Consider the following 57,671-nt stretch of genomic DNA (forward strand, 5'->3'; position numbering starts at 1 on the left):
GGCCCCCCCGACCCCGTGGCCTGGCCGGGCGGCCGGGTCGGCGTTCGGGGTGTCGGCCGCCGTCGCGCGGACGCGCCTCCGCGCGACGGCGGCCACGTGGGTCACCCCGCCGCGGCCGTCCTGGCCCGCTGCTCGGCGACCAGGTCGCGGTACCAGTGGAAGCTCGCCCGCGGCGTGCGGACCAACGTCTCGTAGTCGACGTGCACGAGGCCGAACCGGTGCTTGTAGCCGTGCGCCCACTCGAAGTTGTCCAGGAACGACCAGACGAAGTACCCGCGCAGGTCGACACCGGCGGCGATCGCGTCGTTGGCCGCCGCGAGGTGGGTGCGCAGGTACTCGATGCGCTCCTGGTCGACGAAGCCGGGGTGGTCCGGGTACACGCACCCGTTCTCGGTGACGTAGACCGGTGGCAGGTCGGGGTAGCGCTCCGTCAGCCCGACCAGGGTCTGGGTCAGCCCCTCGGGCTCGACCGGCCAGTTCATCGCGGTGCGGGGGACGTCCGGCAGCCGGGTGGTGTCGATGCCGACGTCGATCGACGTGCGGGTGGCCGGGTCCGGGTCGCGGTGCGGCGCGTCGGCCACGTGCTGCCGGTAGTAGTAGTTGATGCCCACGTAGTCCAGCGGCGTGGAGATCAGCTCCAGGTCTCCGTCCCGGCGGAACGACAGGTCGGTGACGCCCGCGAACGTCTCCTCGTAGTCGTCCGGGTAGCGGCCCGCGAACAGCGGTTCGGTGAACTGGCGGCGCAGCAGCAGGTCGTGCCTGCGCGCCGCGGCGACGTCCGCCTCCGACGAGGTGACCGGGGTCGACGGCGACTGGTTCAGCACGATGCCGAACTCGTGGCCCGGCGTGCCGCGCATGGCCCGCACCGCGAGCCCGTGCGCCACCATCAGGTGGTGCGCGGCGGCGAGGGAGCCGTGGCCCTCCCGCGCGCCGGGCGCGTGCCTGCCTTCGCCGTAGCCGACGATCGAGGACACGTACGGCTCGTTGAACGTCGTCCACTTCGACACCCGGTCACCGAGGGCGTCGTGCACGATCACCGCGTACTCGGCGAACCGCTCCGCGGTGTCGCGCGACCGCCAGCCGCCCAGTTCCTCCAACGCCTGCGGCAGGTCCCAGTGGTACAGGGTGAGGAACGGCTCGATGCCCCGCTCCAGCAGCCCGTCGACCAACCGGCGGTAGAAGTCCAGGCCGCGCTGCTCGACCGCGCCGGCGCCGGTCGGCAGGATCCGGGGCCACGACACCGAGAACCGGTACGCGTCCACGCCGAGCTCGCCGAGCAGCGCCAGGTCCTCGGGCATCCGGTGGTAGTGGTCGCAGGCGACCGCCCCGGTGTCACCACCGGCGACCGCGCCCGGCACCGCGCCGAACGCGTCCCAGATCGACGGTCCTCTCCCGTCGGCGTCGACGGCGCCTTCGATCTGGTAGGCCGAAGTGGCGACGCCCCAGCGGAATCTTTGAGGGAAGTCGGTCAACAGAAACTCCTAGGCGCGCTGTGATGTGTTGACGGTGGGGAAGACTTCGGTGAAGCGGGCGTTCAAGTACCGCTTCTACCCGAGTGAGTCGCAGGAGCAAGAGCTCCTGCGCACGTTCGGCTGCGTCCGACTCGTGCACAACGAGGCGCTGGAAGCTGGGACCGTCGGCTGGTACGAGCAACAGCGGCGGGTGAGCTACGGGGAGACCTCCGCGTAGCCCGTGCCGCTCCAGCAGTGCCTGCGCCACCTGCGAAGCGCATTCACGTCGTTCTGGGCGAAGCGCACGCGGTACCCGAAGTTCAAGTCCCGCAAGCACCATCAGGCGTCGGCCGAGTACACGCGCTCGGCTTTCCGTTGGCATGACGGCCGGCTCACCCGCACGAAGATGGCCGAACCACTGGCCATCCGCTGGTCTCGTCACCTGCCGGAGAACGCCGAACCGTCCACCGTCACCGTGTCGCGGGACACCGCGGGCCGGTGGCACGTGTCGATCCTGGTCGAGACCATGGTCGAGCACCTGCCCACGACCACGACCGAGGTCGGTGTGGACGCCGGACCGACCGCGCTGATCACCCTGTCGTCGGGGGAGAAGATTGCCAACCGCCGACACGGGAAACGTGATCACGGCCGGCTTGCCCGCGCGCAGAAGGCGCTGGCCCGCAAGCAGAAAGGATCCGACAATCATGCCAAGGCCAGGCTGAGGGTCGCGCACGTCCACGCCAGAATAGCCGACCGACGCCGGGACTTCCTGCACAAGCTGTCCACTCGACTCGTCCGTGAGAACCAAATGGTCGTGATCGAGGACCTCGACGTGCGGGGCATGATGAAGAACCGATTTCCGACACGCGCCATCGGCGACGCGTCCTGGGCTCGACTGCGGTCGATGCTCGAGTGCAGATCCCGGTGGTACGGACGTGAGCTCGTCCTGGTCGACCGCTGGTACCCGAGCACGAAGACGTGCTCGGCGTGCGGGCACCTGCTCGACCGGATGTCGGTGGACGTCCGCGACTGGACGTGTCCCGGATGCGGCACCACACACGATCCCGACATCGACGCCGCGACGAACATCCTGGCCGCCGGGCGGGCGGTCACAGCCTGCGGAGTCGGAGTGAGACCGACCCGACGTCAGTCGGCGAGGCATCTGACGCAACCCTCCCCTCGTGGGCGGAAGAAACAGGAAGTGCCGGGCGCGAGCCTGGTGGGATCCCCGCCTCCGGGCCGGGGTGGACGTCGAGCAAGGAGCTCTCAAGGAGAGATCAGCCTTTAAGCGCCCCCTGCATGATCCCGCCGACGATCTGCCGGCCGAACAGGAGGAACACCGCGAGCACCGGCACGGTGCCGATGGTCGCCGCGGTGAGCACGAGGGTGTAGTCGGTGGTGTACCCGCTGGCCAGGGTGTTCAACGCGGTCTGCACGGTCGGGTTCTCCGGTGTCAGGACGACCAGCGGCCAGAAGAAGTCGTTCCACGCCTGCATGAACGTGAACAGGCCGAGGACGGCGGCGGCCGGGCGGGCGGCGGGCAGGACCACGTTCCAGTACAGGCGCAGCGAGCTGCACCCGTCCATGCGGCCCGCCTCCAGCAGCTCGTCGGGCACGGCGCGTTCGAAGTACTGGCGCATGAAGAACACTCCGAACGCCGTGACCAGGCCGGGCACGATGACCGCGTGGATCTCGCCGGCCCAGCCGAAGTCGCTCATCATCATGTAGAGCGGGATGACGCCGAGCTCGGTGGGCACGGCCTGGGTGGCGACCACGAGCAGCATGAGCGCCGACCGGCCGCGGAACTTCAGCTTGGCGAAGGCGAAGCCCGCCAGCGTGGAGAAGAACACCACCGACACGGTGATGGTCCCCGACACGATCAGCGAGTTCATCATCGCCAGCGCGAAGTCCGACTGGTCGAACACCCGCGAGATGTTGGCGAACAGGTGGCCGCCCGGCACGAGCACGGGCGGCACGCTGCTCACCTTGTCCGACGTCTGCGAGGACACCACGAGCGACCAGTACACGGGGAACGCCGACCCGGCGAGCACCGCGATCAGCGCCGCGTAGGTCCACGGTCCGGGCATCCGCAACGACCGGCGTCGCCGGGACGGCGCGGGCGGCGGCGCGCCGGGCGCCAGCGGTTCGAGCACGGTGGTCATTGGTGTCCTCTCAGTCCGTCCGGATGCGGCGCGCGGCCAGGTAGCTCAACCCGGTGATGAGGACCGTCGCGATGAGCAGCAGCCAGGCGATGGCCGACGCGTAGCCGAAGTCGAACTTCGCGAAGCCCTGCTCGTAGAGGTAGAGCGCGGCGGTCTGGAACTGCCGGTCCGAGCCGCCGGTCGCGGCGGCGGCGCCCGGGTTGAACAGCAGCGGCTCGGCCAGCAGCCGCATGTTGCCCGCGGTGGCGATCACGGTGGAGAAGATGATCTGCGGCCGCAGCATGGGCACGGTGATGCGCCAGAACTGCTGCCACCCGGTCGCGCCGTCCAGCCGGGCCGCCTCGTACACGCTGGTCGGGATGGCCTGCATGGAGGCCAGGAAGATCAGCGCGTGGTAGCCGGTCCAGCGCCACACCACCATCGCCGCGATGGCGGTGTGGGAGCTGCCGGTGCCGGCCTGCCAGTCGATCCGGCCCGCGTCGAACAGCTCCAGCACCCAGTTGATCAGACCGAAGTCACGGCCGAAGAGCTGCGCGAAGATGATCGTCACCGCCGCCACCGAGGTGATGTTCGGCAGCAGCACGCCCATCCGGAAGAACGTCCGGCCGCGCAGCCGCCGGTTGAGCAGCTGCGCGATGCCGAGCGCGAACAGGATCTGCGGGACGGTGGTGAGCAGCCACAGGCTCAGCGTGTTGCCCATCGCGTTCCAGAAGTACGGGTCCGCGGTGAGCAGCTTGACGTAGTTGTCCACGCCGACGAACGTGGCCGCGTCGCCGTCGAGCAGGTTGCGGTCCTGCATCGACACCCAGGCGGTGTAGAGCAGGGGGAACAGGCCGAACACCGCGAACAGCAGGAAGTACGGCGCGATGTAGGCGTACGGCGCGTAGCGGATGTCCCACCGGTGGCGGCGTTCGCGCCAGTCCGTCTTCATCAGTCCGCTACCTCGTCACGTCGGCGACGAACTGGTCCCACGACTCGTCCGGGCTCTGCTTGCCCTGCTCGACGCGCTGCATGGCGTTGCCGATCTCGGTCTGCACGTCGCCGGCCTTGGGGCCCTGGTACTGGGGCTTCAACGCGCGGGCGGCGTCGGTGAAGACCTTGCCGGTCGGCGCGTTGTTGAAGAACGGGTCGGTCTTCTGGGCCACCGACTGCTCGCTGTAGAGCTTCGGCGCGGACGGGAGCAGGCCCGCGCTGGCGAAGACCTTGGCCTGCTGCTCGGGCGCGGTGAGCCAGGTGACCAGCTCGACGGCCTTGTCGACGTTCTTGCCCTGCTTGGGCACGGTCAGGTACGAGCCGCCCCAGTTGCCGCCGCCGCCGGGCACAGCCGCGAGGTCCCACTTGCCCGCGGTCTCCGGGGCCTGGTCCTTGATCTTGGCCATCATCCAGGCCGGGCAGGCGAGGGTGGCGAACTGGCCCTGCTTGAAGCCGGTGTTCCACTGCGGGGTGCTGTGCAGCAGCCCGGCGGACAGGCCGTCGGCGACGCCCTGCGCGACGAGGTTCCAGCCCTTCTTGATGTCGGCGTTCTCACCCACGACGATCTTGTCGTTCTTGTCGTAGTAGCCGGTCGGCGCCTGGCCGACGATCGCGTTGAGCACGGTGGGGCCGCCGTCGAAGAACTTCGCGCCGGCCGGGGCCTTGGCGGCGAACTGCTTGCCGGTGGCCATGAACTGCTCCCACGTCGGCCACAGCGCGGAGACCTGGTCGCGGTCGGACGGCAGGCCGGCGGCCTCGAACAGGTCGCGGCGGTAGCAGATGGCCAGGCCGCCGACGTCGGTGCCGTAGCCGATCTGCTTGCCGTCCTTGGACAGCGAGCCCTCCCACTTCCAGTCCAGCCAGCGGTCCTTGATGTCGGACTTCAGCTCGACGAACTGGCCGGGGTTGGCCTTGAACTGGTTGATGTAGCCGACGTCGACGGCCTCGACGTCCGCCGCGCCGTTGTTCGTGGCGAGGTGGGCGGCGAGGTTCTTGTGGTGGTCGGAGTAGGAGGCGGTGCGGTCGGTGATGTCGACGTCCGGGTGCGCCTTCTCGTACTCCTCGAAGAGCTGCTGGTAGCCGAAGTTGCCGAACAGCCCGATGGTGATCCTGGTCTTGCCGTCGCTCGCGCCGCTGCCGCAGCCCGCGGCGACCAGGGCGGCGGCCAGCAGGCCTGCGCCGACCAGGGTCGGAGTTCGTCTCATAACGCGGCTCTCCTTCTCCATCAATGTGCGGGCCGTTTTCGGGCACGCCGGACCCGCGTGGGGTCGATCCGGGGGTTTCCGGCGAATTCGACCGGGGTTCGCACCCGGCCGCTGTGGTGTACATGACAGTCCCGAGGCGCGACACCGTCAAGTAACGAAACGATAACCTGACTGTTTCCGAGCTTCGGCGTTTCCGCAGGTGATACCGTGTCCACCCTGGTCAGGACGCACTGGCTGAGCGCCTGAAACCGGTTACAAAGAAAGGGCGGCAGATGACCACGATCCGTGAGATCGCCCAGCTGTGCGGGGTGTCGGTGGCGACCGTTTCGCGCGTTTTCAACCAGCCGCTGACCGTCAGCAAGGAAAAGCGCGAAGTGGTCGAGCGGGTGGCCCGGGAACTCGACTACCGGCCCAACGAGTCGGCCCGCGCGCTGGCCACGAAGAGGTCCGGGCTGATCGGCCTGGTGTGGGACACCGACCACCGCAGGCCCGGCTGGCGGCACCCGTACCTCCAGGAGCTGCTGATCGGGTTGAAGTCCGCGCTGAGCGCCCACGGCTACCACCTGCTGATGCTCGCCACGAGCGGGTCGGCGGCCCTGCGCGCGGTCGGCGCGTCGCTGGCCGACCCGGTGGCGTACGTGAACATGACCCGGAGGCACCACCTCGGCGGGCTGGTGCTCATCGACAGCGGGTCGGACGCCTCGGCCTTCGCCGCGTTCGCCCAGTCCGGGCTGCCGTGCGTGGCGGTGGACGTGGAGGTCGACGGACCTCGGGCGACCTACGTGACGTCGGACAACGTCGGCGGCGCGGCGATGGCGGTGCGGCACCTGGTCGACGCGGGGCACCGCCGGATCGCCACGATCACCGGGCCGCGGGCCAACCGCCCGGCGGCGGACCGGCTGTCCGGCTTCCACTCGGCGATGGCCGACGAGGGGCTGGAGGTGCCGCCGGAGTACGTCGTGGAGGGCGATTTCTACCGGCCCAGCGGCCAGGCGGCGATGCGGTCGCTGATCGCGTTGCCCGAGCCGCCGACGGCGGTGTTCTGCGCGAGCGACGAGATGGCGGTCGGCGCGTTGCTGGCGGCGCGCCACGCGGGGCTGCGGGTGCCGGACGAACTGGCGGTGGTGGGGTTCGACGACATCGAGCTGGCCGCCCTGGTCGACCCGCCGTTGACCACGTTGGCGCAGGACAAGGCGGGTATCGGGGTGGCCGCGGCACGGGCCGTGCTGACCATGGTGCACGGCGGCGAGAAGCCCGCGCCCGCGTTCCTGCCGACCAAGCTCGTGGTGCGCGCGTCCAGCCGGTGAGCCGCCCCGGTCAGCAGGTCGGCGGCGGCGTGCTGCCCGGTGGCCCGAACTCCAGGCGCAGCGAGTCCGTGCGGGGCACGACGAACGCGGTGCCGGACGACGTCCGCCACGTCGCGGGCAGGAACACGTACTGGCCCCCGGACTGCAGCAGCAGCTTCAACCCGTCGTAGCGGTACTTGTGGGCCGCGTCGGGCTGCGCGCACGTCACCTGGCGCACCCCCTCGCCGGTCAGGTTCAGGCTTTCCCCGCTGTAGACGACCAGCGCGGGCATGTCCGGCACCCGTGCCTCGGTCTCCGCGCCGCGCCGCGTCCCGACCGCGCTCGAGTAGTCGCCGACCGCCCAGAACAGGCCGATGCTGACCAGCAGGAACGCGGCCACCGACTCCGCCACGCCGAATCCCGCGCCCTGCCGGCCACGTCCCGCCGTGACGCTCCACCGCCGCCACGCGAACGCCAGCAGCACGACGCCGGCCGCGAAACCCAGCCCGGGCAGACCGGGGTAGCCGCGGTACGGCTCCGGGTCGACGGTGATCGGCACCGTCACCGCGAGCAGGGCGGCGCCGAGCACGGCGGCGACCGGCGCGCAGACCCTCAGGAACGCCGCCCACCTCCGCGCGGACAGCCGCGTTCGCAGGTACCGGGCCAGGAAGGTGACGAACAGGACGGCGATCGCGATCCCCGCCAGCGGCATGAACAACCCGTCCGCGCCCCGCGCCAGGATCTCGTCCGAGGTCTGGCCGAGCAGCGTGTAGTGCACCCGGAAGTGGGCGAAGAACACCTGCGTGGCCACCAGGCCGAAGAAGTACAGCAGGGCCGTGAGCAGGGTGGTGTTGGCGACCACCGACGCCACGATCCGCAGCGCCCGCGACGATCCCGTCTGCGGATCGGTCAGGTCGGACGCCACCTCCGACGCGGGAGCGGTGACGGCGCGGCGCGTGCTCACGACACTCACCCGCCGCCGGCCGAGGTCTTGGTGACCGTTGTGGTCGTGGTCGTTGTCGTCGTCGTGGTCGTCGTGGTCGACGATCCTCCGCCAGGGCACTGCGGACCGTGGTAGATGGTCACGGTGCCGCCCCGGTCGACGGGGTTGGGCGCGATCTCCGAGATGCAGCCCGTGCTACCGCGCAGCTTCGTGACGACCTTGATGTGGCACCGGCTCGGGCCGCACTGCTCCTCCAGCTGATCCTCGATCGTCCGCTTCTTCTCCTCCGGGCCCTGGGCCAGGCGGCTGGGGTCGTAGCGGATCGGGCTGCCGGGCACCCCCGGTTTCCCCGCCGTGGTGGGCTTCGGCTCGACCGGCGGTGCCGCGGACGTTCGCCGCGTGCCCTGTTCGGCCGCGCCGGACTCCGTCGCTTCGGATCCCGTCGCTTCGGCGGCCTCCGCCTCGGATTCGGCCGCCGTGTCCCCCGGTGTCGCCGCGCCGGTCGACTGAACCGTGGTGAGCTGCGAGGACACCGGCCTCCCCGGGACGTCGGAACACCCGACGACCACCGCGCAGACCAGCACTGCGAACGATCTTCCGGTCGACCACCTCATCGGTCATCACCGCCCTACCATCTCCCTGCGGTTTCACCCACTAGGAGTTCCGGGCGCGTCCCTGGATACACCAGGTGGACCAATCGGGCCGCCGATCAGACGTTGCGCCGGTACTGGCCGCCCACCTCGAAGAACGCCTCGGTGATCTGACCGAGCGTGCACACCCGGGCCGCGTCCATCAGCACCTCGAACACGTTCTCGCCCGACGCGGCGGCCTCCTTCAACCGGCGCAGCGCGGGCTCCGCCTCGGCCGCGTGCGCGGCGGCGAACGCGCGCGTCCGCTCGACCTGCGACCGCTTCTCCTCCGCCGTGGCCCGTGCCAGCTCGATGGTCACGTTCTCCCGCTTCCCGTCGGCGGGCAGGAACGTGTTCACCCCGATCAACGGCAGCGAACCGTCGTGCTTGCGCTGCTCGTACCGCATCGACTCGTCCTGGATCCGGCCCCGCTGGTAGCCGGTCTCCATCGCGCCCAGCACGCCGCCGCGCTCGGAGAGCCGGTCGAACTCCGCCAGCACCGCCTCCTCGACCAGGTCCGTCAGCTCCTCGATCACGAACGAGCCCTGCAACGGGTTCTCGTTCGCCGACAGGCCCCACTCCTTGTTGATGATCAGCTGGATCGCCATCGCCCGGCGCACCGACGACTCCGTCGGCGTGGTGACCGCCTCGTCGTAGGCGTTGGTGTGCAACGAGTTCGTGTTGTCGTACAGCGCGCACAACGCCTGCAACGTGGTCCGGATGTCGTTGAAGTCCATCTCCTGCGCGTGCAACGACCGCCCGGACGTCTGCACGTGGTACTTGAACTTCTGCGACCGCTCGTTCGCCCCGTACCGCTCGCGCATCGCGATCGCCCAGATCCGCCGCGCCACCCGGCCGATCACGCTGTACTCGGCGTCCATGCCGTTGGAGAAGAAGAACGACAGGTTCGGCGCGAAGTCGTCGACGTCCATGCCGCGCGCCAGGTACGACTCGACGTAGGTGAACCCGTTGGCCAGCGTGAACGCCAGCTGGCTGATGGGGTTCGCCCCGGCCTCGGCGATGTGGTACCCCGAGATCGACACCGAGTAGAAGTTGCGCACCTTCCGCCGGATGAACCACTCCTGGATGTCGGCCATCATCCGCAGGGAGAACTCGGTGGAGAAGATGCAGGTGTTCTGCCCCTGGTCCTCCTTGAGGATGTCCGCCTGCACGGTGCCGCGCACGGTCGACAGCGCCCACGCCGTCAGCTCGTCGACCTCGGCCTCGGACGGTTCGCGGCCGTGCTCGGCGCGGAACTCGGAGACCTGCTGGTCCACCACCGTGTTGAGGAAGAACGCCAGGATCGTCGGCGCCGGACCGTTGATCGTCATCGACACCGACGTGGTGGGCGAGGTCAGGTCGAACCCGTCGTAGAGCGCCTTCATGTCGTCCAGCGTCGCGATGGACACACCGGACGTGCCGACCTTGCCGTAGACGTCCGGCGGGGTGTCGGGGTCGCGGCCGTACAACGTCACCGAGTCGAACGCGGTCGACAGCCGGGTCGCCTCCGAACCCTGCGACAGGTACTTGAACCGGCGGTTCGTGCGGAACGCGTCGCCCTCGCCCGCGAACATCCGCGCCGGGTCCTCACCGTCCCGCTTGAACGGGAACACACCCGCCGTGTACGGGAAGTGGCCGGGCAGGTTCTCCTTGCGCAGGAACCGCAGCAACGTGCCGTCGTCCTCGTAGCGCGGCAATGACACCCGCCGCACCTTGTTGCCGGACAACGTCTCCCGCGTCAGCTTGGTGTGGATCTCCTTGTCCCGCACCCGCACGACCATCTCGTCGCCGCTGTAGGCCTCCACCACCTCGGGCCACGACGCCAGCAGCTCCGCGGACACCGAGTCGACCTGCTCCTGGGCGGACTCCAGCAGCGAGGTGATCGCCGCCGTGTCGTGCCCGGCCCCCTCCAGCTCCTCGCGCGCCGCCCGCAGGTGCGCGACCCGCCGCACCGCGTCCACGTGCGTCTCGGTGGCGCGGTGGTAGCCGCGCACCGTCTCGGCGATCTCGGCCAGGTACCGCACCCGCGTGGGCGGCACCACGGTCGCCGCCGACGTCGACACCTTCCCGGTCACCACCGGCAGCGCGCCCTCGGCCACGTCCAGGCCGCGTTGCGCCAACTCGCCGCGCAGGTGCTGGTAGAGGGCCGTCACGCCGTCGTCGTTGAACGTCGCCGCCGACGTGCCGAAGACCGGCATGTCCTCCCACGACGCACCGAACGCCTCCCGGTTGCGCACCAGCTGACGGGCCACGTCACGGCGCGCGTCCTCCGCGCCGCGGCGCTCGAACTTGTTGATCGCGACCGCGTCCGCGAAGTCCAGCATGTCGATCTTCTCCAGCTGCGACGCGGCGCCGAACTCGGGCGTCATCACGTACAGCGAGAGGTCGACGAAGGGCACGATCGCCGCATCGCCCTGGCCGATGCCCGGCGTCTCCACCACGACCAGGTCGAACCCGGCCGCCTTGCACGCCAGGATCGCGTCGCCCAGGCCGTCCGGCACCTCCGAGCCCGCCCGGCGGGTCGCCAGCGAGCGGAAGAAGACGCGGTCGCCGTCCAGGCAGTTCATCCGGATCCGGTCGCCGAGCAGCGCGCCGCCGCCCTTGCGCCGGGTCGGGTCCACCGCCAGCACCGCCACCCGCAGCTTGTCCTGCTGGTCCAGCCGGAACCGGCGCACCAGTTCGTCGGTCAGCGACGACTTGCCCGAACCACCCGTTCCGGTGATTCCCAGCACCGGCACCGAGCGCTCGCCGGCGACGTGGACCATCCGGTCGTGCACCTCCGCCGGCAGCACGCCCGCCTCGATCAGCGTGATCGCCCTGGCCAGCACGTCCTCGCCGCCGGTGAACAGCCCGTCCCACGACGACGGCGGTCGCTCGGCCAACGACTCGTCGCACGCCCGCACCATCGTGTTGATCATGCGGGCCAGGCCGAGCTCCTGGCCGTCGGCCGGTGAGAAGATCCGCGCCACGCCACGCGAGTGCAGCAGCTCGATCTCCTCCGGCACGATCACGCCGCCACCGCCGCCGAAGACCTTGATGTGCCCCGCGCCGCGTTCGGCCAGCAGCTCGACCAGGTAGCTGAAGTACTCGACGTGCCCGCCCTGGTAGGCGCTGATGGCGATGCCCTGCACGTCTTCCTGCACGGCCGCGGCGACGACCTCGCGCACCGACCGGTTGTGGCCGAGGTGGACGACCTCGGCACCCTGGGACTGCAGGATCCGCCGCATGATGTTGATCGCGGCGTCGTGCCCGTCGAACAGGCTGGCCGCGGTCACGAAGCGGACCGGGTGCAGCGGGGTGTGCAGCGGGGCAGCGGTCACGACTGGCTCCTTCGGCAGCGCGGAACTGCGTCCAGATTACTAGGACATCCGTCTATCGGAAGTACTAGCGTGTTGTGCGACAGGTCACCCGAGGCGTCGCGAACAGGGACAAATCGGGCTTACCCGACCGACGTCGATCGTTTTCGCAACCCTGGCCGTACCCCTCTCCGAAGACGCGTGTAACTTCCGTCCAAACGGGGTAGAGGATCTTCCATGAGCAGCACACCTATCTACGACGAGCTGGCCGCCATCCTGCTCGCCGACCACCCGGGCACCGCCGACGCGGCCGCCGCGGGCACACCGCACACAGAGTCGGCCGACGAGCCGTCGAAGCAGGTCCGCACGGGTGGCCGTCGCCGCAAGCCCGAGCCGGATGCCTGATCTTTTAGTCAGCACTGAAGCTATAGAGCCCATTGGGGTCGAACGTGTGTTCGACTCTCGGGTTATGCTGACCCCATGCAGGTGTCGCTGTTCGACGACGGCGCCGAGGCGCCCGCGCTGCGCCCGCTGACCGGTGTGCGGCGGACCGAGCTGGGCGACGGTGCCTGGGTCGACGTGCTCCCCGGCTGGCTGACCGGCGCGGACGCGCTGTTCCGACGCCTGGCCGCCGAGGTGCCGTGGCGGGCCGAGCGCAGGCAGATGTACGAGCGCGTGGTGGACGTTCCGCGCCTGCTCTGCTTCTACGGCGAGGACGCGCCGCTCCCCGACCCCGTGCTGACCGCGGCGCGGGACGGGTTGAGCGCCTGGTACGCCGAGGAGCTCGGCGAGCCGTTCCGCACGGCGGGCCTGTGCTACTACCGCGACGGGCGCGATTCCGTGGCCTGGCACGGTGACACGATCGGGCGAGGCTCCACCGAGGACACGATGGTGGCGATCGTGTCGGTGGGGACGCCGCGCGCGTTGGCGTTGCGCCCGCGCGGCGGCGGGGCGACCGTCCGGTACGCGCTCGGCCACGGCGACCTGATCGTGATGGGCGGGTCGTGCCAGCGGACGTGGGAGCACGCCGTGCCGAAAGCGGGCAAAGCGGTCGGACCGCGCATCAGCATCCAGTTCCGCCCCCGCGGCGTGCGCTGACGACCTGGAATTCTGCTGCTTGTGGAGCATGACCGCCGTCACTACCCTCCGCCTGGGAGCGCTCCCAGAACGCGTTGCGAACATCCTCAAAGGAGAGCGGTATGCGGCAACGGAGATCCGTCTTCGGCGCTCTGCTCGCGGCTGCGGTAGCCGTCAGCGGAGTCGTCGCGATGGCGACGGCGGGACACGTCACGGCGGCCCCGGCCGGTGGTTACCTGCACACCGCGGGCAACAAGATCGTGGACAGCACCGGCGCGACGGTCCGGCTGACCGGCATCAACTGGTTCGGCATGGAGACCGACAACAAGACCTTCCACGGGCTGTGGTCCAACCGCACGTGGAAGCAGCAGCTCGACCAGATGGCCTCGCTCGGCTACAACACCCTGCGGGTGCCCTTCTCGAACGACGCGCTCAAGCCGGGCGCGACGGCGTCGGGCGTCAACGACTTCACCAACCCCGATCTGGTCGGGCTGTCGCCGTTGCAGATCCTGGACAAGGTCATCGAGTACGCGGGCCAGAAGGGGATGCGCATCATCCTCGACCGGCACCGCCCGACCAGCGCCGGGCAGTCCGCGCTCTGGTACACGGCGACCGTGCCCGAGAGCACGTGGATCAACGACTGGAAGATGCTCGCGCAGCGGTACGCGGGCAACACCACGGTGATCGGCGCCGACCTGCACAACGAGCCGCACGCCGAGGGGACCAACCCCAACGCCACCGGCGCGTGCTGGGGCTGCGGCGTGGTGGAGCGCGACTGGCGGCTGGCGGCCGAGCGGGCGGGCAACGCGATCCTGTCCGTGCAGCCGAACTGGCTGATCTTCGTCGAGGGGGTCAGCTGCCCGAGCGGCGGGCTGTCCGACACCTGGGACAACGACCCGTCCAACGACGAGGACTGCGGCTGGTGGGGCGGCAACCTGTCCAAGGCCGGCGAGTTCCCGGTGCGCTTGACCGTGCCGAACCGGCTGGTCTACTCGCCGCACGAGTACGCGACGTCGGTGTTCGAGCAGAAGTGGTTCACCGCGCCGGACTTCCCGGCGAACATGCCCGCCATCTGGGACAAGTACTGGGGCTACCTGCACAAGAGCAACACCGCGCCGTTGATGATGGGCGAGTTCGGGTCGACGCTGGCCAACCCGAAGGACAAGGTGTGGCTGGAGAACCTGATGGCCTACACCGGCAAGGGTGTCGACGGCATCTCGTTCACGTATTGGTCGTGGAACCCGAACTCGGGTGACACGGGCGGGATCGTGGGCGACGACTGGACCACGGTGAACCAGGCCAAGCAGTCGATCCTGCAGCCGTACCTGATCCCGCCGACGGGTGGGACCACGACGACCACTACGACGACCACGACCACGTCCGGGGGCAACGGCTCGGGGGCGTGCAAGACGGCGTGGCGGCAGGACAACGCGTGGCAGGGCGGCTTCCAGGGCTCGTTGACGGTGACGAACAGCGCGACGAGCGCGGTCAACCCGTGGAAGGTGGTGTTCACGCTGCCGACCGGTGCGACCATCGGCAGCGGGTGGAACGGGACGTTCAGCCAGAGCGGGACGACGGTCACCGTGACCGCGCCGTCGTACGCGCCTTCGCTGGGCGCGGGCGCTTCGGTGTCGCTCGGGTTCACCGCGAACGGCACGGCGGGTGCGCCGAGCGGCGTCACGTTGGGCGGGGCTGCCTGCTCCGCGTGACGCCGGGTCGCGCGGCCTGCACCGCGTGAGATCGCCGCGAAACGCGACGCGGCGGGTGCCCGGACTTTGCCCGGTCACCCGCCGCGCGGCATGCGAATCAGCCCTTGAACGCGTCCTTGACCTTCTCGGCCGCCTGCTTGAGGTTGCCCTTGACCTGCTCACCCCGGCCCTCGGCCTCGAGGTCGGGATCGTCGGTCGCACGACCGGCCGCTTCCTTCGCCTTGCCCTTGAGTTCGTCGGCCTTGGCGTCGAACTTGTCGTCGATACCCATGACACCTGGATACCCCCTCGGAGGCCACGGAAACCGGCCCACGATCGCGATCCTCGCCTCAGCCGCGACGGCGACGGCAGTGCGGCGTCGTCCCGGTCGCGGCCCGTAGGTGGGATAGGCGGGTGGTTGGTCGCGGACCTCTTTGTTTCAACCGACGTTTCAGGGCAATGATAACGGCGTCTTTTTTGAACCCCTGCGGCAAGATCACCCGATCGTGGAGCTGGTGATCGACAAAGGTGCTGGTCAGGGCGTGATGAAGAGTCGGTCAGCGGTGCGGCGTCGTCACCGGACCCTGGGGGTGGGTCCGATGACGAGGCGGTGTGCGGCTACGGGTGGGTGAGCGTGCCCATCAGCAGGTCCACGAAGTGGTCCATGTCGGCGATCAGGCACGACGGCTGGGCGTGCTTGCCCGTGCAACCCTCCGCCCAACCGCTGCCGTCGCCGTAGTCGACGAACGTGTGCGGGATGCCCGCCGCGACCAGGTGATCCCGCGTAACGATGTTGGTCGCCCAAGCCCGGTTCTCGACCACGGCTTGCAGCGGGTCCACGGTGAGGTCCCCGCCGTTCCCCGTGTACATCGCGACACCCATGCCCCGCAGCGGACCGACGTGCTGCGCGGGGCTCTCCCGGTTCCACCCGCCGTCCAGCGGCCAGATCGGCGGACCGAAGACGGACTCCACCGGAACGGTCGGTGTGCCGCTGCCCGGCAGTTGCGTGGACGCGATGACCGCCGCCCGCTGCTCCTGGCTGAGCAGGTCGAGACCGCCGGAGAAGCTGCCGACGTACGCGAACAGGTCCGGCCGGTGCTCGGCGTAGTGGAACGCGCCGAACCCGCCCATCGAGTGCCCGGAGACGGCCCGCCCGTCTCGCCGCGCGATGGTGCGGAGGTTCGCGTCCACGAACGGGATCACCTGGTCCAGGTGGAAGTTCTCCCAGTTCTGCGGGCCGAGCGCCGCCGGCGGGTACCGCCAGTTCGTGTACCAGCCCCGCCCGGAGCCGTTGGGCGCCACCGTGATCAGCGGGACGCCGACCGTGGTCTCCTCGAACATCCGCTGGTTCACGACGGTGTTCGGGCGGTCCGGGTGGCCGTGCAGGTGGTACTGCACGGGGTAGCGGGTGGCGACTCGGTCGTAGCCCTCCGGCAGCGTCACCATGATCGTGTGCTCGCCGGAGACCTGCCCCTCCATCACCGAGTACGCCGGCACCTGGGCGGTGCGCACGGTGAACACGAACGTCCGCTCGTTCCCGTCCACCCAGGCCGGCCGGCTCACCACGGTCAGCCCGTGCCCGTCGGTGAACAGCGGCGGCCCACCCGCCGCCGACGCGGTCGCACTCGCGCCGGACAGGCCGAGCACACCGGCCGCGGCCAGCGCGGTCAGTCGCCGGATCACGCCGCCGCCTCGCACAACGCCGAGTCCAGCACCTCGACCGAGACCTGCCTGGAGCTGACCACGTTCCCGTTGGTGACCAGCGACGCGAACCGGCCGTCGTCGGTGGTCAGGGTGATCGAGTAGTGGCCGTTGCCGAGGGCGCCGTTGTGGCCCCACGCCTCACCGCCGCACGAGAGGTTCACCCTGGACAGCGCGAGCCCGTACGAGTGGTCCGGCGCGACGGTCCGGCGCATCTCGGCGAGCGCCGCCGCCGAGACGACCTCCCCGTCGAGCAGCGCGCGGTAGAACTCGGCCATGTCGTCCAACGTGGACGCCATCGCGCCGGCGGTGCTCCAGAACGTCAGCTCGGTGTTCGTGGTGCCCTCGGTCCGGAAGAAGAACGGGCCGACCCTGCCGCCGACGTAGCCGGGCAGGTACGGGTCGGCCGGCGCCCGCGTGCCCGGCGCCGGGAACGATGTGCTCGTCAGCCCGAGCGGCGTGATGACCCGTTCGGTGATCGCGTCGCGCACCGACCGGCCGGTGACCCGTTCGACCAGCAGGCCGAGCACGAGGAAGCCGACGTTGGAGTACCCGAGGCCGGCGCCGGGCGCGAACTGGGCCGGCTCGTCCATCGCGGACCGGACCAGTTCGGCCGGCGCGTAGCTGCCGTCCGGGTTGGCGGCGGCGTCACGGACGTCCCGGACCATGCCGCTGGTGTGCGGCAAGAGCCGGCGGACCGTGATGACGTCGCCGTCGTAGTTCCCGGTGACCACACCGGGCAGGTAGCGCCCGATCGGCGCGTCCATCACGACGCGGCCCTCGTCCACGAGCTGGAGCACCACCGCCGCCGTGAACGTCTTGGTCTGGCTGCCGATCCGGAAGTGCTCGGTGGACGTGATGGGGCGGTGCCGGCCGATCTCGGCCGTGCCGCTGGTCAGCGTCCACGCCTGCGCGTCGTCACCGGCGTCGACGGCCGCGCCGGGCCCGGCCTGCGCCTGGTAGCGGTCGAGCACGGCCTGGGTCGCGGCGTGGTCGACCGGCGCGGCGACGGCGGTCACCGGCGTGGTGACCGCGGCGGTGACGGCGAGGACGACACCACCGGCGACACCCGTGAGGAGGCGACGGGACATGCCGGTCATGCGAGCTCCTCCGTGGCCGACGTCGTGAGGGCGGGTTCCTCGGACACTGCGGTCTTGGCCGAAACGCTCGGCTTGTCGCCGGAGGGCGCACCCGACTGGCTCTGCTCGCCGATGGACGACACGATCTCCTTCACGACCTTCAGCACGCCGAGCGCGCCCTCGACCAGCTTGATCAGGTTCTCGCCGCTGGTCAGCAGCTCGGCCAGCTTGCCCGCGATCCGCCCGCCGTACTCGACGGCGATCTGCACGCACTGCGGGATCGCCACGGCGAGGCTCTGCCCGAACGTGGCGGGCGCCGCGGCGAGCGCCTGGGTGATGATCGGCGTGATCTCGGCGATGGCCTCGGTTATCAGCCGGGTGACGGCCGCGACGACCTTGGCCACGACCTCGCCGGCCTCGATCAGCGCCTTGCCCGAGGTCAGCGCGGTCTCCCCGATCGAGAGGATGCCGTCGGCCAGCTCGGTGCCCGCCGTGAGGTAGTCCGTCCCGGCCTGACCGGTCCACTCACTGGTCTCCTGCGCGGCGGACGACCGGTACTCCTCGGCCACGGACGTCGCGTCCTGGCCGGCCGAGTCGAACTCTCCCGCGCGGGAGGAGACGGAGTCCGGGTCGCCGCGCAGCTGGTCGAGCGGTTCCTCCAGGAACGAGATCAGCGGGGTGAGGAACCCGACGCCCGCGCTGTCCAGGGCGGACAGCGGCCGCTCGGTCGAGGTCATCGCGCCGATCGGCGCGTCCGGGTCGCCGGCCAGCCCGCCGGACACCCATTCCCGGCTGACGACGGCGGCGCTGACGGACCGCAGCTCGGCCAGCAGCGCGGCGATCCGGCCGGCGTCGGACGACGGCGTCCCGGTGCGGGGCAGTGTCGTCACCACCGGCCGACCTCCGTCTCGATGCCCGTCAGCACCGCGGAGCTGTCGTCGTCGGTGCGCTGGTACCCCTCGGCCACCTGCCGCAGGCCGCCGCCGACCTTGTCCACGGCGGACGCGACGTGGCCGAACGCGTCCAGCGTCGTGGCCATCGCGCCGCCGAGCCCGGCGGTGAGGAACCCGGCGAACGAGCCGAGCGACTGCTCCCCCAGCGCGTCGGGCAACCGGGTGCCCGTCGCGGCGAGCCGGTCGGCGTAGCCCGCGAGCCTGCCCGCGTGCGCGCGCAGCTGCTCGGGGTCGACCGTGAAGTCGCCCTGGCTCATCGCACGACCTCCGCGGGCAGGTGCTCGGTGATCCGCTCCAGCGCCTCGCCCTCGCCGAGGTAGCCGGACATCACCTCCGCCATCCGCTCGCCGGCCAGCCGCTGCGCCTCGCGCGCGGTGGCGACGATGAGCACGGACAAGGCGTCCGCCTCCAGCCTGCGTGCCGCCGGCGTCAGCGTGACGTCGTCGAGCAGCCCTCCGGCGTTCACGGTCACGCTGACCTCGCCCCGCGGCGATGTCGCGGTCGCGCCCACCTCGCGCAGGCTCGCACTCGCCGCACGGGCGCCGTGCGCCGCGCGTTCGAGGCGCTCCCGGTAGTCCGCCAGCCACTGCGCTGGATCCATGGTCCTCCCCTTCCCTCTCCACTGGTGTTCCTGCTGGTCTGCCCGGCCTCAGGCGCGGGCGACCGACGCTGCCCCGCCGAGCAGGCGGACGAGTTCGCCGTGCCGCAACGGGTTGACGCTCACCCAGCCGGCGTCACCGCGATCGATCCGCAGCCGGCCGCGCGCGCCGTCCAGCCACGACACCTCGTGCGGCCGGGTGACGGCGTCGCCGGTCCGGCGGACGACGCCGAGCTGTCCCCGTCCCGCCACGGCCGGGAACAGGGTGACCACCCGGTCGACCGCCGCCTCGTCGCCACCGGCGGCGCGCACCAGCTCGCGCACGTGCCGCCGGGCTGCCGGGTCGCCCCCTGGGTCCTCGAACATCCGCAACGCGCCCTCGACCACGCCGGGCGGCAACGTGATCGGCATGGTCGAGGCCGCCCGCACCTCGGGGATCAGACCGGCGAGTTCGTCGGCCGACCCGGTCGCGGGCACCGCCGTCACGCGGACCGCGCTCCCCCGCTCGTCGAGGGGCGACTGGCGGCACACCACCGCCCGGTCCCGGTAGACCATGGCCACCGCGCCGGTGGCCTCGTCCGTGCCGATGACCACCAGGTCGACCGCGCCCCGGTACTCCCGCAGAGCGGTGACCAGCTCCTCGGCGACGCCGACCGGTCCGGAGGCGGTGGCCAGGCCCCGGTCGCACAAGGCGTGCCCGGCGGCGGCCAGCAGCTCGTCGCGTTCGTGGGCGAACCGGCCGACCGACGGCACCCGCAGCGGGAACGGGAACGCGACGCCGGCGTGGGTGGCGAGCAGGTCCAGTTCGACGGGCTCGAAGACGGCTTCGTGCTCGATCGCGGCGGTCACCGCGCGGCTCCGTCCGACCGCTCGCCCGCGGCCCGCACGGCGGACCCGGTGTCGTCGTCGACCTCGGTGTAGGCGGCCTTGGCGTCGGACAGCAGCTGCCGGAACGCCACCACCTCGCGCTGCGCCGCGATCACCTCGCCGGCCAGCCCGGACTCCCCCGCCGCCGCGCGCAGCCGTGACGCGAGCTCCACCGCCGGCGGCGCGGTGCCGAGCATCGGCTGCCGTTCGGCGAGTCGGCTCACGGCCGTCACCAGGTCGCCGGTCAGGTCGCCCAACCTGGTCAGCGTGGTGATCCGGTCTTCGATGAGGTCGAGCTCGACCTGGTACCCCCGGCCCGCGTTCACGGCTGTGCTCCCGTCGTCTGGCCGATGACCGCCGGGCTCACCGGCGTGTCCACGGTGAACAGCCCGTGGTCGATGGTCGGCATCCGGTTCTCGTGCGGCTCGTCGTCACCGCCGTTCGGGCGGCCGGCGACGGGCGGCGCCATCGCGGCCTGCGTCGTGCCCCGTGCGGCGGTGTCGCCGGCGAGCGGTCCGGCCGCGATGCCGAAGGCACCGGCCGCGCCGGGCAGCACACCGACCCGCGCGCCGGGACCGAGCTGCACGCCGTGACCGGCGGACGGCGCGGCGCCGATGGCCGACCCCAGGCCCGCCCCCACCGCCATGCCCGAGCCGCCGCCTCCGAGCAGACGGGTCCACGGCACGCCTCCGCCACGCGCGCCTGTCGTCGGACCGGGCGGCACCCCTCCGGCCGCCGGTCCGCTCGTGCTCGTCACCTGGGACGCGGGTGGGATCGCGCCGCGTGCGCCGTCGATCAGCTTGCTGCCGCCCACCAGGCTCGACTCGTAGGCCTGCATGGCGCGCACCGCGTCGGCCTTCTGCTGGTCCAAGGCGGACGCGCCGAAGTAGAAGCTGAACCCGGCCCCGCCCACCGCGCCGAACGCCGCGCCCGTGCTGGAGGCCGTGGTGGTCCCGGTCGGGGCGAACACCGTGGCGAAGCCGGGTATCGACGGCAACGCCGGCGCGGACGGGAACGTCCCGGTGGGGAACATCGACCCGGCGGGCGCCGTCGGGAACGTCAACGCCGCCGGGGCGGACGGAAAGGCCAGTGGCGGCGGCGTGGGCGGCAGCGGCGGCGGCGTGGGCGGCAGCGGCGGCCGCGTGGGCGGCAGCGGCGGCGCGACGCCCGGGAACGCCGTGGCGAACGCGGACCGCGTGGTGGTCCCCTGATCAACGACCGGCCGGTCACCGGCTGACCGGTCACCGGTCGACGGGTCGGCGGGCGCGGCCGGTGGTGGCGGCATCATGGCCCTCGCCCTGGCCAGCGCGTCGGCGGCCTCCTGCGCCGCGCGTTGCCCCGCGTGCGCCAGCTCGCTGATCTTCTGCACCCTGGCGGCGAGCGCGGCCAGCCGGTCGGCCGCTTCCTCCGCCGCAGGCCCGTGCCAGCCGTCGAGCAGCGCGACCCGCTGCTCCCGCAACACCTGGGCGTGCGTGTCCAGCGCGACGCGGTGCTGCGCCCATTCAGTGGCAACCACGCTGACGTCCGCGACGTCCGCGTCCTGCCACAGCATCCGGTACAGCTCTTCGTGGCTGTACGACTCCCAGTTCACCGCGCCGGCCGTCGGCGTCGGTTCCTCTTCGGACATCCGCTCGTCCCCCTCTCGCAGTCGGTCCCCGCCGACGCCGCCCATGCTCGCGACAAGGCACCGGCCACCGACAGGCCGTGGTGCGGCCATCTATGGCCGGTGCCTCTGAAGTGGGAAAACAGACAGTGAGAAGGTCAAGGACGGTTGCGGTGGGCCTCGGCCAGGTGATCTTGGAGACGGGCGTGGCGGAACTGGTAGACCGCACCCGCACGGCGCAGCACGCCCCGCCGATAGGCGTCGTCGAGGAACGCGCCCACGGCCCAGGGCACTCGGCCGGTCAGCGGCAGCCAGAAGCGGGCGAACACGACCCACTGGCCCCACGCGGTCATGCTGATCACGTAGCCGAACCCGCCGCCGAACCCGCCGACCAGGCCCAGCACCAGACCCGCCAAGCCGGGCCAGGCGATCACGATCCCGAACGGCCCGCCGCCCGGCAGCGACATCAACGTGGTCGCGATGAGCCAGGTCGTGGCCGAGAAGAACACCGCGAACAGCGGCCCGAACAGCGCGAGCTGGAGGAGCACGGTCTTGCGGTTGGCGTCGAGCAGGCCGGCCGGGCTCGCCGCCGAACGGATGTCCTGCGGCGATTCACCCGCGGCGATCAGCCCGAAGGCGAGCGCCGCGCCGGACCCGAAGACCGCGGTGAACACGCCGGCGTCGACGAGGACCATCGCGGGCGTCACCGGGTAGTCCCTGACCAGCCACTTCATCAGGATCATCACCACGCCGTAGGAGCAGCCGACCAGCGCGCCGAACAACAGGCCCATCCGGGCCCTGACCCGCACCCGTGGCCACTTCGTCCCCGATCCCGCCCGCAGGCGCAGCCGGAACCGGACCGGTTCGAGCGGCTGGACGCGTGCCAGGTGCCCGTGCACCAGCCCGAACGGCACGCCGGCGAGCAGCGCGACCACGGCGCCCAGTCCCACCAGCTCCGCGGACACCGCCCCGATCACCACGCTCTCGACCACCACGTCGCCCAGCCAGACACCGGCGAACACGACGAGCGCGACCACCAGCGCCCTGGCGCGCCTGCTCATCGAGGCGCCGAGCTGCCACCAGGCCAGGTCGTGCGTGCCGAGCCGGGCCAGGTGGTCGGCGAGGTGCCCGAGCCAGTGCCGGACGTGGTCGACGTCGTAGGCCCGAACGCCGGGTCGTTCCTGGTACACGGCCGGCACGAAGCCGCCGAGCAGCTGCCGTTCGATCGCGTCGCGGTCGCCGAACCGGTCCGCGTCGACCAGCTCCGCCGGGTCGTGCCCAGGTGCGTCGCTGTAGATCCGGCGGGCCAGCGCCACCATCAACGGCGTGGTCAGCACGGCCGCGAGGGCGCCGTCCGGCTGGTCGCGCACGTGGTCCAGCACCGGCTGCCAGAGGTGATCGGTCTGCCCGGTGGTGCGCGGCAGGTAGTCGGCGACGTCAACCGCGGCGAGGTCGACCAGCTCCACCGCGCCGGCCGCCCGGAGCACGCCGGTGGCCCGCACCGCCGCGCGGTACTCGTCGACCCGGCTGGTCAGCAGCAGCGGCAGGGTGGTGGCGTTCAACGCGGCCAGCGCCGCCCGGTGCAGGCCGCCCGCCACCTCGTCGAACCCGTCGAGCACGGGCAGCACGCGGTGGGCGTCGACCAGCGCGGCGGCCAGCGTCGCCCCGCCCGGTCCCGGCGCGGCCAGGCCGGGGTGGTCGCGCACCAGCTGCTCGGCGAGCCAGTCCCGCAGCTCGGTGCGGACCGGGTTCCACGAGCCGAGGCCGAAGATCACCGGCACCGGGTCGGCCGGCGCGCGGACGGCCAGCAGGTCGAGCACGAACCGCGTGGTGAGGATCGTCTTGCCCGCGCCGGCCCGGCCGAGCACGATCAGCCGCGACGACGGCACCCGCCGGTAGACCTCCACCACCTGGTCGAGCCGCCCGCCGAGGTCCAGGGGACGCGCGGTCCGGCCCGGCTGCGCCAGCCGGGTGTTCGCCCAGCTGTCCCGCAACGCGTCGGGCGCCGGTCGCCAGCTGACGGGCAGCGGCACCGGGTCGTGCACCTGCTGCTGCTCCTCTTCCCGCCGCCACCGGGCGTGCACCGCGTACGCGAGCGCGTCCGTCGCCTCGACCAGCAGATCGGCGCCGAGGGTCGGCGCGGACGACCGACTCGTCCCGCCGCCGTGCCCGACCCGCACGGGCGCGCCCTCGTCCGGGTCGGCGGGCTCGGCGTGGCCGGCGGCGGTGAACAGCTCCGCGCGCTCGTCGCCGTCCAGGCTCAACGCGTCGGCCAGCAACCGCACGGTGCGCACCTGGGGGTTGCCGCGTTGCCCGGTCTCCAGACCGCGGACGGTGCGGACACCGAGCCCGGCGCGCTCGGCCAGGTCGTCCTGGCTCAACCCGGCCCGCTGCCGCCAGCGGCGCAGCAAGGCGCCGAACCGGCTCGTCACACCCAACCCCCACCGTCACGCACGCCGGACGCACGCCCGTCATCAACCCGGACACCGTCGGTCCGCGCCTCGGCGGACCGAATCCTAGCCACGGCCACGCCCCGGGCAGGCACCGGATCGTCACTCCGCGCCACCTGATCGGCACGACCGGCCCCTCAAGTTACCCGGTGGTACCGTCACGCCGGGGAGCTTGATCGTCGAAGCGCGGATCCGCTGTCGCCGCACGGTGTCCGCCGGCTCCGACGGATCGGCGGAGGTTCGCGCGCCGGGTGCGACGGGGGTCGGGATGAAGGCGTTCCAGGCGGTGCTGGTGGTGCTCGGGCTGTTCGTCGCGGGCACCGGGTTGCTGGAGGTCGTGCTGGGTCCGACCGTGCTGCTGCCGGGCAGCCCGCGGCCGGAGCCGACGCTGGACAGCAACTACCGGTTCTTCTCCGCGATGTGGCTGGCGATCGGGATGGCGATGCTGTCCGTCGTGCCGCGCGTCCGGGAGGCCACGGCGGTGCTGCGTTTCGTCAGCGCGGCGGTGTTCGTCGGCGGGCTGGCGCGGATCGTGTCGTGGCTGGCGGTCGGTCAGCCGCACGCGATGATGCTGGTCCTGCTGGCGATCGAGCTCACCGTGCCGCCGGTCCTCGTGCTGTGGCAGCGCCGTCTGGCCGCATGACCACCACGTCGGGCGCGACCTCCTGCTCGCAGCAGTCGCAGATCATCCGCGGGTGGACGAGGCCGGCGCAGCCCGCGTGCTCGGCCAGCGCGGGCGGTCCGGTCTCCTCGGGCATGTGGCGGTCGCCCCACGCCATGAGCGACAGGAGCACCGGTGTCAGCTCACGTCCCTTGGCGGTGAGCCGGTACTCGTGGCGCGGCGGTCGGTCCTGGTAGAGCACGCGTTCCAGCACGCCGTACTGGACCAGGCCGTTGAGGCGGTCGCTGAGCACGTTGCGCGCGATCGGCATGCGCTGCAGGAATCCGTCGAACCGGGTGACCCCGCCCATCGCGTCCCGCACGATCAGCAGCGTCCAGCGCTCGCCGACGACCTCGAGGGCGCGCGCGATGGAGCAGACCTGGTCGTCGTATGTGCGTCGGAGCATCCGCGCATGATAACCACGGCATTCGTCACCGATCCCGTTCGTCGGCGGGCCGCACGCGCTCACGGTCGTGGCGGCTCCGCGTCCGGCACGCGGTCCGGTTCGTCCGGCCGGTCCGGGACGGCGGGCTGCGGCGCGGAACCCCGGTCGATGACCTCGCCCAGGTAGCGCAGCACGACCGCCACGGCGGCCACGACCGGCACGGCGAGGAACGCGCCCGCGATGCCGTAGAGGGTGCTGCCCGCCGTCACGGCCAGCAGCACGACGGCCGCGTGCAGGCGCAGGCTCCGCGACTGGAGCACCGGCTGGAGCACGTTGCCCTCCACCTGCTGCACCACCACCACGATGACCAGCATGATCAGCGCGGTCGTCGGGCCGTTGCTCACCAACGCGACCAGGACGGCCAGCGCGCCCGCGATGAACGCGCCGACGATCGGCACGAAACCGCCGAGGAACGTCAACGCCGCCAGCGGCACGGCCAGCGGCACGCCGAGCACCACCAGGCCGAGGCCGATCAGCACCGCGTCCACCAGGCTCACGACCGCCTGGGTGCGGATGAAGTCGCCCAACGTCGTCCAGACCCGGTCCAGCACGACGGTCACGTGCCCGCCGGCGCGCTCGCCGATCACGCCGCGCAGCCAGGGCGTGAACCGCGGCCCGTCCTTGACGAACAGGAACGCCAGCAGCAGCGCGACGATGCCGGTGACCAGACCGGAGGTCACCGTGCCGACCCCGGTGAGCAGGCTGTTCGCGATCGACCCGACGCTGGACCGCAACTGGTCGATGCCCTGTTGCAGCAGCTGGTCGAGCTGGCCCTCGCCGAGGTTGAGCGGCGGGCCCGCGGCCCAGTCGAGGGCCTGTTGCAGGGCGCGGGTCGCGCTGTCGGCGATCTCGGGCACGCCGGACGCGATCGACGTCGTGATCAGCGCGACCACGCCGCCGAGCACGATCAGCCCGGCGAGCAGCACGATCGTCGCGGCCAACGCGGCGGGCACGCCGCGCGAGCGCAGCCACCGGGCCGGCGGCCACAGCACGGTCGTGATCAGCAGGCCGAGCAGGACCGGCATCACCACGACCCAGAGCCTGCCGATCAGCGTCCACAACAGCCAGAAGCCGATCGCGACCAGCGCCAGGCGGGCGCTCCACCGCGCCAGCCAGGTCACCCCGTGCCCGACGGCCTGACCGCGATCGGTCCAGCGGCGGTCTTCAGCGCTCACGTCTCCCCATCCCTCCACCGCGTCGCGCCCTGCGGCGCCTGTGCGGCAGCCTGCCAGAACCGGTCGCGCCGAGCGTGCCGCCCCACCCCGTGTCAAGGCCCGCACCAGGACAAAACCTGTCCGGTCGACGACCTTGACCGGTCTCCGGCCGGGCACTGACGATGGCGGTCCCAGTCATCCGGCGCGACCAGCATTCGGAGTTGACAACGATGTCATCGCTTCGCCGCGTCATCACGGTGCGGCTCTTGGCCCTGTTCGCCGTCCTCGGTTCGGTCCTCGTGCCCGTCACGCCCGCGGCGGCGGCGCCCGCCGAGTGGGTGATCACCGCCCCCGGCTCCGCCGCCGTGGCCGCCCACGTGACCCTCGACCCCGCCACCGGCGGCCTCGCGTTCGCCGTCTCCCGGCAGGGCCGCACGGTGCTCGCGCCGTCGCCGATCGGGTTGCGCACCAGCGAAGCCGACCTGACCGGGGGCCTGCGGGCGGTCGGCCGCGCGGACCGGCTCGTGACCGATCGGTACTCGATGACCACCGGCAAGCGGCTGCAGCGGCAGGTCCGGATGACCGAGACCGTGCTGGCGTTCGCCGGCCCCGGCGGCGCGCGGCTGGACCTGGTGGTGCGGGTCGCGCCGGACGGCGTGGCCTACCGGTACGTCGTGCCGGACGCCGTCACGGTGACCGGCGAGGCGTCGTCGTTCCGGCTGCCGGCGGACGCCCCGGCCTGGCTGCTGCCCTACAACGCCTGGTACGAGGCCAACCGCGTGCGCACAACGGCCGCGGGCGCGGCGGAGGGCGAGTACGGCTACCCCTCGCTGTTCAAGGTGGGCGACGACTACGCCCTGCTCACCGAGTCCGATGTGGACGGCCGGTACCCGGGCAGCAGGCTGCGGCACGCCGCCGGGTCGGCCGACTACCGGGTCGTGCTCGCGGACGAGCAGGTCGCGGGCGTCTCGCGCACGCCCTGGCGCACCGCGATCGTGGGTTCCCTCGCGACCGTCGGCGAGTCGACCCTGGTGGACGACCTCGCCTCGCCCTCCAGGGTCACCGACACGTCGTGGGTCCGGCCGGGCAAGGTCGCGTGGTCGTGGCTGAGCGAGCACGCAAGCCCCGGCGACTTCGAGCGGCAGAAGCGGTACGTGGACTTCGCCGCCCGCCACGGCTGGGAGTACGTGCTGGTGGACGAGGGGTGGCGCGACACGTGGGTGCCGGAGCTGGTCCGGTACGCCCGCGCCAAGGGCGTCGAGGTGCTGCTGTGGTTCCACTGGACCGCGCTGGACACGGAGGCCGAGCGCGACACCGTGCTGCCCAGGGTTCGGCAGTGGGGTGTGCGGGGCGTGAAGCTCGACTTCATGGAGTCCGACTCCCGGGCCCGCTACCAGTGGTACGACGCGGTGCTGGCCAAGACCGCCGAGCTGCGCCTGATGGTGAACTTCCACGGCTCGACCATCCCGCACGGCCTGGCCCGGACGTGGCCGCACGTGATGACGATGGAGGCCGTGCGCGGCGCGGAGAACTTCCCGCCGGCGGCGAACAACCCGGTGCAGTTCTTCACCCGGAACGTGGTCGGGTCGATGGACTACACGCCGGTGTCGTTGGAGGTCGGCACGAAGGAGGCGTCGGTCGCGCACGAGGTCGCGCTGCCGGTGCTGTACGAGTCGGGGTGGACGCACTTCGCGGACAAGCCGGAGGCCTACGAGCGGTTCCCGGAGGCGTTGCGGTACCTGAGCCAGGTGCCGACGGTGTGGGACGAGACGCGCGTGCTGGGCGGCGACCCGTCCGATCACGCGGTGGTGGCGCGGCGGTCCGGCGACCGCTGGTTCGTCGGCGCGGTGGCGGCCGGTGATCCGCGCACGCTGCGGGCGTCGCTGGGGTTCCTGGGCGGCGGGCGGTGGCTGGTCGAGGTGGTGCGGGACGGCGAGGGGCGCGGTGACGTGCGGCGGGACGCCAGGATCGCGCGGTCGGCGGCGGCGCTGGAGGTCGCGGTGCCGCGCAACGGCGGGTTCGCGGCGGTGATCTGCCCGTACCTGCCGGGGATGCTGACGTGCGACCGGCCGGTCGTGCCGGTGCCCGCCACCACGCTCGCGGTCACGCCTGCGGAGGTCGTGGACGCGGTGTCGGGGTCGACGTTCGAGGTCACGGCGAGCTTCACGGCGGAGGCCGCCATCGAGGACGTCGTGCTGGCGGTGGCGGCGCCCGGGGGCTGGGCGGTGACCGGGGCGCCGGTCGAGCGACGCGCCCTGCGGCCGGGCGAGGCGCTGACCGGTCGGTGGACCGTGCGGGTGGGTGACGACAGCCCGGTCGGCACGGTGGACGTGCCGGTGTTCGCGGAGTTCCGCGCGCCGGGGCACGCGCGGGTGCACGTGGAGCGGGCGGTGCGCGCGTTCGTGCCGCCGCCCGTGCCGACCGGCGAGCCGTACGTGAGCGACCTGCCGTTCATGGGCGAGAGCAACGGCTGGGGCCCGGTGGAGCGGGACAGGTCCAACGGCGAGAACGCGGGTGGTGACGGCAACCCGTTGACCATCGGCGGTGTCGTGCACGGGAAGGGCCTCGGCGTGCACGCGCCCTCCGAGCTGACGGTCTACCTGGGCGGCGGGTGCCGGGCGTTGACCGCCGTGATCGGCTTGGACGACGAGACCACGTCGCCGGGCTCGGTGGTGTTCCAGGTCTTCGGCGACGGCCGACTGCTCCACGACAGCGGCGTGCTGCGCGGCGCCGACCCGGCCCGGCCGATCACCGTGGACACCACGGGCGTCCGGATGGTCGAGCTGCGCGTGACCGACGGCGGCGACGGCCGCAACTTCGACCACGCCGACTGGGCCGACGCCCGGCTGGCCTGCGCGTGAGAAGGGTTCCGAACATGCGGATCAACCGTCGTCAGTTGCTGCGGGCGGTGGGTGTCGGCGGCGCGTTGGCGCTGGCGCCCCGGCTCGCCCTCGCCGAGTCGCCGGTCGACGCGGACCCGGTGGCGCGGCTGTACTACGAGGTCTTGTCGCGCCACACGAGGTGGGCCGAGCAGCAGTACGACCCGGTGGCCGGTCGGTACCGGCGGACGGACTTCGGGTTCGCCGTCGTCCTCGGCAACGCGGTCCTGCTGACCAGGGGCGACTACGACGCCGAGCTCACCGGGGTGGCCGAGTCGGTGCTGCACGCGCACACCGTGGCCACGATCCGGCACTTCGCCGCGAGCAACGTGCTGGCGGGTGGCGCGGAGTGGGGCAAGACGTTGTTCTGGGACACCACGTTCCAGTCGTACTTCGTGCTCGCCGCGCGCCTGCTGTGGGCCGACCTCGATCCGGCGACGCGTGCCGCCGTCGACGCGATCGCCCGCGGTCAGGCCGCCTACACCGCCGCGCTCGGCACGGGGAACGACCCGCGTTCGGGCGGGTGGACGCCCAACGGGCTCACGGGTGGGTACCGGGGCGACACGAAGCTCGAGGAGATGGGCGTCTACACGCAGGCCCTCGCACCGGGGCTGGCGTGGGCGGCCGACGACCCGGACGCGCGGGCGTGGCGCGAGGCGTTCGGCCGGTGGAGCCGCAACGAGGCCGGGTTGCCGGCCGCCGACCTGGCCAACCCGTCGGTGGTGGACGGAGTGCCGGTCTCGGCGAACACCGCGGCGAACGCGCACGACACGTTCATCGTGGAGAACCACGGTTCGTACGGGCCGCACTACCAGGAAGAGCTGTGGCGCACGTCCGGCCGCAACGCGGTGCACTTCCTGCTGGCCGGCACGCCGTTGCCGGAGGTGCTGACCGCGCAGCCCAACGGCGAGCGGCTGTGGCGCACGATCCTGGCCACGATGAGCGACGCGGGCGAGCCGCTGATGCCGATGGTGGACGACCGGGAGCACCTCTACGGCCGTGACGTGATCCCGCTGGCGTTCCGCTCGCAGGTGTTGGGCGACCGGCTGGCGGCCCGCGCGGAGGCGGCGCTGGCGTCGCGGCTGGCGGCATACCAGGCCTACCCGCCGGTGCACCGGCTGGCGAAGTTCTCCGGTGAGGCGAAGTACGAGCCGGAGGCGCGGGCGGAACTCGCGATCAGCTACCTGCTGCACGAGTGGCGCGGCCGCACCGGGCCGGTGGTGGAGCCGGTGTCGGAGGAGGAGTTCTTCGCGGCGGCGGCAGGCGTCGCGGACCACGGCGTCGAGCCGGGGCTGGTGGCGCACCAGTCGGCCCGCGCGTGGGCGGGGACCGTGACCAAGGCGGGGTACGCGAAGTTCGCCTGGCAGCCGGGGCACGACGACTGGCTGTTCGTGGTCAGCGGCGACACGCCGATGCTCGTGCCGTCGACGTCGTTGGCCGTTCGCGGGCGTTCCGCCGTGGTGTACCAGCGGGTTCGCGACGGGTTCGACGGCACGGCGTGCCTGCTGGCGTTCGCCGGTGGTCACGTCGGCACGGCGACCCTGCCCACCGGCACGGTCGTCTACGCGACGTCGGGCCTGGCGGCCGGCGAGGGCCGCGTGGACGTGCACAACCTGACCATGCCGGGCGTGCCGGGTCTCGACGGTTCCCGCACGTACCGGGCGGCGGAGGGTGCCGTCACCGTGGCGTCCGCGGATTCGCGAGTGGCCGGTGTCGCGCGGGTGGACGACCTGGTGTTCGGCACGGTGACCGCGCGGCACGTGCGGATGGTCGGCGTCACGCCTCATCCGACCTACGGGTACTCGCTGTTCACGCTGGAGGTGCGGGCCGGTGAGGGGCCGGACCTGACGCGCGGCCGGGCCACGACGGCATCGTCCTGGGACACCGGCCGCGAGCCCGGGTCGGCCACGGACGGCAGTCACACCACGCGGTGGGCGGTGTCGCGGGCGGAGCGGGGTCGGGCCGACAGCTGGCTCTCGGTGGACCTCGGCGGTCAGGTGGAGTTGGACCGGGCGCGGCTGTACTGGGAAGCGGCGGCCGGGCGGGCGTACCGGGTGCAGACGTCACCGGACGGCCTGACGTGGTCGACGGTGGTGGAGTACCCGAAGCCGGACCTGCGCAGCACGGGCGGCTGGCTGGACGTGGACGGGCGGGCGGGGTTCGTCGTGCACGGGTCGCCGAACCCGATCACGGTCACCGGTGACACCGTCGTGCTGTCCGACGGGCCGGCCGCCGGCATGGTGGTCGAGGGCTACGTCGGACCGGCCGACCTGCCCGCGTCGGCCGCCGCGGGTGCCCCGGTCTGCTCCCCCGCCACCGTCCGCGCCAGCGCGGCCGACGGTTACCTGAGCCTGTTCAACCTCTCCGACGCACCGGCCACCGGCGCGGTGTCCCTCTGCCAGGACCGCGGCGCGCTCCGCCTCTACGCCGGCCACCAGGTCGTGACACCGACCGGCACCGACTACGACCTGCTGCTGGCCCCCGCGACCGCCCGCGTCGAACCGCCCCGGTTCACCCTGGAAGGCGACGTGCCGATCGGCGTGACCGCAGTCGTGCACCACGGCGCCCAGGTCACCCTGACCGGCTCGGGCCGGGTCGCCCGCCTGACCCTGGTGTCCGCCGACGGCCACCGCGTGCCGGTCACCCTGCCTCCGCGCGTGCGGCGTGACGTCACCATCCCGCACGCCCGCCCGTACCCCCTCGCCGACCTGGCCCTGAGCCGGACCACCTACCCCACCTCTCCCCTGCCACCGGGCATGTCCGACCCTGCCGCCGCCGTGGACGACGACCCGGACACCGCCTGGACACCGGGCCCGGCGGGCCGGATGGTGGTCGACCTCGGCGCAGGCCACCACATCACCGGACTCGACCTGACGTGGACCGCCGGCCAGGTCCCCGACTGCATCGTCACCACCAGCACCGACGGCCGTTCCTACGGCCAACCGACCCCGATCCCCCGCCGCCACCGCGCCCACCTGGCCCTCGACACCACGGCCAGGTACGTCGCCGTGGCTACCCCCGACTGGCAGCCGGGCCAAGCCGCGCTCACCGCCCTCACCATCCACCCCGCGCGAGAGGCCGGGAACGTGGTGGAGACGTAGGCTCGGGAAGGTGAGTGGGACTTCGGTTGCCGGCGGGAACCCCGAGCACCAGCGGGGTGGGACGTATTCCGTCAAGGGGAAGGAGTACACCCGCGACACGCGGTACATCACCACGCGGATCACCGCGGACGGGCGGGACGGGTTTCCGGTCGTCGGTGGGCGGTACCGGCTGGTGGCGGCGCGGGCTTGTCCCTGGGCGAACCGGTCGATCATCGTGCGGCGGTTGTTGGGGTTGGAGGACGCCCTGTCGCTCGGGATGCCCGGGCCCACGCACGACGAGCGGTCGTGGACGTTCGACCTCGATCCCGGTGGGCGGGACCCCGTGTTGGGGATCGAGCGGTTGCAGGAGGCGTACTTCAAGCGCGACCCCGAGTACCCGCGCGGGATCACGGTGCCGGCGATCGTCGACACGACGACCGGCGCGGTGGTGACCAACGACTTCGCGCAGATCACGCTCGACCTGTCCACCGAGTGGCGCGAGCACCACCGCGACGGCGCGCCGGACCTGCTGCCGCAGCGCCGCCGCGACGAGATCGAGGAGGTCGACGCGCGGGTCTTCACCGAGGTCAACAACGGCGTCTACCGGTGCGGGTTCGCGGGCACGCAGGAGGCCTACGACGACGCCTACGCACGCCTGTGGAGCGCCCTGGACTGGCTGGAGGACCGGCTGCGCGACCGGCGCTACCTCGTCGGCGACACGATCACCGAAGCCGACGTCCGCCTGTTCACCACGCTCGCCCGCTTCGACCCCGTCTACCACGGCCACTTCAAGTGCAACCGGAACAAGCTGGCCGAGATGCCGGCGCTGTGGGCCTACGCCCGCGACCTGTTCCAGACGCCCGGCTTCGGCGACACGATCGACTTCACCCAGATCAAGCAGCACTACTACGTCGTGCACTCCGACATCAACCCGAGCGGGATCGTGCCCGCCGGGCCGGACCTGTCCGGCTGGGTCACGCCGCACGGCCGCGAGGCGCTCGGCGGGCGGCCGTTCGGCGACGGCACGCCGCCGGGACCCGTCCACGACGGCGAACGGGTCGACCCGGCGCACACGCCACTGCGCTGACCGCTCCGACCACGGGCGTCACGGAGACGTCGGAGACCTCGCTGGTCGAGGTCCCCGGTCACCGCGCCCGAGGCGGGCAGGTGCTCTCCCGCACCACGAGTTCCGTGGCGAGGTCTATGCGCTCGTTCGGCGGCCTCTCGCCCCGCGCCAGGCTGAACACCATGTGCGCGGCCGTGGTCGCCATCTCGCGCAACGGCTGCCGCACGGTGGTCAGCGGAGGCCCTATCCACTCGGTCACGGAGAGGTCGTCGTAGCCGACGATCGACAGGTCGTGCGGCACGGACAGCCCGAGCTCCCGCGCCGCCCGCATCACGCCCAGCGCCTGGAAGTCCGAGCCCGCGAAGATCGCGGTCGGCGGGTCGGGCCTGCTGAGCAGCTCCATGCCGTGCCCGTACCCGCCCTGGACGTAGAAGTCGCCGTACCGCACGAAATCCTGGTCCACGACGACGTTCGCGTCCTCCAGCGCGCTGCGGTACCCGTCGACCCGAGCCCGGCTGCACAGCATGGTCGTCGGTCCCGAGATGACCGCGATCCGGCGGTGGCCGAGCCCGAGCAGGTGCCGGGTCGCGGCCAGGCCGCCGGCCCAGTTCGCCGAGCCCACCGTCGGCACACCGGGCGGCGGCTCGCCCGCGGTGTCCACGAAGACGAACGGGATGTTGCGCGTGGTGAGCTGGCGGCGCTGCTCGTCGTCCAACCCCGCCAGCACCAGGATCACGCCGAGCGGCCGGCGGGCCAGCAGGTCGTCGAACCACTCGCGGCGCGGCCGGTGCTCGCCGCCGAGCTCGGACAGCACCACCGCGGCGCGCTCGTTCGCCGCGGCCAGCTCCACGCCGCGGATGATCTCGGTCGACCACGCCGAGTGCATCTCGTGGAACACCAGGTCGATGAGCGCCGGCCGGGACGACTGGCGCGCTCGTCGTCGCCGGTACCGGTGCTGTTCGATGATGCTCTCCACGCGGGCGCGCGTGTCCGGCGCGACGTCGGGCCGTCCGTTGAGGACCTTCGAGACGGTCGGGATGGACACCCCCGCCTCGGCCGCGATGGACGAGATCGACGCCGCGCCCTTCACCGTCTTCTCCGGCACGGTGCCGGCGGCGTCCCGCTCGGTCGACGAACTCATGCTGCCCCCCTGTCCGCGTCGCGGTCCGCGCACCGCACCGGATCTAAAGTTTCGACGGCCGAGCGTAAAGGTTCGACCTTCCGATCACCAGCATGACAGCTATCGGCGTACTTTCTTGGCGTGATCGGTCCAGTAAACCGGGCGGATTTCCGCCCCTGTTCATACCTGTGAACTGCGAAGACACAGGAAGGACACGGACTGTTGACGTCTTGCGGAGATCCTCCTACGGTCTCCCCACCAGATCGGCGTGTCGGAAAGTACTTCGATAGTTTCGGTCTTCACGAGGACGTGAGCGGGGGTACCTGGTCGATGATGAACAGGACGACGGAGGTCGCGACGACGCCGGCAGGCGACGCCGTCCCGGCTGCCGCCGACCGGCCGAGCGCGGCGTGGCGGGACACCTCCCGGCCCGTCGCCGAACGGGTGGACGCGCTCGTCGACGCGATGACGCTCGACGAGAAGCTGGCCCAGCTCGTCGGTGTCTGGGTCGGCGCGGACCCCTCCGGCGCCGGTGTCGCACCGCACCAGCACGACATGACCAGCGACCCGGTGGTCTGGGCGGACGTCATCGCGCACGGCCTCGGCCAGCTCACCCGCCCGTTCGGCACCCGGCCGGTCGACCCGGTGGCGGGCGCCCGCTCGCTCGCCGCGTCGCAGCGGGAGGTGGCCGGGGCCAACCGGTTCGGCATCCCGGCGCTGGTGCACGAGGAGTGCCTCACCGGCTTCGCCGCGTGGCAGGCGACCGCCTACCCCGCGCCGTTGGCCTGGGGCGCGTCGTTCGACCCCGACCTGGTGGCCGAGATGTCCGGCCTGATCGGCGCCTCGATGCGCGCGGCCGGCGTGCACCAGGGGTTGGCGCCGGTCCTGGACGTCACCCGCGACTACCGCTGGGGCCGCACCGAAGAGACCATCGGCGAGGACCCGTACCTCGTGGGCACGGTCGCCACGGCGTACGTGCGCGGCCTGGAACAGTCGGGGATCGTGGCCACGCTCAAGCACTTCGCCGGCTACTCGGCCTCCCGCGCCGGGCGCAACCTCGCGCCGGTGGCCATCGGCCCGCGCGAGTTCGCCGACGTGATCCTGCCGCCGTTCGAGATGGCCGTGCGCGACGGCGGCGTGCGGTCGGTCATGCAGTCCTACACCGAGATCGACGGCCTGCCGTCCGCGGCCGACGCCGGGCTGCTCACCACGCTGCTGCGCGACACCTGGGGCTTCGACGGCACGGTGGTCGCCGACTACTTCGCGATCAAGTTCCTCCAGACCCTGCACGGCGTGGCGGAGGACGAGGCGCACGCCGCCGCGCTGGCCCTGACCGCCGGTGTGGACGTCGAGCTGCCGACCGTGCGCTGCTACGGCACCCCGCTGCGCGAGGCGGTCGAGCGCGGCGACGTGGACGAGGCCCTGGTGGACCGGGCGTTGCGCCGGGTGCTGCGCCAGAAGGTCGAACTAGGCCTGCTCGACCCGGACTGGTCGGCGCTGCCGGCGAACGTGGACGACCTGCGGCTGGATTCACCACAAGCGCAGGACGTCACGCTCCGCCTCGCCCGGGAATCCGTGGTGCTGCTGGCCAACGACGGCGTCCTGCCGCTGCGGCCGGACGTCCGGCTCGCGGTGGTCGGCCCGCTCGCCGCCGACCCGATGGCCATGCTCGGCTGCTACTCGTTCCCCGCGCACATCGGCGTGCACCACCCGGACGCCGGGCTGGGCCTGGAGATCCCGACCGTGCTCTCCGCGCTGCGCGACGCGGTGGGCGGCGACATCGCCCACGCGAAGGGCTGCGAGGTCTCCGCCGAGCCCGACCCCGACGACATCGCCGCCGCGGTGGCGGCGGCGCGGGACGCGGACGTGTGCGTCGTCGCCGTCGGCGACCGGGCGGGCCTGTTCGGGCGCGGCACGTCGGGCGAGGGGTGCGACGCGACCGACCTGCGGCTGCCCGGCGCGCAGACCGACCTGGTCCGCGCCGTCCTCGCCACCGGCACGCCGGTCGTGCTGCTGCTGATCACCGGACGGCCCTACGCGATCGGAGACCTGGCCGACGGCGCGGCGGCGGTCGTGCAGGCCTTCTTCCCCGGGCAGCTCGGCGGGCGGGCCCTGGCGGACGTCCTGACCGGCGTGGTCGCGCCGTCCGGCCGGCTGCCCGTCGGCATCCCGAACGACCCGTCCGGCCAGCCCGGCACCTACCTGTCCGCGCCGCTCGGCCGGCGCACCGAGGTGTCCAACGTCGACCCGACGCACGCCTTCCCGTTCGGCCACGGCCTCGGCTACGACACGTTCGCCTGGTCGCCCGTGCGCCTGGTGTCCGGCGACGGGCGGTGGACCACCGACGGCGAGGTCGAGGTCGAGCTGGACGTGCGCAACCCCGGCACGCGCTCCGGCGCGGACGTGGTGCAGCTGTACCTGCACGACCCCGTCGCGCAGGTGACCCGCCCGGTCGTGCGGCTCATCGGCTACGCGCGGGTGGAGCTGGACGGTGGCGCGTCGGCACGCGTCACGTTCCGCGTGCCGGCCGACGTCACGTCGTTCACCGGCCGGGACGGCAAGCGCGTGGTGGAACCGGGCGCGGTGCAGCTGCGCGTGTCCCGGTCGAGCGCGGACGTGCACGAAGCGGTGGACCTGAGGCTCGTCGGCCCGCTGCGCGAAGTCGACCACACGCGGCGCCGGCTCACCGCCGTGTCGGTCACCCACGAGGAGGTGGACCGAGCATGACCACCCAGGTCAGCGAACCGGCGGCCGAGGCGACGCCGGACCGGACCCGGAAACCGCCCCGGACACCCAAGACGCCCCGGTACAAGACCACCTGGCGCAAGGCCTGGAAGCGGGACTGGCAGCTCTACACGCTCGTCATCGTCCCGCTGCTGTTCTTCCTGATCTTCCGCTACGCGCCGATGCTCGGCAACGTGATCGCGTTCCGCAAGTTCGTGCCCGGCGGGAGCATCTACGGCGAGACGTGGGTCGGCCTGCGCTACGTCAAGATGTTCATCAACGACCCGAACTTCTGGGAAGTCTTCGGCAACACGATGGTGCTCGGCGCGCTGTCGCTGTTCTTCGCCTTCCCGCTGCCGATCGTGCTGGCGCTGCTGCTCAACGAGGTCCGCTCGCGGTACTTCAAGCGGTTCGTGCAGACGGTGTCCTACCTGCCGCACTTCCTGTCGATCGTGATCGTGGCCGGCATGGTCATGCAGCTGGTGTCGTTGGAGGGCACGGTCAACCAGGTCGTCCGCGCGTTCGGCGGCGAGGCGGTGTCCTACATCCAGGACCCGAGCTGGTTCCGCACGATCTACGTCTCCTCTGAGGTCTGGCAGACCGTCGGCTGGGGCACGATCCTCTACCTGGCCGCGCTGACCACGATCGACTCGCAGCTCTACGAGGCGGCCCGGATCGACGGCGCGAACCGCTGGCAGCAGACGTGGCACGTGACGCTGCCCGGCATCCGCCCGACGATGATCACGCTGCTGATCCTCAACATCGGCACGTTCATGGCGGTCGGGTTCGAGAAGGTCCTGCTGCTGTACAACCCGCTGACCTATCCCACCGCGGACGTCGTGTCGACCTACCTCTACCGCGTCGGCCTGGTGTCCAACAACTTCAGCTACGCCGCCGCGATCGGCCTCTTCGAGTCGATCATCGGCCTGACGCTGATCCTGTCCGCCAACGCGATCTCGCGCCGAGCAGTGGGGACGAGCCTGTGGTGACCACCGACCCGACGCGCCTCGCGGACCGACTGGAGAAGCCCTCCGGGCCCCGCCGCACCTCGCTGGACGACTCGCGCGGCTACCGCATCTTCCGCGTCGTCAACGTCGTGCTGCTGCTCGGCGTGGTCGCGGTGACGCTGTACCCGTTCGTCAACATCGTGGCGCAGTCGTTCAGCAGCGAGGTCTACATCCGCACCGGCCAGGTCAACCTGGTGCCGCGCGGTTTCAACCTCGACACCTACAAGCTCGTCGCGTCCGACCCGGCGTTCTGGAACAGCTACCTGAACACCGTCGTCTACACCGTGACGGCCACCGCGATCTCGATCGTGCTCACCACGATCTACGCGTACGTGCTGTCGAAGCACCGGCTCAAGGGCCGGGGCCTGCTGGTCGGCATCGCGGTGTTCACCATGTTCTTCAACGGCGGCCTGATCCCGAACTACGTGCTCGTCAACGGGCTCGGGATGACCAACACGATCTGGGCGATCGTGCTGCCCAACGCGATCAGCGTGTTCAACCTGCTGGTGATGAAGGCGTTCTTCGAGAGCCTGCCGGCGGAGCTGGAGGAGGCCGCCGCGATCGACGGCCTGAACACCTACGGCATCCTGCTGCGGATCGTGCTGCCGCTGTCGAAGGCCGTGCTCGCCACGATGATCCTGTTCTACGCGGTGGCGAACTGGAACTCGTGGTTCCAGGCCTTCCTCTACCTCGACCGCTCGGAGCTGTTCCCGGTCACCGTGTACCTGCGGAACATGATCGCCGGCGCCACCTCGGCGACGTCGGTCGGCGCGGTCGAGACCAACGCGGTCGCCATCTCCGCGAACATCAAGGCGGTGACGATGGTGCTGACCGTGCTGCCCATCGTCGCCGTGTACCCGTTCATCCAGCGCTATTTCGTGTCGGGCGTGATGCTCGGCGCGGTCAAGCAGTAGCGCATCCGCTCCAGTTGACGACGGCGTCAATCACCTGAGGAGACAGCACGATGCGAACCAAATGGAAGCGAACGCTTCTGACTGCCGTCGCCGGCAGCCTCGTGGTCAGCCTGGCCGCGTGCAGCGAGGAGGGCGCGGACGCGGGCGGCGGCGTCAACCTCGACGGCAAGAAGACCGCGTCGATGGCCGACTACAAGGCGGGCGCGCAGTTCAAGGCCACCGAGCCCGTCGACGTGAGCCTGCTCTACCTCGACCAGTCGCACTACCCGATCAAGGACGACTGGCTGCTGTGGAAGGAGATCACCCAGCGGACCAACGTCACGATCAAGCCGACGGTCGTGCCCTACAGCGACTACGACCAGAAGCGCGGTCTGCTGATCAGCTCGGGTGACGCCCCGACGATCATCTCCAAGACCTACCCGGGTCAGGAGGAGCAGTTCGTCTCCTCCGGCGCGATCCTCCCCGTGAGCGACTACATCGACCTGATGCCGCACTTCAAGGACAAGGTCGAGAAGTGGAAGCTCCAGCCGGAGCTGAACACGCTGCGCCAGGAGGACGGCAAGTTCTACGTGCTGCCCGGCATGCACGAGAAGGTGTGGCAGGACTACACGCTGGCGTTCCGCACCGACGAGCTCAAGCGCCTGAACCTGCAGGCCCCGAAGGACTGGGACGAGGTCTACACCGTCCTCAAGGCGATCAAGGCCGCGAACCCGGACAGCTACCCGCTGTCGGACCGCTTCGAGGGCAAGTCGATCCTCAACTACGCGGGCCAGACCTTCGGCACGCAGGCCGGGTGGGGCTACGTCAGGAACACGATCTGGAACGAGTCCGCGCAGAAGTACGAGGTCACCGGCGCGACCCCGGAGTACAAGCAGCTGATCGAGTACTTCCACAAGCTCGTCGCCGAGGGTCTGATGGACCCGGAGAGCTTCACGCAGAAGGACGACGCGGCGATCCAGAAGTTCGCCAGCGGCAAGTCGTTCGCGATCAGCAGCAACGCGCAGAACATCGTCAACGACTACCGGCCGAACGTCTCCAAGATCCCCGGCGCGACCGTGGCGAAGATCCCGCTGCCCGCCGGGCCCAAGGGCAACGTCATCCGCGGCTCGCGCCTGGAGAGCGGCCTGATGCTGTCGGCGAAGGCGGTCGAGAGCGACAAGTTCGTGGCGACGATGCAGTTCATCGACTGGCTCTGGTACTCCGACGAGGCGCAGGAGTTCACCAAGTGGGGCGTCAAGGGCACGACCTACGACAAGGACGCCTCGGGTAAGCGGACGCTCAAGCCCGAGGTGGCATTCGGCGGAATGAACGTCGGCGCGCCGAAGAACCTCCAGCGCGACTTCGGCTTCCAGGGCGGTGTCTTCTACTACGGCGGCGCCACCGAGCTGCTGCAGTCGATGTTCACCGAGGAGGAGGTCGCCTTCCAGAAGACGATGGTCGACAAGAAGGTCGAGCCGCTGGCCCCGCCCGCGCCGCTGAACGAGGAAGAGCGCGAGCGCGCCGCGCTGCTGGAGAGCCCGCTCAAGGACTTCGTCACCCAGTCGACCTTGCAGTTCATCCTCGGCCAGCGCGACCTCTCCACGTGGGACGCCTACGTGAAGGAGTTGGAGGCCAAGGGCTCGAACGACCTCGTCGAGCTGGTCAACGGCGCCTACAAGCGCTACAAGGAGAAGAACGGCTGAGTGCCCGCGGGCCGGTCACGGCACGATGCCGTGACCGGCCCTCATCCGTGTTCGACTGCCGCCGCACGACGGGCGGCGGGCCGTTCGGTCCTGGAGGGGTTGTGAACCGCGTTACCGTCCCCGGCGAGCCGATCGGCCGCCTGTCCGAGTCGTGGCGCCACTGCGTCGGCACCGGCCGGCTCAACCTCGCGCTGCGCGCCGACTACCAGGAGTCCCTGGCCCGGGTGCAGCGCGACATCGGTTTCCGCTACATCCGCGGCCACGGGCTGCTGTCCGACGACATGGGCGTGCACCGCCGGTCCGGCGACGGGGTGACCCGGTACTCGTTCACGTACGTGGACCAGGTGTTCGACCGGTTCCTGGAGCTGGGCATCCGGCCGTTCGTCGAGCTGGGGTTCATGCCGACCGCGCTCGCCTCCGGCGACGACACGGTGTTCTGGTGGAAGGGCAACATCACCCCGCCGAACGACTGGGACGAGTGGGCCGCCCTGGTCCGCGCCGTCGTCCGGCACCTGATCGACCGCTACGGCCTGGCCGAGGTGCGCACCTGGCCGATCGAGGTGTGGAACGAGCCCAACCTGGTCAACTTCTGGAAGGACGCCGACCAGGTCGCCTACTTCCGCCTCTACGAGCTCACCGCCCGGACCGTCAAGGACGTCGACGCCGGGCTCCAGGTGGGCGGTCCGGCGATCTCGCCCGGCTCGGACGAGTGGTGGGAGCCGTTCGCCGAGTTCGTCACCCGCCGCGACGTGCCGATCGACTTCGTCAGCAGGCACGCCTACACCTCCGGCCCGGCGCAGCACGTCCCGTTCGGCACCTACCAGACGCTCGCCGCGCCCGGCACGCTGCTGGACCAGTTCGACGCGCCGCGCAAGCACCTGGCCGGCACCGCGCTGGCCGGGCTGCCGGTGCACATCACCGAGTTCAACAGCTCCTACCGGCCGGACAACCCGATCCACGACACGGCCTACCACGCCGCGTACCTCGCCCCGGTGCTCGCCGGCGGCACGGACCTGGTGGACTCGTACTCCTACTGGACGTTCTGCGACGTCTTCGAGGAGGAGAACGTGCCGACCTCGTTGTTCCACGGCGGTTTCGGCCTGCTCACGCACCGGCAGGTGCCGAAGCCGACCTACCACCTCTACGCGTTCATGGCCCGGATGGGCTCCCGGGTGCTGGCGCGCGGCGCGGACCACCTGGTGTGCGCGACCGACGACGGCCGGATCACCGTGCTGGCCTGGCAGCCGGTCGGCGGCACCGACGGTCCGGACGCGCCCGGGCGGCACGAGGTGCGGCTGTCGGTCCCGCTGACGGGTCCGCGCGCGTTCGTCCGCCGGGAGCGGGTCAACGAGCACGACGGCAACGCGTTCGGCGCGTGGCGCGAGCTGGGGCGTCCGCGCTCACCCGACCTCCGCGCGCTCGACGTGCTGCGCGACTGCGCGCGTCCCGCCCTGGAGCACCGGTCGGCGGCGGTCGTGGACGGGCGGGTCGAGCTCGACCTCGCGCTGGCACGGCACGAGGTCACGTTCGTCGAGCTCACGCCCGTGCGCGCCGAGGAGCACGAAGGGCTGGACGACCGGCGGCTGCTCGGCGCCTCCGACGACCGGCTCGTGGCGCCGCACGAGGGGGCGTGACCGTGGCGGCCGAACGACGGGGTGATCCCGCCGCCGAGATCGGGGCGGGCATCCTGTCGCGCATCGCGTCCGTCGTGTACTGGTTCGTCGTCATCGAGGCCATGCTGGCGCTGACGACGGCGCCGGGTTTCCTCGTGCTGCTGTTCCTGGACCGCGGCGCGGGCAACGCGCCCCTGATCGGGCTGTGCTTCGCCCCCGTGGCCCCGGCGCTGTCGGCCGCCGTCTACGCCTGGCGGGTGTTCCTCGACGACCGCGACCTCTCCCCCGCCCGGCACTTCCGCCGCGGCTACCGGCTCAACTGGCTCGACGTGCTGCGCTGGTGGCTGCCCGCGCTGGCGGTGCTCACCGTGATCGGCTTCAGCCTGGCGAACCTGGAGCTGGCCGGCGTGCCGCCCGGGTACGGCCTGGTGCTGATCGTGGTCGCGGTGGCGCTGCTGGTCTGGTCGACCCAGGCGCTGGTGCTGTCGTCCACGCTGTCGCTGCGCACCCGCGACACCGCGCGCCTGGCGTCCTACTACCTGGCCGCACGGCCCGCGAGCGCGCTCGGCGCGTTGTCGCTGCTCGTCGCGGCCGGCGGGCTCGTCGTGCTCACCTCCGACTGGGTGCTCGCGCTGCTCGCCTCCCCGTTCACCCTGCTCCTGCTGCGCAACGCCGAGCCGGTGCTGCGCGACGCCACCGAGAGGTTCACCGCGTGACCCCGCAGATCGTGCCCCGGAGGATCGGTTACGGCGGCGACTACAACCCCGAGCAGTGGCCCCGCGAGGTCTGGGACGACGACTACGCCGCGTTCAAGCTCGCCGGCATCAACACGGTCACGGTCGGCGTGTTCGCGTGGGCACACCTCGAGCCCACCGAGTTCGCCTACGACTTCTCGACGTTGGACGCGATCGTGGAGCGCGCGACGGCCGAGGGCATGCGGATCGTGCTGGCCACTCCCAGCGGCGCGATGCCGCCGTGGCTGGCGCGGAAGTACCCGGAGGCGTGCCGGGTCGACTTCGAGGGACGGCAGCACGTCTACGGGCAGCGGCACAACGCCTGCCCGTCGTCGTCCGACTTCCGCCGGGCCGCCGTGGCGCTGGCCAAGCGGCTGGCCCGGCGGTACGGCGACAACCCGGCGATCGTGGCCTGGCACATCGGCAACGAGTACGGCGGCGCGTGCTGGTGCGGCAACTGCGGTGACGCGTTCCGCCGGTGGCTGCGCCGCCGCTACGGCAGCTTGGACCGGCTCAACGCCGCGTGGAACACCACGTTCTGGTCGCACACGTTCACCAAGTGGGCGCAGATCGAGCCGCCGAACGCGCTGTCGGAGCACTGGCGCGGGCCCGACCACACCGCGTTCCAGGGCATCACGCTCGACTACAAGCGGTTCATGTCCGACGCGCTGCTGGACGGGTTCCTGGCGGAGAAGGCGGCCATCCGGAAGTACTCGCCGGACACGCCCGTGACCACGAACATGATGGGCCTGTACCAGCCGATCGACTACCACCGGTGGGCGCCGCACCTGGACTTCGCGTCGTGGGACAACTACCCGCCGGAGGACCGGTCGCCCACCCGTACCGCCGCGCGGATGGCGTTGGCGCACCGGTTGATGCGCGGGCTGCGCGACGGCGAGCCGTTCTGGGTCATGGAGCAGACCCCGTCGGTGACCGCTTCGCGCGACGTGAACCCGGTCAAGCGGCCCGGTGTGCTGCGGCTGTGGTCGTGGCAGTCGGTCGCCAACGGCGCGGACGCGGTGCTGTACTTCCAGCTGCGGCAGTCGCGGGGCGCGTGCGAGAAGTACCACGGCGCGGTGCTCGACCACGCGGGCCGCACGGACACGCGGGTGTTCCGGGAGGTGGCCGAGCTGGGCGACGAGTTCGCCCGCGTCGGCGACGCCCTGCTGGGTGGCCGCACGCCCGCGCGCGCCGCGCTGCTCGTCGACTGGGACAGCTGGTGGGCGGTCGAGATGTCCGACGGCCCCAACCGCAACGTGCGCTACCTGGACGTGCTGACCGCCTACCACCGGGCGTTGTGGCAGGCGAACGTCCCGCTGGACGTGGTGCCGGTGACGGCCGACCTCTCCGGCTACGACGTGGTCGTCGCGCCGTTGCTGCACATGGTGAAGGGCGATCTCGCAGAGCGGGTGACGGCGCTGGTCGAGCGCGGCGGCACGTTCGTGACCACCGCGCTGTCGGGTCGGGTCGACGAGGACGACAACGCGTTCCTGGCCGACGTGCCGGGGCCGTTCGCGTCGCTGCTCGGGTTGCGGGTCGAGGAGACCGACGCCCAGCAGCCCGACGTGGTGAACCCGGTGACGCTGTTCGGCGTCGAGCACGAAGCCCGGCACGTGTTCGAGGTGGTCGTGCCCGACGACGCGGAGGTGCTCGGCACCTACGGCTCGGACTTCTACGCCGATACGCCCGCCGTGACCCGCGCGGCACGGGGGCGCGGCCACGCCTGGTACGTGGCGACGTTGCTGGACGACGCCGGTGTGGCCGCCGTCGTGCGCACGGCGTTGGCGGAGCACGGGTTGATCGGGCCGCTCGGCGACGTGCCGGACGTCGAGGTCACCGAGCGCGTCGTGCCGGACGGCACGCGGTACCTGTTCGTGCTCAACCACGGGGCTGCCCGTCGGGTGGAGTGCCCGGTCGGCGGGACGAACCTGCTCGACGGGCGGGTGCTGCGGGCCGGTGAGCCGCTGGACCTGGCCGCGACGGCGGTGCTGGTGATCCGCCAGTAGGGCGGTCACGCCGTACCTGTGGTTCGACACGAGCTCCGTGGTCGGCACGACACCACGCCGCCGTCGCAGGACGGCACCTGAAGAGCGGTGTCGGGCGCCCTCCCGCGCCGTTACCGTTCGGCACCGGGAGGTGGGCCCCATGGTCCGAACGTTGCTCGTCGCCGCCGTCACCGCCGCGCTGCTGGTGCCCGGCGCACAGGTGGACGCGGCACCCGCCGGCGCGGACCTCTCGGTCGACCTGACCGCCGTCGCGGCGGTGGTCATGCCGGTGGTGGACTACCACGTGTCCGTGACCAACAACGGACCCGAGCCGCTCACCTCCGCCACGGTCGTCGTCGCACTGGACCCCAGGAGCTGGATCACCACGACGCCCTGCGCCTTCGCCGACGCGACGCTCACGTGCTCGTTCGGCTCGCTGGCCCCGGGCGCGACCACGACCCTGGTCAACCGGGTCTACTTCGCCGTCTTCAACACCGAGGCGACCGTCGACGCCACCGCGACCAGGACCGCGAGCACGCCCGCGGACCCCAACGCCGGCAACGACGCCGACACCGCACGCTGCCGCCACGAGATGGAGCAGATCGGCTTTCCGCCGTGGCCGTACTACATGCGCTGTTGAGCGCCTGCCCGGAGCCGTGTCCGACGGTGGGAAGCCGTCCCGGCGACGACCGGTGTGAGCACCGCGCGATGCGACCTTCGAGCTAGTGGATCGTGCGGCCGTGCGCGTCGGGCACGCCGGACTTGCGCCGGAAGTACGTGTTCACCTGGTCGCGCCACTCGGTCGCGCACCGCAGCTGCTCGGCGAGCAGGTCGGTCACGCGCTCGAAGACGTCGGCGGGGACGCGCCCCTCCAGCGACGCCCACGTCTCCGCCATCCGCCGCACCTCCTCGTGACCGGCGAAGTGCGTGTCGTAGATGTGCTGGATCACGGTCGTCCCCGAGTGCAGGACGTGGTCGTAGGGCACGTGGTGGAAGAACAGCAGCAGCTCGTCCGGGCACGTCCCGACCGACTCGTACCGGTCGCGCCACGGCGGCGGGTACTGGCCGGCGAAGCCCGTGCCCGTGGCGCACGTGCGGTCCACGCCGACGCCGTCCCGGTCGGCGAAGTGGTAGGTGCCCCAGGAGGAGTACTCGTAGCCGTCCACGTCGGGCCCGTAGTGCAGGCCCGGCTGCACCATGAAGCCGACGCCCAACGGCGCCGTGTACCGCTCATAGGTCAGCCACGAGCCGTCCATCACCTCGTGCAACGCCTCGCGCACGGCCGGGGCGTCGGGGAAGGTGAGGCCGATCCACTCGTCCAGCACCGCCTCCGGCGCGAGCCGCTCGTCCCACGCGAGCCGGCCGAAGCCGAACAGGTTGGCCTGCGCCAACGGGTGCCCGGTCCAGAACGGGTCCTCGCCCACGTTCGACACCGCGACCACGCCACCGGCGGGAGCGGCGGCCCGGCCCGCGGCGACGTCCGCGACCGTCGACCCGCCCTCGCCCCAAGGCTCGAAGCCGAGCATCTCGCGCCACTGCGGCACGAGGTGGCACACGTGCTTCTGGTGCCCGGTGTACTCCTGGGTCACCTGGAACTCGACCGCGAGCCGGGTGCGCGGCATGGCCGCGATCACCGGGGACAGCGGCTCGCGCACCTGGAAGTCCATCGGACCGGCCTTCACCTGCACCACGACGTTCGCGTCGAACGCGCCGTCCAGCGGGGCGAAGTTGTCGTAGGCGGCCCGGGCGCGGTCGGTCGTCCGGTCGCGCCAGTCCTGGCGGTGGTTGTAGACGAACGCGCGCCAGAACACCGTGCCGCCGAACGGCGCGAGGGCCCGGGCCAGCGCGTTCGCGCCGTCGGCGTGGTCGCGGCCGTAGGCGAACGGGCCGGGCTGGCCCTCGGAGTCGGCCTTGACCACGTACCCGCCGAAGTCGGGGATCGCCGCGTACACCTCGGCGGTCCTGCGCGCCCACCAGTCGCGCACGGCCGGGTCGAGCGGATCGGCGGTCGGCAGGCCGCCGAGGGTGATCGGCGCGGCGAAGCTCACCGACAGGTGCACCTTGATCCCGTGCGGGCGGAACACCTCCGCCAGCCGCACGACGTCCGGCAGCAGGTCGGTGAGCAGGCGGGCCTCGGTGCGGCCCACGTTGACGTTGTTGAGGCAGACCCGGTTGACGCCGATCGAGCCGAGCAGCCGCGCGTAGGCGCGCACCCGGGAGAGGTCGGCGCGGACCGCGCCGTCGTCGTAGAAGATCGAGCCGCCCGAGTACCCGCGCTCGACCTGGCCCATCACCGGGTGCGCGTCGACGTTGTCCCAGTGGTCGAGCATGCGGACCGGCTGGCGCGGCGCGTGCCGCTCCGGCCGCGCCTCGCCCGTGAACGCCGCTTCACCCTGCCGCACCACGTGGTGCAAGCCGTAGAGCAGGCCGACGCCGTCGATCGCGCGGACCACCGTGGTGGTGCCGGCCCTGCCGACGACGAACGCCTCGGGATCGGTCTCGCCGTCGTCCGGCGCGCACACCAGTTCCAGGTCCGCGGGACCGTCGTCGACCAGCGCGCCGCCGTGCTCGGCCGCCGCCACCTCGACCTCGGCGCGGACCGTGGCGACGACCGGGCCGTCCCCGATGACGCGGACCCGCCGTGAGCCGATCGGCCGGAACGCGGAGGCCGGTAGCCACGCTGGGTGCACGTCGATCATGGGGAAGTTCCTCCCGGACGGGGATGGGGTGACATCGCCAAACTATGTCGCCTTTGCTTCCCCGGCAAGGAAAACCAGCCGTCCACTGTCGACTTTCACGAGTGTGAACGAGCGCGAAACTTTTGCGCGGCAACGGTTCCCGCTCGGCCGTCTCAACTGGACCGGCGGACCCCTGGGCGCGACTCGAACAGCTCAAGCGGCACGGCGTCCGCGAGGGCCTGGTAGCCGGCCGGTGTCATGTGCAGGTGGTCGCCGTCGTCGTAGGCCGCGAGCAGCCGTCGGTGGTCGTGCGGGTCGCGTGCCGCCGCGTCGAAGTCGAGCACGGCGTCGAACGCGCCCTTGGTGCGGATCCACTCGTTGACCGCCTGACGTGCCGCCTCGCGGTGGCCGTCCGGGTCGTCGTACGCCTCGTTGCCGCCCAGCGGCGCCAGCGTCGCCCCGCACACCGTGATGCCGTGCGCGTGAGCGCGCACCACGATCTGCTCGTAGGCCGCGCAGAGGTCGTCCGCGACCTGCTTCTGCGCGACGGCGGTGGCGTCGGCCGTGCAGATGTCGTTGATGCCCTCGAACACCACCAGCCACACCACGCCGGTCTGCGCCAGCACGTCGCGGTCCAGCCGGGCCAGCGCGCTCGGGCCGATCCCCTCGCTGAGCACCCGGTTCCCGCCGGTGCCCTGGTTGAGCACGGCGACGTCCGCCGTCGCGGGCCGTGCCCGGAGCCGGGCCGACAGGCGGTCGGGCCAGCGGTCGTTGCCGTTGGTGGTGGAGCCCCGGCCGTCGGTCAGGGAGTCGCCCAGCGTGACCACGGCCGAGGCGGCGCGCTCCGACCAGACCTCGATGCCGCTGAGGAAGTACCAGTGGTCGGTGGTCGTCGCGCCCGGCAGGTCGTCGGCCTCGACGTGGTCGCCCGCGAGGAGGTGGGAGGTCGTGCGGGAGCCGGGGTGCGAGGTGACCAGGTCGGACGCCTGCCCGTCGGCCAGGAACACCGTCACCGTCAGGTTCGCCTCCGGCCCGACCGGGAAGTCCAGCGGGTCCGACACGACCTGCGCGCCGACCGGCACGACGACGCCCGGCCGACCGTGGAACGCGACCGGGCGGACCGAGCCCGGCTCGACCGCGCCGACGCCGGCCCGGCCGCCGAGGGGACGGGCCACGGTCACCGCCGTGATCGGCAGCGCCGCGCCGCCGAACGCGTTCGAGAACCGCAGTCGCAGCCGGTCGCCGCCGATCGTGACGCGCGCGGTCTGCCTCAGCGTGGCGTCGGCGAGCACCAGCCCGTCCCCGGTGAACGGCTCGGGCGGCAGGTTGTCCGGTTCGGTCCGCTGAGGCGCCGACACCCAGGTGTGCACCCAACGACCGGACGGACGGGGATCGTCGGGCGACACGCTGTGACTCATGCTTCCGATTGTGGTGCAGCGGGCGCGCCGCGGTCAGCCCGGGGTCTCAACTGGGGACGCGCCCGAGGCGTGCCGAAGGCAACCGGCACGCGGCCGTAGCGAAACCCCCGGTCGCCGACGATCTCCCGGGCGGTAGGTCAGCACAACGCCCGAAGGAGGGCACATGCCCCGCTTGTCCCGGTTATGGGTGGCGATCGCCGCCGCGACCCTGGTCCTGTCCGGCACGGCTCACGCGCAGGACGACCGCAGGGTGGTCATCGGCACCCCGACCACCGGCGCCGCGGCCGAGGTCGGCGTCCCGATCCTGGTCACCGGCCTCTCGATCGCCCCGACGACGGTCGCGATCACCGCCACCGAGCTGACGTTCGACGGCGGGGCCACCTGGGTGACCGCCGAAGTCCTGCGCGATCACGACCCGTCCCGGGTCGACTGGCGGTACGTCCACACGCCCACCGCGGCCGGTGACGTCGCGGTCGCCGGTCGCGTCGTCACCGCCTCCGGCGCCGGCCCGACCGGCGCGCCCGTCGTCGTCCACGTCGGCGGGGCGGCCGTGACGCAGCCGGTGAACTGCGCGACCCGGTGCGAGCTCGGCACCTACTACAAGGACGTGGTCGACGATCCCGACCGCGAGCCGGTCGAGGTCGGCATGCGGTTCCAGGTCGACCGGCCCGGGCAGCTGCTGGGCGCGTCCCTCGGACGGGGCGCCTACCGGGGGCCGATCAGCCTGCGGCTGTGGTCGAAGTCGGGCGTGCTGCTCGCCGAGCAGCCCTGGGACCACCCCGGTCTGATGGCCGAGATCGACTTCCCGACGCCCGTCGCGGTCGAGCCCGGCCACGACTACGTGATCTCGTACTACACACCGCAAGGCGGCTACGCGACCTCGGAGGACTTCTTCATCGGCACGCTGGTGCGGGCGCCGTTCATCGCGCCGCCGGGCGCGGGCGTCTACCACTACGGCGTCGGCGGCGGGTTCCCGACCGACAGCTGGCACGACAGCACCTACTGGGTGCTGCCGGAGTTCCGCGGCTGACCGCTTGCGCCAACCAGGCGACCCGCGTGTGGACCGGGGGCCGGGCGGGAACCGTCTCGGTGACGTCCGGCCCAGGGAGGCGACATGCGCGGGCTCCTGCTCACCGCGGCGCTGGTGGTTCCCGCGCTCGTGGCCGCCGGGTGCGGCGGTCTGGGGTCGGACCGCTCCGACGCGCTGGTCACCATGGGGTTCGGCCTCCCGGACGAGCACGCGACCGCGCGCGTGGCGGTGTTCCGGGAGGCCAACCCCGGCGTCGACCTGCGGATCAGCGAGGGCGCGTTCGACGAGCAGCAGTTCCTGTCCGCCGTCGCCGCGGGCGACCCGCCCGACCTGGTCTACGCCGAGCGGCGCAAGCTCGGCGGTTACGCGGCGCGTGGCGCGGTGCAGAGCCTGGACGCGTGCGTGCGGGAGCACGGCGTCGACCTGGGCGTGTTCCGGGAGGCGGCCCTGCGCCAGGTCACCGACGAGGGGGAGGTGCACGGGCTGCCGGAGTTCTCCAGCGTCCGGCTGATGATCGTGAACAACCCGGTGGTGCGGGCCGCGGGCCTGGACCCGGCGGCGCTGTCCACGGCGGACTGGGCCGGGACGGGCGAGCTGGCCGACCGGCTGGCGCGGGTCGGCGGCGGACGCGTGGAGCGCATCGGCTTCGACCCGAAGGTGCCCGAGTTCCTGCCGCTGTGGGCCAAGGCGAACGGTGCCGAGCTGATCGGGCCCGACGCCCGGCTGGACGACCCGCGCGTGGTCGAGGCGGTCCGCCACACCACCGACCTCGTGGCCAGGCAGGGCGGCTGGGCGTCGTTCAAGGCGTTCCGCGACACGTTCGACCAGTTCGGCGCGAACAACCAGTACGTGACCGGGCAGCTCGCCGCGATGCCGATGGACTCGTGGTACATCAACACGCTCGCGACCAACTCCCCCGACGCCGACGTGACGATCGCGCCGTTCACGGACCGGAACGGGCAGGTGCTCACCGAGTCCGGCGGGCAGGCGTGGGCGATCCCCAAAGGCGCCAGGCACCCCGAGCTGGCGTGCCGCTTCCTGGTCACGATGACCGACGCGCAGACCTGGGTCACGGCCGCGATGGCTCGGCGCGACGCGCTGGCCAAGGCCGGGCGGCCCTACGGCGGCACGTTCACCGGCAACCGGGCCGCCGACGAGCGGATCTTCCGCGAGGTGTTCGCCCCCAAGGGCAACCCGATCCTGGAGCAGGGCGTGCCGGTGGCGCTGTCGTTGCAGGACAAGGCGTTCGCGCTGCCGCCGAGCCCGGCCGCGAGCGAGCTCGTGCGCGCCTGGGAGGGCGCGGTGAACCGGGTGCTGGTCGGGCAGCAGGACCCCGAGGAGGCGATGGCCCAGGCGCAGCGCGAAGCGGAACGGGCGCTCAAGCGGGTGGGCGGGAGGTAGGGCCATGACGGTGAGCGGACGCGAGTCGCGGGCGGGGTTGTTGTTCCTGCTTCCGTGGGTGATCGGGCTCCTGGCGTTCACCGCCGGGCCCATGCTGTTCAGCCTCTGGTTGTCGCTGACGCACTACGACATGCTCAAGCCGCCCGCGTTCGTGGGCCTGGAGAACTACCGCGAGGCGTTGGGCGACGAACGCGTCGGCACGGCGTTGTGGAACACGGTGTTCTTCACCGCCCTGCACGTGCCCTCGCAGATCGTGCTGGCGCTGGGCCTGGCGAGCCTGCTGCGCCGGGCCGGCCGCGGGAGCGGCTTCTTCCGCACGATCCTCTACCTGCCGGTGATGACACCGCCGGTGGCGTTGGCGGCGATGTTCCTGCTCCTGCTCAACGGGCAGCACGGCGCGGTGAACGGGTTCCTGGGCTGGTTCGGGTTCCAGGGCCCGAACTGGACCACCGACCCGGTCTGGATCAAGCCGGGGCTGGTGGTGATGAGCCTGTGGACGGTCGGCAGCACGGCGGTGCTGTACCTGGCCGCGCTGACCCGCGTGCCGGTGGAGCGGTACGAGGCGGCCCAGCTGGACGGCGCGAGCCCGTGGCGGCAGTTCTGGCACGTGACGCTGCCGGGCATCAGCGGGACCGTGTACTTCACCGTCGTGGTCAACACGATCGCGTCATTGCAGGTGTTCACCGAGGCGTACGCGATGTTCTTCGGCGCGCGGGCCAAGCAGTCCGCCGAGGGCGACGCGGCCCTGTTCTACGTGATCCACCTGTTCCAGGAGGCGTTCGGGTCGCTGCGGATGGGGTACGCGTCGGCGCTGGCGTGGGGCCTGTTCGCGGTCATCGCCGTCATCACGGCCGTGCAGGTGCGGTTGTCGCGCCGGTACGTGCACTACGAGGGTGAGCGGTCGTGAAGCGCGTCGGGGTGTGGGCGGGGCTGCTCGTCGTCACGCTGGCGTTCGGCTACCCGTTCTGGTGGCTGGTCAGCGCGTCGTTGAAGGACCGGGCGCACGTGTTCGACAACGCGCTGCTGCCCCGGCCGTTCTCGCCGGGCAACTACGTCGAGGTGTGGCAGGCCGTGCCGCTGCTGACGTGGATCGGCAACAGCGTGGCGGTGGGGTTGGCGGCAGCGGCGGCGGCCACCATCACGAGCGCGCTGGTGGCGTTCGGGTTCGCGATGTTCCGCTTCCCCGGCCGTGACCTGCTGTTCGGCGTGGTCCTCGCGACCATGATGCTGCCCGCCGCGGTGACCATGGTGCCGGTGTACCTGGAGTGGCACGCGCTGGGCCTGGCCACCACGCAGATCCCGCTGTGGGCGCAGAACCTGTTCGGCTCGGCGTTCTACATCTTCCTGCTGCGCCAGTTCTTCCTCGGCCTGCCGCGCGAGGTGTTCGACGCGGCGAAGGTCGACGGCGCGAGCGCGTGGCGGCTGTTCACCTCGATGGCGCTGCCGCTGGCGAAGCCGGGTCTGATCGTGGTGTTCGTGTTCGAGCTGAAGGCGGCGTGGACGGACCTGGTCAAGCCGTTGATCTACCTGCGCGAGCCGCAGCTCTACACGTTGCCGCGCGGGTTGAAGGCGGTGCTCGACCGGTTCGGCGAGGGCGGCGAGGAGCAGTGGGAGCTGGTGCTGGCCGCGAGCGTGGTCGCGACCGTGCCGATGGTCCTGCTGTTCCTGGTGGCGCAGCGGCACTTCGTGCGCGGCACCGTCACTCAGCACGTCGAGTGACGAACGGGTTCAGCGCGAGGCCCAGCACGTTCGCCGCGGTGGCACTGGACAGGGCGATGCCCCAGCCGACCGGGCCGAGCGGCGTGCAGCCGAAGAACTGGCTGACGCCGGGTGTCTGGATCACCGCGCCGAGGGCGGCGGCCGAGCCGAGGCTCGCGGCGAGCACCGACTTGTCCAGCCCGCCGGTCACCAGGGTCTGACCGAGCTGGGTGCCGACCAGGGCGGCCAGCGCCACGGTGCTCGCCCGGCGGGAGCGGCCGGTGAGGCGCGCGGCCGTCCACGCCGCGGTGGCGCCGACCGTGGTGGTGATCGCACGGGCGGTGATATCCCTGTTCAGCGCGCTGCCCAGCGACGACGTCGGTCCTTCGCGCAGCAGGTCGGGCACGGACTCGCGGGCGGGCCTGCTCAACGCGATGGCCAGCGCGGGCGCGAGGTCGGTCAGCAGGTTCACCAGCAGCAGCTGCCGCGCCGTCAACGGCGACCGGCCCGTCAGCGCCGAACCCAGCACGCTGAACGCGATCTCGCCCAGGTTGCCGCCGAGCAGGATCGCCAGCGCCTCGCGCACCGACGCCCACATCGCGCGGCCCTCCACCAGCGCCGCGATGATCGTCTCCAGCCGGTCGTCGGTGACCACCAGGTCCGCGGCGGCACGGGCGGCCGGCGTGCCGCGCCTGCCCAAGGCGATGCCGACGTCGGCGAGCCGGATCGCGGGCGCGTCGTTCGCGCCGTCGCCGGTCATCGCGACCACCCGGCCGAGCCGCTGGTAGGCCTCGATGATCCGCACCTTCTGCGCCGGTGTGCAGCGGGCGATCACGTCGACGGTCGGCAGCAGGGCGTCCAGCTCGTCGTCGGCCAGCTCGTCGAGCCGCGATCCGGTCACCACGGTCATGTCGTCGTCGCCGCTGACCTCGCTCGCGATGGCCTCGCCGGTGGCCGGGTGGTCGCCGGTGATCATCACGATCCGCACACCGGCCTCGCGCAGCTTCGCGGCGGCCGGCGGCGCGCCGTCGCGCACCGGGTCGGACAGCGCGACGAAACCCAGCAGGGTCAGGCCCTGGACGTCGTCGTCGGTCACCGTGTCGTGGTCGACCCCGGTGCGTTCCGCGACGGCCAGCACCCGGTGGCCGCGACCGGCGAGCCGTTCCACCCGCTCACCCAGGCGGCGCAGCTCGCGCGGGTCGGCGTCGCAGCGCGGCAGCACCGTTTCCGGCGCGCCCTTCACGCTCAGCACCAGCCGCTTCCCGACCCGGCCCACGGTCGCGTGGTAGCCGCGGGACGGCTCGAACGGCAGCGCCTCGACCAGCTGCCAGCCGCGGGCCCCGGTCGTGGGGCCGACGCGGGCCTGCCGCGCGCCGGTCAGCACCGCCCGGTCGGTCTGGTGCGCGAGGTCGTCCGGGTCGTCGGCCTCCGGCGTGGCGCGGACCGCGGCGGCCATGATCCGGCGCAGCTCGTCGTCGAGCTGGTCGAGGTCGGCGCCGCGGCGGCCGTTGTCCACGCGGCTGACGGTGAGCTTGCCCTCGGTCAGCGTGCCGGTCTTGTCGAAGCACAGCACGTCGACGCGGCCCAGGGCCTCGATGGTGCGCGGGTTGCGCACGAGCGCGCCGTGCTCGGCCAGCCGCCGCGCCGCGGCCAGCTGGGCGGCGTTGACCAGGAACGGCAGGCCTTCGGGCACCGAGGCGACGGCGAGGTTCACCGCCGCGCCCATGCTCTGCCGCAACGGCACGCCCCGCAGCAGGCCCGCGCCGGTGACGGCCGCCGCCGAGCCGAGCGCGACGGGCAGCGTCTTGCGGGTCAGCTCGGCCAGCCGCGCCTCGACGCCCGTGGTCGGCGCGTTGCGGCGGGCCGCCGCCATGCTGCGGCCGACCTCCGTGGCGTCACCGGTCGCGACGACCACGCCCAGCGCCTCGCCGGCGGCGATCGTGGTGCCCTCGTAGAGCATGGACGACCGGTCGGCCAGGTCCGCGGCCACGACCGGAGCCGGGTCCTTGGTCACCGGCAGGGACTCGCCGGTGACCGACGACTCGTCGACCTCCAGCCCGTCGCCGTCGAGCAGGCGGCAGTCGGCGGGCACCACGTCGCCGGCGGCCAGCCGGACCACGTCGCCGGGCACCAGCTCGTCCGCCGTCACCTCGCGGTCCTGGCCGTCGCGGACCACGGTGGCGCGCACCGCCGACCGGCCGAGCAGGGTGGCCAGCGCCCGGTCCGTGACGACCTGCTGCACGCTCCCGATCAGCGCCGACACGCCGACGACACCGGCCACCAGCGCCGCGTCGACCGGTGACCCCACCGCCGCCGAGACCGCCGCGCCACCGGCGAGCACCGGGGTCAGGGGGTTGGCCAGCTCGGTCAGGAACGCGCTGCCCAGGCTCGTGCCGACCGCCTGCCGCCCGGCGGACGTGCGCTGCCTGCCCTGCGCGACGCGTTCGGACAGCCCGTCACGGCCCGAGCCGAGCCGGTCCAGCACGGTCGCCGCCGGCATCAGGTGCCACGGCTGCGAGGTGGCCGGCGGTTGCGCCGCACGGCTGCCGGGCAGCCGCTTCGCCCGCCACACGCCGTCCACGAACGCGAGGGCCGACGCGCCGTCGACCGCCCGTGCCGCGTTCCGGGCGGGCGCGGGCCCACGCGTGCTCAACGCGCTGACCGCGCCGATGCCGCTCGCCGCCTGGGCCAGCATGATCGCGTCGCGGGTGACCCGGCGTGCGGCCGGCACCGCCTCCACCAGCAGCACGGCCGCGTCCAGGTCGCGGACGACGACGTGCGCGCCCCACGGTGGTGGGCCGCCGTCCCGCAGCACGCCGACGCCGCAGTCCGCCGAGCCGAGCGCGTGGCGGTGGTCGGACACGAGCAGCACGACGTGCCCATCGCCCTGGAGTTCGCGCACCGCGCCGACCAGGCCTTTCCCGGACGGGACGACGCGGTCGGCGAACCGGACCGGCGGGTGGTCGCGGTCCGTGGCGACCACCAGCAGCAGCCCGGCCTCGCGTGCCGCCGACGCGATCGCGTCCACCGCCGGCGGGGTCTCGACGTCGACCGCCAGCACGGCCTGCAACCGGCGGCCCCGGGTCAGGCCGAGCACCGCCGCGTGACCGGCCAGCCGGCGTTGTTCGCGCACGCCCTTGCGCCCCTGCGGTTCGAGGCGGTCGATCGGGCCGATCGCCCAGTCGCCGTCGCGGCGCACGGCGGTCGGGTCCTCGGGGTCGAACAGGGCGAACGCGCGCTCGACCGCCTCGGCCGGGTGGGACGGGCCGGAATTCGCCGGGCCAGAGTTCGCAGGGCCCATGTCGGCCAGTGGCACGAGGTCGCTGAGCACCGAACGGCCCGAGCCGAGCGCGGTCTCGTCGAGCACCAGCACGTCCACCGCGTCCAGCCGCCGCAGCACCGAGCGTTCCATCACCAGGGCGTTCCGGCTGGCCAGCACGCGGCCGAGCTGCGCGGCGAACGCGGACTGGCCCACCGACGGCGCCTTGGGCAGGCTCGCCACGCCCAGCGCGGTGGCCCGGCGCAACCCGGTGAACGGGATCGCGCCCACGGTCGCCGCCGCACCCGCCGCCAACGCCCGCCGCGCGTAGCGGTCGGCCGGTCCCTCGGGGAACGGGCGCGGCCGCTCGACCACGATCGGCTCGGCCTCGGCCGCGTCCGGGCCGTCGATCAGGTCGCCCTCGGCGGCGCACCACGCCTTCTCGTGCGCCTTCACCTCACGCCACTGCTGCACGCGTTGGGCGATGTCCAGCAACGTGCCTTCGCTGCGCGAGGCCAGGCCCTGCACGAGGGCCGCGACCACCGACGTGGCGGTGTCCGCGCGTTCCCGGCCCTGCAACCGCCCGGCGGCCAGTTCGCGCAGCCTGGGGTGCAGGTCGACGGCGGCGATCAGCGCGCCGAGCTCACCCGGGACGGGCGCCCACGGCGCGATCTTCGTGATGGCGGCCAACGCCAGGCCCGCGGCGTCCGCGGCGAGCGTGGGCAGCAGCCGGGTGCCCTTGAGCCCGTCCGCCGGGTGGTGCAACTCGTCCTCGACCAGCCGCTCGTCCTCGGTGGCGGGTTCGGCCTCGGCCCGGCGCACCAGCGCGACCAGGTCCTCCGTCGGCGGCGCGGGGTCGTCGACGGCGATGATCACCCGGGCGGACGGCGCGTTGACCCTGGCCCAGCGCACGTCGGGGTGGCCCTCCAGGGCGCGTTCGATCCGCCCGGCCACCTGCTTGCCGCGCGTCCCGTGCACGCCGTGCGCCTCGATGTGCAGGCGTCCCGGACACGACCAGACCTTGCGCCGGTCGCGACGCAGCACGGCGGTCTGCTCCAACGGGGCGAGGGCCAGTCCGAGCAGGCCCTTGGCGAGGCCGCCGGCGACGCGCACGGGGTCGATGCCGAGGAGTTCCACCGTGCCTGTCTTCCCGATCGAGTGGC

Annotated in this window: 45 protein-coding genes; 22 read left to right on the plus strand and 23 right to left on the minus strand. The window is 72.1% G+C overall.

Annotated elements, in window-relative coordinates; all coding sequences use genetic code 11:
* Positions 1 to 101: 101 nt before the first annotated feature.
* Positions 102 to 1,475 carry a GH1 family beta-glucosidase gene (locus LNK82_RS17545; protein ID WP_230568121.1) on the minus strand — a complete coding sequence of 458 codons (1,374 nt, stop codon included), beginning with the start codon at positions 1,473 to 1,475 and terminating at the stop codon, positions 102 to 104.
* 31 nt (positions 1,476 to 1,506) lie between these two features.
* Here LNK82_RS17545 and LNK82_RS17550 point away from each other — a divergent pair, with 31 nt between their 5' ends.
* Together LNK82_RS17550 and LNK82_RS17555 are read left to right on the plus strand one after the other, a co-directional pair.
* Positions 1,507 to 1,689, plus strand: a complete 183-nt coding sequence (locus LNK82_RS17550; protein WP_230568059.1) for a helix-turn-helix domain-containing protein — start codon at positions 1,507 to 1,509, stop codon at positions 1,687 to 1,689.
* A 3-nt stretch (positions 1,690 to 1,692) separates the two neighbouring features.
* On the plus strand, positions 1,693 to 2,739 hold the full coding sequence (locus tag LNK82_RS17555) for an RNA-guided endonuclease InsQ/TnpB family protein (RefSeq protein ID WP_230568060.1): 1,047 nt from the start codon (positions 1,693 to 1,695) through the stop codon (positions 2,737 to 2,739).
* Here LNK82_RS17555 and LNK82_RS17560 read toward each other — a convergent pair.
* Genes LNK82_RS17560 through LNK82_RS17570 form a run of 3 tightly spaced genes read right to left on the minus strand, consistent with a single transcriptional unit; the run spans position 2,729 to position 5,790 of the window.
* On the minus strand, positions 2,729 to 3,613 hold the full coding sequence (locus tag LNK82_RS17560) for a carbohydrate ABC transporter permease (protein WP_230568061.1): 885 nt from the start codon (positions 3,611 to 3,613) through the stop codon (positions 2,729 to 2,731). The genes LNK82_RS17555 and LNK82_RS17560 overlap by 11 nt on opposite strands.
* A gap of 10 nt (positions 3,614 to 3,623) precedes the next feature.
* Positions 3,624 to 4,544 carry a carbohydrate ABC transporter permease gene (locus LNK82_RS17565; RefSeq protein ID WP_230568062.1) on the minus strand — a complete coding sequence of 307 codons (921 nt, stop codon included), beginning with the start codon at positions 4,542 to 4,544 and terminating at the stop codon, positions 3,624 to 3,626.
* 7 nt (positions 4,545 to 4,551) lie between these two features.
* Complete coding sequence (locus LNK82_RS17570; protein WP_230568063.1) at positions 4,552 to 5,790, minus strand: ABC transporter substrate-binding protein; 1,239 nt, start codon at positions 5,788 to 5,790, stop codon at positions 4,552 to 4,554.
* Between the two features lie 272 nt (positions 5,791 to 6,062).
* On the opposite strand from LNK82_RS17570, the gene LNK82_RS17575 reads away from it, so the two are divergent.
* Complete coding sequence (locus LNK82_RS17575) at positions 6,063 to 7,097, plus strand: LacI family DNA-binding transcriptional regulator (protein WP_230568064.1); 1,035 nt, start codon at positions 6,063 to 6,065, stop codon at positions 7,095 to 7,097.
* A 10-nt stretch (positions 7,098 to 7,107) separates the two neighbouring features.
* Here LNK82_RS17575 and LNK82_RS17580 read toward each other — a convergent pair whose 3' ends face one another.
* The 3 genes from LNK82_RS17580 to icmF all read right to left on the minus strand — a co-directional run bounded on the left by LNK82_RS17580 (position 7,108) and on the right by icmF (position 11,968).
* Positions 7,108 to 8,040, minus strand: coding sequence for a hypothetical protein (locus LNK82_RS17580; RefSeq protein ID WP_230568065.1), 933 nt, complete (start codon positions 8,038 to 8,040; stop codon positions 7,108 to 7,110).
* Positions 8,041 to 8,045: 5 nt separating this feature from the next.
* A complete protein-coding gene (locus tag LNK82_RS17585) occupies positions 8,046 to 8,552 on the minus strand; it encodes a hypothetical protein (RefSeq protein ID WP_230568066.1) in 507 nt (168 codons plus the stop codon).
* A 176-nt stretch (positions 8,553 to 8,728) separates the two neighbouring features.
* Positions 8,729 to 11,968: a fused isobutyryl-CoA mutase/GTPase IcmF gene (gene icmF, locus LNK82_RS17590; RefSeq protein ID WP_230568067.1), complete on the minus strand. Its 3,240-nt coding sequence runs from the start codon at positions 11,966 to 11,968 to the stop codon at positions 8,729 to 8,731.
* A gap of 213 nt (positions 11,969 to 12,181) precedes the next feature.
* Between icmF and LNK82_RS17595 the strand changes: the two genes are divergently transcribed.
* The 3 genes from LNK82_RS17595 (at position 12,182) to LNK82_RS17605 (ending at position 14,730) form a co-directional block, all read left to right on the plus strand.
* On the plus strand, positions 12,182 to 12,349 hold the full coding sequence (locus LNK82_RS17595; protein WP_230568068.1) for a hypothetical protein: 168 nt from the start codon (positions 12,182 to 12,184) through the stop codon (positions 12,347 to 12,349).
* Between the two features lie 75 nt (positions 12,350 to 12,424).
* Positions 12,425 to 13,042, plus strand: a complete 618-nt coding sequence (locus LNK82_RS17600) for an alpha-ketoglutarate-dependent dioxygenase AlkB (RefSeq protein ID WP_230568069.1) — start codon at positions 12,425 to 12,427, stop codon at positions 13,040 to 13,042.
* A 101-nt stretch (positions 13,043 to 13,143) separates the two neighbouring features.
* Positions 13,144 to 14,730 (plus strand): cellulase family glycosylhydrolase, encoded by a 1,587-nt coding sequence (locus LNK82_RS17605; protein ID WP_230568070.1) that lies wholly within the window; start codon positions 13,144 to 13,146, stop codon positions 14,728 to 14,730.
* A gap of 97 nt (positions 14,731 to 14,827) precedes the next feature.
* On the opposite strand, the gene LNK82_RS17610 is transcribed toward LNK82_RS17605, so the two are convergent.
* The 10 genes from LNK82_RS17610 to LNK82_RS17655 form a co-directional block, all read right to left on the minus strand.
* Positions 14,828 to 15,001 carry a CsbD family protein gene (locus tag LNK82_RS17610; protein WP_230568071.1) on the minus strand — a complete coding sequence of 58 codons (174 nt, stop codon included), beginning with the start codon at positions 14,999 to 15,001 and terminating at the stop codon, positions 14,828 to 14,830.
* Positions 15,002 to 15,327: 326 nt separating this feature from the next.
* A complete protein-coding gene (locus tag LNK82_RS17615) occupies positions 15,328 to 16,392 on the minus strand; it encodes an alpha/beta hydrolase (protein ID WP_230568072.1) in 1,065 nt (354 codons plus the stop codon).
* Positions 16,389 to 17,510 (minus strand): serine hydrolase domain-containing protein, encoded by a 1,122-nt coding sequence (locus tag LNK82_RS17620; protein WP_230568073.1) that lies wholly within the window; start codon positions 17,508 to 17,510, stop codon positions 16,389 to 16,391. Before LNK82_RS17620 ends, LNK82_RS17615 begins: the two co-directional genes overlap by 4 nt.
* A complete protein-coding gene (locus LNK82_RS17625; RefSeq protein ID WP_230568074.1) occupies positions 17,507 to 18,379 on the minus strand; it encodes a WXG100 family type VII secretion target in 873 nt (290 codons plus the stop codon). Before LNK82_RS17625 ends, LNK82_RS17620 begins: the two co-directional genes overlap by 4 nt.
* A complete protein-coding gene (locus tag LNK82_RS17630; RefSeq protein WP_230568075.1) occupies positions 18,376 to 18,699 on the minus strand; it encodes a WXG100 family type VII secretion target in 324 nt (107 codons plus the stop codon). Before LNK82_RS17630 ends, LNK82_RS17625 begins: the two co-directional genes overlap by 4 nt.
* Positions 18,696 to 19,043, minus strand: coding sequence for a YbaB/EbfC family nucleoid-associated protein (locus tag LNK82_RS17635; RefSeq protein ID WP_230568076.1), 348 nt, complete (start codon positions 19,041 to 19,043; stop codon positions 18,696 to 18,698). Before LNK82_RS17635 ends, LNK82_RS17630 begins: the two co-directional genes overlap by 4 nt.
* Positions 19,044 to 19,091: 48 nt before the next feature.
* Positions 19,092 to 19,889 (minus strand): ESX secretion-associated protein EspG, encoded by a 798-nt coding sequence (locus LNK82_RS17640; RefSeq protein WP_230568077.1) that lies wholly within the window; start codon positions 19,887 to 19,889, stop codon positions 19,092 to 19,094.
* Complete coding sequence (locus LNK82_RS17645) at positions 19,886 to 20,233, minus strand: hypothetical protein (RefSeq protein WP_230568078.1); 348 nt, start codon at positions 20,231 to 20,233, stop codon at positions 19,886 to 19,888. Before LNK82_RS17645 ends, LNK82_RS17640 begins: the two co-directional genes overlap by 4 nt.
* The gene (locus LNK82_RS17650) at positions 20,230 to 21,534 is read right to left on the minus strand and encodes a hypothetical protein (protein ID WP_230568079.1); all 1,305 of its coding nucleotides are present in this window, start codon (positions 21,532 to 21,534) and stop codon (positions 20,230 to 20,232) included. Before LNK82_RS17650 ends, LNK82_RS17645 begins: the two co-directional genes overlap by 4 nt.
* 134 nt (positions 21,535 to 21,668) lie before the next feature.
* A complete protein-coding gene (locus tag LNK82_RS17655; RefSeq protein ID WP_230568080.1) occupies positions 21,669 to 23,942 on the minus strand; it encodes a helix-turn-helix domain-containing protein in 2,274 nt (757 codons plus the stop codon).
* 286 nt (positions 23,943 to 24,228) lie between these two features.
* Between LNK82_RS17655 and LNK82_RS17660 the strand changes: the two genes are divergently transcribed.
* A complete protein-coding gene (locus tag LNK82_RS17660) occupies positions 24,229 to 24,603 on the plus strand; it encodes a DUF4345 domain-containing protein (RefSeq protein ID WP_230568081.1) in 375 nt (124 codons plus the stop codon).
* Here the strand turns inward: LNK82_RS17660 and LNK82_RS17665 are convergent.
* Together LNK82_RS17665 and LNK82_RS17670 are read right to left on the minus strand one after the other, a co-directional pair.
* Positions 24,554 to 25,027, minus strand: coding sequence for a winged helix-turn-helix transcriptional regulator (locus LNK82_RS17665; RefSeq protein ID WP_230568082.1), 474 nt, complete (start codon positions 25,025 to 25,027; stop codon positions 24,554 to 24,556). The genes LNK82_RS17660 and LNK82_RS17665 overlap by 50 nt on opposite strands.
* Before the next feature lie 59 nt (positions 25,028 to 25,086).
* Positions 25,087 to 26,241 (minus strand): AI-2E family transporter, encoded by a 1,155-nt coding sequence (locus LNK82_RS17670; RefSeq protein WP_230568083.1) that lies wholly within the window; start codon positions 26,239 to 26,241, stop codon positions 25,087 to 25,089.
* Positions 26,242 to 26,450: 209 nt separating this feature from the next.
* On the opposite strand from LNK82_RS17670, the gene LNK82_RS17675 reads away from it, so the two are divergent.
* The 3 genes from LNK82_RS17675 to LNK82_RS17685 all read left to right on the plus strand — a co-directional run bounded on the left by LNK82_RS17675 (position 26,451) and on the right by LNK82_RS17685 (position 33,266).
* Positions 26,451 to 29,081, plus strand: coding sequence for an NPCBM/NEW2 domain-containing protein (locus tag LNK82_RS17675; protein WP_230568084.1), 2,631 nt, complete (start codon positions 26,451 to 26,453; stop codon positions 29,079 to 29,081).
* A gap of 14 nt (positions 29,082 to 29,095) precedes the next feature.
* The gene (locus LNK82_RS17680) at positions 29,096 to 32,200 is read left to right on the plus strand and encodes a discoidin domain-containing protein (protein WP_230568085.1); all 3,105 of its coding nucleotides are present in this window, start codon (positions 29,096 to 29,098) and stop codon (positions 32,198 to 32,200) included.
* A gap of 106 nt (positions 32,201 to 32,306) precedes the next feature.
* Positions 32,307 to 33,266, plus strand: a complete 960-nt coding sequence (locus tag LNK82_RS17685) for a glutathione S-transferase family protein (RefSeq protein ID WP_230568122.1) — start codon at positions 32,307 to 32,309, stop codon at positions 33,264 to 33,266.
* Positions 33,267 to 33,324: 58 nt separating this feature from the next.
* Here LNK82_RS17685 and LNK82_RS17690 read toward each other — a convergent pair whose 3' ends face one another.
* Entirely contained in the window at positions 33,325 to 34,386 is a 1,062-nt protein-coding gene (locus LNK82_RS17690; protein ID WP_230568086.1) for a LacI family DNA-binding transcriptional regulator, read from the minus strand.
* A gap of 312 nt (positions 34,387 to 34,698) precedes the next feature.
* Between LNK82_RS17690 and LNK82_RS17695 the strand changes: the two genes are divergently transcribed.
* The 8 genes from LNK82_RS17695 to LNK82_RS17730 all read left to right on the plus strand — a co-directional run bounded on the left by LNK82_RS17695 (position 34,699) and on the right by LNK82_RS17730 (position 45,664).
* A complete protein-coding gene (locus LNK82_RS17695) occupies positions 34,699 to 37,092 on the plus strand; it encodes a beta-xylosidase/alpha-l-arabinosidase (RefSeq protein ID WP_230568087.1) in 2,394 nt (797 codons plus the stop codon).
* Positions 37,089 to 38,078: an ABC transporter permease gene (locus tag LNK82_RS17700; RefSeq protein ID WP_230568088.1), complete on the plus strand. Its 990-nt coding sequence runs from the start codon at positions 37,089 to 37,091 to the stop codon at positions 38,076 to 38,078. Before LNK82_RS17695 ends, LNK82_RS17700 begins: the two co-directional genes overlap by 4 nt.
* Positions 38,075 to 39,010 carry a carbohydrate ABC transporter permease gene (locus LNK82_RS17705; protein WP_230568089.1) on the plus strand — a complete coding sequence of 312 codons (936 nt, stop codon included), beginning with the start codon at positions 38,075 to 38,077 and terminating at the stop codon, positions 39,008 to 39,010. The genes LNK82_RS17700 and LNK82_RS17705 overlap by 4 nt, the downstream gene beginning before the upstream one ends.
* Before the next feature lie 50 nt (positions 39,011 to 39,060).
* Positions 39,061 to 40,692 carry an ABC transporter substrate-binding protein gene (locus LNK82_RS17710; RefSeq protein ID WP_230568090.1) on the plus strand — a complete coding sequence of 544 codons (1,632 nt, stop codon included), beginning with the start codon at positions 39,061 to 39,063 and terminating at the stop codon, positions 40,690 to 40,692.
* A 101-nt stretch (positions 40,693 to 40,793) separates the two neighbouring features.
* Positions 40,794 to 42,326, plus strand: coding sequence for a GH39 family glycosyl hydrolase (locus LNK82_RS17715; RefSeq protein WP_230568091.1), 1,533 nt, complete (start codon positions 40,794 to 40,796; stop codon positions 42,324 to 42,326).
* Positions 42,323 to 43,021: a DUF624 domain-containing protein gene (locus LNK82_RS17720; protein WP_230568092.1), complete on the plus strand. Its 699-nt coding sequence runs from the start codon at positions 42,323 to 42,325 to the stop codon at positions 43,019 to 43,021. Before LNK82_RS17715 ends, LNK82_RS17720 begins: the two co-directional genes overlap by 4 nt.
* Positions 43,018 to 45,045, plus strand: coding sequence for a beta-galactosidase (locus tag LNK82_RS17725; RefSeq protein ID WP_230568093.1), 2,028 nt, complete (start codon positions 43,018 to 43,020; stop codon positions 45,043 to 45,045). Before LNK82_RS17720 ends, LNK82_RS17725 begins: the two co-directional genes overlap by 4 nt.
* A gap of 139 nt (positions 45,046 to 45,184) precedes the next feature.
* The gene (locus LNK82_RS17730; RefSeq protein WP_230568094.1) at positions 45,185 to 45,664 is read left to right on the plus strand and encodes a DUF11 domain-containing protein; all 480 of its coding nucleotides are present in this window, start codon (positions 45,185 to 45,187) and stop codon (positions 45,662 to 45,664) included.
* Between the two features lie 82 nt (positions 45,665 to 45,746).
* On the opposite strand, the gene LNK82_RS17735 is transcribed toward LNK82_RS17730, so the two are convergent.
* Together LNK82_RS17735 and LNK82_RS17740 are read right to left on the minus strand one after the other, a co-directional pair.
* On the minus strand, positions 45,747 to 47,723 hold the full coding sequence (locus LNK82_RS17735) for an alpha-glucuronidase (protein ID WP_230568095.1): 1,977 nt from the start codon (positions 47,721 to 47,723) through the stop codon (positions 45,747 to 45,749).
* A 152-nt stretch (positions 47,724 to 47,875) separates the two neighbouring features.
* The gene (locus tag LNK82_RS17740; RefSeq protein ID WP_230568096.1) at positions 47,876 to 49,120 is read right to left on the minus strand and encodes an SGNH/GDSL hydrolase family protein; all 1,245 of its coding nucleotides are present in this window, start codon (positions 49,118 to 49,120) and stop codon (positions 47,876 to 47,878) included.
* Positions 49,121 to 49,292: 172 nt separating this feature from the next.
* On the opposite strand from LNK82_RS17740, the gene LNK82_RS17745 reads away from it, so the two are divergent.
* From LNK82_RS17745 to LNK82_RS17760, 4 genes are all read left to right on the plus strand, one after another.
* Positions 49,293 to 50,150 carry a DUF4082 domain-containing protein gene (locus tag LNK82_RS17745; RefSeq protein WP_230568097.1) on the plus strand — a complete coding sequence of 286 codons (858 nt, stop codon included), beginning with the start codon at positions 49,293 to 49,295 and terminating at the stop codon, positions 50,148 to 50,150.
* Between the two features lie 84 nt (positions 50,151 to 50,234).
* Positions 50,235 to 51,551 (plus strand): ABC transporter substrate-binding protein, encoded by a 1,317-nt coding sequence (locus LNK82_RS17750; protein WP_230568098.1) that lies wholly within the window; start codon positions 50,235 to 50,237, stop codon positions 51,549 to 51,551.
* A 4-nt stretch (positions 51,552 to 51,555) separates the two neighbouring features.
* A complete protein-coding gene (locus LNK82_RS17755) occupies positions 51,556 to 52,458 on the plus strand; it encodes a carbohydrate ABC transporter permease (protein WP_230568099.1) in 903 nt (300 codons plus the stop codon).
* Positions 52,455 to 53,270, plus strand: a complete 816-nt coding sequence (locus LNK82_RS17760) for a carbohydrate ABC transporter permease (RefSeq protein ID WP_230568100.1) — start codon at positions 52,455 to 52,457, stop codon at positions 53,268 to 53,270. Before LNK82_RS17755 ends, LNK82_RS17760 begins: the two co-directional genes overlap by 4 nt.
* On the opposite strand, the gene LNK82_RS17765 is transcribed toward LNK82_RS17760, so the two are convergent.
* On the minus strand, positions 53,251 to 57,645 hold the full coding sequence (locus tag LNK82_RS17765; protein WP_230568101.1) for a cation-translocating P-type ATPase: 4,395 nt from the start codon (positions 57,643 to 57,645) through the stop codon (positions 53,251 to 53,253). The genes LNK82_RS17760 and LNK82_RS17765 overlap by 20 nt on opposite strands.
* Positions 57,646 to 57,671 lie beyond the last annotated feature (26 nt).

Origin of the sequence: Saccharothrix luteola, from assembly GCF_020859565.1 — a bacterium.
Lineage (GTDB): Bacteria > Actinomycetota > Actinomycetes > Mycobacteriales > Pseudonocardiaceae > Actinosynnema > Actinosynnema luteola.

Coding starts and splice junctions, on each gene's coding strand:
- LNK82_RS17560 (WP_230568061.1), bottom strand. CDS start 3,613: ATGACCACCGTGCTCGAACCGCTGGCGCCCGGCGCGCCGCCGCCCGCG.
- LNK82_RS17565 (WP_230568062.1), bottom strand. CDS start 4,544: ATGAAGACGGACTGGCGCGAACGCCGCCACCGGTGGGACATCCGCTAC.
- LNK82_RS17570 (WP_230568063.1), bottom strand. CDS start 5,790: ATGAGACGAACTCCGACCCTGGTCGGCGCAGGCCTGCTGGCCGCCGCC.
- LNK82_RS17575 (WP_230568064.1), top strand. CDS start 6,063: ATGACCACGATCCGTGAGATCGCCCAGCTGTGCGGGGTGTCGGTGGCG.
- LNK82_RS17595 (WP_230568068.1), top strand. CDS start 12,182: ATGAGCAGCACACCTATCTACGACGAGCTGGCCGCCATCCTGCTCGCC.
- LNK82_RS17600 (WP_230568069.1), top strand. CDS start 12,425: ATGCAGGTGTCGCTGTTCGACGACGGCGCCGAGGCGCCCGCGCTGCGC.
- LNK82_RS17605 (WP_230568070.1), top strand. CDS start 13,144: ATGCGGCAACGGAGATCCGTCTTCGGCGCTCTGCTCGCGGCTGCGGTA.
- LNK82_RS17610 (WP_230568071.1), bottom strand. CDS start 15,001: ATGGGTATCGACGACAAGTTCGACGCCAAGGCCGACGAACTCAAGGGC.
- LNK82_RS17620 (WP_230568073.1), bottom strand. CDS start 17,510: ATGACCGGCATGTCCCGTCGCCTCCTCACGGGTGTCGCCGGTGGTGTC.
- LNK82_RS17630 (WP_230568075.1), bottom strand. CDS start 18,699: ATGAGCCAGGGCGACTTCACGGTCGACCCCGAGCAGCTGCGCGCGCAC.
- LNK82_RS17635 (WP_230568076.1), bottom strand. CDS start 19,043: ATGGATCCAGCGCAGTGGCTGGCGGACTACCGGGAGCGCCTCGAACGC.
- LNK82_RS17650 (WP_230568079.1), bottom strand. CDS start 21,534: ATGTCCGAAGAGGAACCGACGCCGACGGCCGGCGCGGTGAACTGGGAG.
- LNK82_RS17660 (WP_230568081.1), top strand. CDS start 24,229: ATGAAGGCGTTCCAGGCGGTGCTGGTGGTGCTCGGGCTGTTCGTCGCG.
- LNK82_RS17665 (WP_230568082.1), bottom strand. CDS start 25,027: ATGCTCCGACGCACATACGACGACCAGGTCTGCTCCATCGCGCGCGCC.
- LNK82_RS17675 (WP_230568084.1), top strand. CDS start 26,451: ATGTCATCGCTTCGCCGCGTCATCACGGTGCGGCTCTTGGCCCTGTTC.
- LNK82_RS17680 (WP_230568085.1), top strand. CDS start 29,096: ATGCGGATCAACCGTCGTCAGTTGCTGCGGGCGGTGGGTGTCGGCGGC.
- LNK82_RS17690 (WP_230568086.1), bottom strand. CDS start 34,386: ATGAGTTCGTCGACCGAGCGGGACGCCGCCGGCACCGTGCCGGAGAAG.
- LNK82_RS17695 (WP_230568087.1), top strand. CDS start 34,699: ATGAACAGGACGACGGAGGTCGCGACGACGCCGGCAGGCGACGCCGTC.
- LNK82_RS17700 (WP_230568088.1), top strand. CDS start 37,089: ATGACCACCCAGGTCAGCGAACCGGCGGCCGAGGCGACGCCGGACCGG.
- LNK82_RS17710 (WP_230568090.1), top strand. CDS start 39,061: ATGCGAACCAAATGGAAGCGAACGCTTCTGACTGCCGTCGCCGGCAGC.
- LNK82_RS17730 (WP_230568094.1), top strand. CDS start 45,185: ATGGTCCGAACGTTGCTCGTCGCCGCCGTCACCGCCGCGCTGCTGGTG.
- LNK82_RS17735 (WP_230568095.1), bottom strand. CDS start 47,723: ATGATCGACGTGCACCCAGCGTGGCTACCGGCCTCCGCGTTCCGGCCG.
- LNK82_RS17740 (WP_230568096.1), bottom strand. CDS start 49,120: ATGAGTCACAGCGTGTCGCCCGACGATCCCCGTCCGTCCGGTCGTTGG.
- LNK82_RS17750 (WP_230568098.1), top strand. CDS start 50,235: ATGCGCGGGCTCCTGCTCACCGCGGCGCTGGTGGTTCCCGCGCTCGTG.
- LNK82_RS17755 (WP_230568099.1), top strand. CDS start 51,556: ATGACGGTGAGCGGACGCGAGTCGCGGGCGGGGTTGTTGTTCCTGCTT.